Annotated in this window: 53 protein-coding genes; 8 read left to right on the forward strand and 45 right to left on the reverse strand. The window is 68.3% G+C overall.

Annotation, left to right across the window (positions count from 1 at the left end; genetic code table 11):
• Positions 1-9 precede the first annotated feature (9 nt).
• Together CGUA_RS06965 and pgl are read left to right on the forward strand one after the other, a co-directional pair.
• Positions 10-960 (forward strand): glucose-6-phosphate dehydrogenase assembly protein OpcA, encoded by a 951-nt coding sequence (locus CGUA_RS06965; RefSeq protein WP_290194092.1) that lies wholly within the window; start codon positions 10-12, stop codon positions 958-960.
• Between the two features lie 69 nt (positions 961-1,029).
• The gene (gene pgl, locus CGUA_RS06970; RefSeq protein ID WP_290194095.1) at positions 1,030-1,806 is read left to right on the forward strand and encodes a 6-phosphogluconolactonase; all 777 of its coding nucleotides are present in this window, start codon (positions 1,030-1,032) and stop codon (positions 1,804-1,806) included.
• A 75-nt stretch (positions 1,807-1,881) separates the two neighbouring features.
• On the opposite strand, the gene secG is transcribed toward pgl, so the two are convergent.
• From secG to CGUA_RS07060, 18 genes are all read right to left on the reverse strand, one after another.
• On the reverse strand, positions 1,882-2,115 hold the full coding sequence (secG, locus tag CGUA_RS06975) for a preprotein translocase subunit SecG (RefSeq protein ID WP_290194097.1): 234 nt from the start codon (positions 2,113-2,115) through the stop codon (positions 1,882-1,884).
• A gap of 96 nt (positions 2,116-2,211) precedes the next feature.
• Complete coding sequence (gene tpiA, locus CGUA_RS06980) at positions 2,212-2,997, reverse strand: triose-phosphate isomerase (protein WP_290194100.1); 786 nt, start codon at positions 2,995-2,997, stop codon at positions 2,212-2,214.
• A 65-nt stretch (positions 2,998-3,062) separates the two neighbouring features.
• Positions 3,063-4,277, reverse strand: a complete 1,215-nt coding sequence (locus CGUA_RS06985; protein ID WP_290194102.1) for a phosphoglycerate kinase — start codon at positions 4,275-4,277, stop codon at positions 3,063-3,065.
• Positions 4,278-4,410: 133 nt separating this feature from the next.
• Positions 4,411-5,412 (reverse strand): type I glyceraldehyde-3-phosphate dehydrogenase, encoded by a 1,002-nt coding sequence (gene gap, locus CGUA_RS06990; protein WP_290194104.1) that lies wholly within the window; start codon positions 5,410-5,412, stop codon positions 4,411-4,413.
• 300 nt (positions 5,413-5,712) lie between these two features.
• Positions 5,713-6,693, reverse strand: coding sequence for a DNA-binding protein WhiA (gene whiA, locus CGUA_RS06995; RefSeq protein ID WP_290194105.1), 981 nt, complete (start codon positions 6,691-6,693; stop codon positions 5,713-5,715).
• A gap of 86 nt (positions 6,694-6,779) precedes the next feature.
• Positions 6,780-7,748: a gluconeogenesis factor YvcK family protein gene (locus CGUA_RS07000; RefSeq protein ID WP_290194108.1), complete on the reverse strand. Its 969-nt coding sequence runs from the start codon at positions 7,746-7,748 to the stop codon at positions 6,780-6,782.
• A 90-nt stretch (positions 7,749-7,838) separates the two neighbouring features.
• Complete coding sequence (gene rapZ, locus CGUA_RS07005) at positions 7,839-8,720, reverse strand: RNase adapter RapZ (protein ID WP_290194109.1); 882 nt, start codon at positions 8,718-8,720, stop codon at positions 7,839-7,841.
• Between the two features lie 10 nt (positions 8,721-8,730).
• On the reverse strand, positions 8,731-10,797 hold the full coding sequence (gene uvrC, locus CGUA_RS07010; RefSeq protein WP_290194112.1) for an excinuclease ABC subunit UvrC: 2,067 nt from the start codon (positions 10,795-10,797) through the stop codon (positions 8,731-8,733).
• Between the two features lie 10 nt (positions 10,798-10,807).
• Complete coding sequence (locus CGUA_RS07015) at positions 10,808-11,368, reverse strand: PH domain-containing protein (protein WP_374725031.1); 561 nt, start codon at positions 11,366-11,368, stop codon at positions 10,808-10,810.
• A 71-nt stretch (positions 11,369-11,439) separates the two neighbouring features.
• Positions 11,440-11,910: a 6,7-dimethyl-8-ribityllumazine synthase gene (gene ribH / locus CGUA_RS07020; RefSeq protein ID WP_290194117.1), complete on the reverse strand. Its 471-nt coding sequence runs from the start codon at positions 11,908-11,910 to the stop codon at positions 11,440-11,442.
• 3 nt (positions 11,911-11,913) lie between these two features.
• A complete protein-coding gene (locus CGUA_RS07025; protein ID WP_290194119.1) occupies positions 11,914-13,197 on the reverse strand; it encodes a bifunctional 3,4-dihydroxy-2-butanone-4-phosphate synthase/GTP cyclohydrolase II in 1,284 nt (427 codons plus the stop codon).
• A 10-nt stretch (positions 13,198-13,207) separates the two neighbouring features.
• The gene (locus tag CGUA_RS07030; RefSeq protein ID WP_290194121.1) at positions 13,208-13,855 is read right to left on the reverse strand and encodes a riboflavin synthase; all 648 of its coding nucleotides are present in this window, start codon (positions 13,853-13,855) and stop codon (positions 13,208-13,210) included.
• Between the two features lie 33 nt (positions 13,856-13,888).
• On the reverse strand, positions 13,889-14,884 hold the full coding sequence (gene ribD, locus CGUA_RS07035; protein WP_290198339.1) for a bifunctional diaminohydroxyphosphoribosylaminopyrimidine deaminase/5-amino-6-(5-phosphoribosylamino)uracil reductase RibD: 996 nt from the start codon (positions 14,882-14,884) through the stop codon (positions 13,889-13,891).
• Positions 14,884-15,534, reverse strand: a complete 651-nt coding sequence (rpe, locus tag CGUA_RS07040; RefSeq protein WP_290194123.1) for a ribulose-phosphate 3-epimerase — start codon at positions 15,532-15,534, stop codon at positions 14,884-14,886. Before rpe ends, ribD begins: the two co-directional genes overlap by 1 nt.
• Before the next feature lie 31 nt (positions 15,535-15,565).
• Positions 15,566-17,098: an RsmB/NOP family class I SAM-dependent RNA methyltransferase gene (locus CGUA_RS07045; protein ID WP_290194125.1), complete on the reverse strand. Its 1,533-nt coding sequence runs from the start codon at positions 17,096-17,098 to the stop codon at positions 15,566-15,568.
• Complete coding sequence (gene fmt, locus CGUA_RS07050) at positions 17,095-18,030, reverse strand: methionyl-tRNA formyltransferase (RefSeq protein ID WP_290194127.1); 936 nt, start codon at positions 18,028-18,030, stop codon at positions 17,095-17,097. The genes CGUA_RS07045 and fmt overlap by 4 nt, the downstream gene beginning before the upstream one ends.
• 25 nt (positions 18,031-18,055) lie before the next feature.
• A complete protein-coding gene (gene def, locus CGUA_RS07055; protein WP_290194129.1) occupies positions 18,056-18,571 on the reverse strand; it encodes a peptide deformylase in 516 nt (171 codons plus the stop codon).
• A 46-nt stretch (positions 18,572-18,617) separates the two neighbouring features.
• Positions 18,618-20,657 (reverse strand): primosomal protein N', encoded by a 2,040-nt coding sequence (locus CGUA_RS07060; protein ID WP_290194131.1) that lies wholly within the window; start codon positions 20,655-20,657, stop codon positions 18,618-18,620.
• A gap of 145 nt (positions 20,658-20,802) precedes the next feature.
• On the opposite strand from CGUA_RS07060, the gene CGUA_RS07065 reads away from it, so the two are divergent.
• Positions 20,803-21,393: a dihydrofolate reductase family protein gene (locus tag CGUA_RS07065; RefSeq protein ID WP_290194133.1), complete on the forward strand. Its 591-nt coding sequence runs from the start codon at positions 20,803-20,805 to the stop codon at positions 21,391-21,393.
• Positions 21,394-21,468: 75 nt separating this feature from the next.
• On the opposite strand, the gene metK is transcribed toward CGUA_RS07065, so the two are convergent.
• The 11 genes from metK to pyrR form a co-directional block, all read right to left on the reverse strand.
• Positions 21,469-22,692, reverse strand: a complete 1,224-nt coding sequence (metK, locus tag CGUA_RS07070) for a methionine adenosyltransferase (RefSeq protein WP_290194135.1) — start codon at positions 22,690-22,692, stop codon at positions 21,469-21,471.
• A 67-nt stretch (positions 22,693-22,759) separates the two neighbouring features.
• Complete coding sequence (gene coaBC, locus CGUA_RS07075; protein ID WP_290194137.1) at positions 22,760-24,031, reverse strand: bifunctional phosphopantothenoylcysteine decarboxylase/phosphopantothenate--cysteine ligase CoaBC; 1,272 nt, start codon at positions 24,029-24,031, stop codon at positions 22,760-22,762.
• Positions 24,032-24,246: 215 nt separating this feature from the next.
• Positions 24,247-24,537, reverse strand: coding sequence for a DNA-directed RNA polymerase subunit omega (gene rpoZ, locus CGUA_RS07080; protein WP_290194139.1), 291 nt, complete (start codon positions 24,535-24,537; stop codon positions 24,247-24,249).
• 152 nt (positions 24,538-24,689) lie between these two features.
• Positions 24,690-25,265, reverse strand: coding sequence for a guanylate kinase (gene gmk / locus CGUA_RS07085; RefSeq protein WP_290194141.1), 576 nt, complete (start codon positions 25,263-25,265; stop codon positions 24,690-24,692).
• A gap of 4 nt (positions 25,266-25,269) precedes the next feature.
• Entirely contained in the window at positions 25,270-25,593 is a 324-nt protein-coding gene (mihF, locus tag CGUA_RS07090) for an integration host factor, actinobacterial type (RefSeq protein WP_290194142.1), read from the reverse strand.
• 210 nt (positions 25,594-25,803) lie between these two features.
• The gene (gene pyrF / locus CGUA_RS07095; RefSeq protein WP_290194145.1) at positions 25,804-26,649 is read right to left on the reverse strand and encodes an orotidine-5'-phosphate decarboxylase; all 846 of its coding nucleotides are present in this window, start codon (positions 26,647-26,649) and stop codon (positions 25,804-25,806) included.
• Positions 26,649-29,996, reverse strand: a complete 3,348-nt coding sequence (gene carB, locus CGUA_RS07100) for a carbamoyl-phosphate synthase large subunit (RefSeq protein WP_290194148.1) — start codon at positions 29,994-29,996, stop codon at positions 26,649-26,651. Before carB ends, pyrF begins: the two co-directional genes overlap by 1 nt.
• Before the next feature lie 33 nt (positions 29,997-30,029).
• Complete coding sequence (carA, locus tag CGUA_RS07105; protein ID WP_290194150.1) at positions 30,030-31,202, reverse strand: glutamine-hydrolyzing carbamoyl-phosphate synthase small subunit; 1,173 nt, start codon at positions 31,200-31,202, stop codon at positions 30,030-30,032.
• 73 nt (positions 31,203-31,275) lie between these two features.
• A complete protein-coding gene (locus CGUA_RS07110; RefSeq protein WP_290194153.1) occupies positions 31,276-32,616 on the reverse strand; it encodes a dihydroorotase in 1,341 nt (446 codons plus the stop codon).
• Positions 32,617-33,582, reverse strand: coding sequence for an aspartate carbamoyltransferase catalytic subunit (locus CGUA_RS07115; protein WP_290194155.1), 966 nt, complete (start codon positions 33,580-33,582; stop codon positions 32,617-32,619). It lies immediately after the preceding gene.
• Between the two features lie 6 nt (positions 33,583-33,588).
• Positions 33,589-34,200, reverse strand: coding sequence for a bifunctional pyr operon transcriptional regulator/uracil phosphoribosyltransferase PyrR (gene pyrR / locus CGUA_RS07120; protein WP_290194156.1), 612 nt, complete (start codon positions 34,198-34,200; stop codon positions 33,589-33,591).
• A 278-nt stretch (positions 34,201-34,478) separates the two neighbouring features.
• Between pyrR and CGUA_RS07125 the strand changes: the two genes are divergently transcribed.
• Genes CGUA_RS07125 through CGUA_RS07135 form a run of 3 tightly spaced genes read left to right on the forward strand, consistent with a single transcriptional unit; the run spans position 34,479 to position 36,893 of the window.
• Positions 34,479-35,027, forward strand: coding sequence for a YbjN domain-containing protein (locus CGUA_RS07125; protein WP_290194158.1), 549 nt, complete (start codon positions 34,479-34,481; stop codon positions 35,025-35,027).
• On the forward strand, positions 35,008-35,481 hold the full coding sequence (locus CGUA_RS07130; protein WP_290194160.1) for a hypothetical protein: 474 nt from the start codon (positions 35,008-35,010) through the stop codon (positions 35,479-35,481). Before CGUA_RS07125 ends, CGUA_RS07130 begins: the two co-directional genes overlap by 20 nt.
• A gap of 59 nt (positions 35,482-35,540) precedes the next feature.
• Positions 35,541-36,893 carry a TIGR01777 family oxidoreductase gene (locus CGUA_RS07135; protein WP_290194162.1) on the forward strand — a complete coding sequence of 451 codons (1,353 nt, stop codon included), beginning with the start codon at positions 35,541-35,543 and terminating at the stop codon, positions 36,891-36,893.
• Here the strand turns inward: CGUA_RS07135 and CGUA_RS07140 are convergent.
• The 16 genes from CGUA_RS07140 to aspS all read right to left on the reverse strand — a co-directional run bounded on the left by CGUA_RS07140 (position 36,890) and on the right by aspS (position 54,496).
• Entirely contained in the window at positions 36,890-37,735 is an 846-nt protein-coding gene (locus tag CGUA_RS07140) for a PPK2 family polyphosphate kinase (RefSeq protein ID WP_290194164.1), read from the reverse strand. The two genes, CGUA_RS07135 and CGUA_RS07140, sit on opposite strands and share 4 nt — an antisense overlap.
• Positions 37,736-37,771: 36 nt before the next feature.
• Positions 37,772-38,290, reverse strand: a complete 519-nt coding sequence (nusB, locus tag CGUA_RS07145) for a transcription antitermination factor NusB (protein ID WP_290198340.1) — start codon at positions 38,288-38,290, stop codon at positions 37,772-37,774.
• Positions 38,291-38,379: 89 nt separating this feature from the next.
• Positions 38,380-38,943 carry an elongation factor P gene (efp, locus tag CGUA_RS07150; protein WP_290194166.1) on the reverse strand — a complete coding sequence of 188 codons (564 nt, stop codon included), beginning with the start codon at positions 38,941-38,943 and terminating at the stop codon, positions 38,380-38,382.
• Between the two features lie 60 nt (positions 38,944-39,003).
• Positions 39,004-40,098, reverse strand: a complete 1,095-nt coding sequence (locus tag CGUA_RS07155) for a M24 family metallopeptidase (protein WP_290194168.1) — start codon at positions 40,096-40,098, stop codon at positions 39,004-39,006.
• A gap of 77 nt (positions 40,099-40,175) precedes the next feature.
• The gene (gene aroQ / locus CGUA_RS07160; protein WP_290194171.1) at positions 40,176-40,616 is read right to left on the reverse strand and encodes a type II 3-dehydroquinate dehydratase; all 441 of its coding nucleotides are present in this window, start codon (positions 40,614-40,616) and stop codon (positions 40,176-40,178) included.
• On the reverse strand, positions 40,617-41,696 hold the full coding sequence (gene aroB, locus CGUA_RS07165) for a 3-dehydroquinate synthase (RefSeq protein ID WP_290194173.1): 1,080 nt from the start codon (positions 41,694-41,696) through the stop codon (positions 40,617-40,619).
• A gap of 141 nt (positions 41,697-41,837) precedes the next feature.
• Positions 41,838-42,356: a shikimate kinase gene (locus CGUA_RS07170; RefSeq protein WP_290198341.1), complete on the reverse strand. Its 519-nt coding sequence runs from the start codon at positions 42,354-42,356 to the stop codon at positions 41,838-41,840.
• A 227-nt stretch (positions 42,357-42,583) separates the two neighbouring features.
• Positions 42,584-43,804 carry a chorismate synthase gene (gene aroC / locus CGUA_RS07175; RefSeq protein ID WP_290194175.1) on the reverse strand — a complete coding sequence of 407 codons (1,221 nt, stop codon included), beginning with the start codon at positions 43,802-43,804 and terminating at the stop codon, positions 42,584-42,586.
• A 75-nt stretch (positions 43,805-43,879) separates the two neighbouring features.
• Entirely contained in the window at positions 43,880-44,317 is a 438-nt protein-coding gene (locus CGUA_RS07180; RefSeq protein ID WP_290194177.1) for a prepilin peptidase, read from the reverse strand.
• A gap of 46 nt (positions 44,318-44,363) precedes the next feature.
• Positions 44,364-45,173, reverse strand: coding sequence for a shikimate dehydrogenase (locus tag CGUA_RS07185; RefSeq protein WP_290194179.1), 810 nt, complete (start codon positions 45,171-45,173; stop codon positions 44,364-44,366).
• A gap of 27 nt (positions 45,174-45,200) precedes the next feature.
• Positions 45,201-46,418, reverse strand: coding sequence for an endolytic transglycosylase MltG (gene mltG / locus CGUA_RS07190; protein WP_290194182.1), 1,218 nt, complete (start codon positions 46,416-46,418; stop codon positions 45,201-45,203).
• Entirely contained in the window at positions 46,415-46,972 is a 558-nt protein-coding gene (gene ruvX / locus CGUA_RS07195; RefSeq protein ID WP_290194184.1) for a Holliday junction resolvase RuvX, read from the reverse strand. Before ruvX ends, mltG begins: the two co-directional genes overlap by 4 nt.
• A 250-nt stretch (positions 46,973-47,222) precedes the next feature.
• Complete coding sequence (gene alaS, locus CGUA_RS07200; RefSeq protein WP_290194186.1) at positions 47,223-49,886, reverse strand: alanine--tRNA ligase; 2,664 nt, start codon at positions 49,884-49,886, stop codon at positions 47,223-47,225.
• A gap of 57 nt (positions 49,887-49,943) precedes the next feature.
• A complete protein-coding gene (locus tag CGUA_RS07205; protein ID WP_290194188.1) occupies positions 49,944-51,332 on the reverse strand; it encodes a replication-associated recombination protein A in 1,389 nt (462 codons plus the stop codon).
• Between the two features lie 7 nt (positions 51,333-51,339).
• Positions 51,340-52,572 carry a phosphotransferase family protein gene (locus tag CGUA_RS07210; protein ID WP_374725071.1) on the reverse strand — a complete coding sequence of 411 codons (1,233 nt, stop codon included), beginning with the start codon at positions 52,570-52,572 and terminating at the stop codon, positions 51,340-51,342.
• A 103-nt stretch (positions 52,573-52,675) separates the two neighbouring features.
• Positions 52,676-54,496, reverse strand: coding sequence for an aspartate--tRNA ligase (gene aspS / locus CGUA_RS07215; RefSeq protein WP_290194192.1), 1,821 nt, complete (start codon positions 54,494-54,496; stop codon positions 52,676-52,678).
• Between the two features lie 153 nt (positions 54,497-54,649).
• On the opposite strand from aspS, the gene ypfJ reads away from it, so the two are divergent.
• Both ypfJ and CGUA_RS07225 read left to right on the forward strand, forming a co-directional pair.
• Positions 54,650-55,549 carry a KPN_02809 family neutral zinc metallopeptidase gene (gene ypfJ / locus CGUA_RS07220; protein ID WP_290194195.1) on the forward strand — a complete coding sequence of 300 codons (900 nt, stop codon included), beginning with the start codon at positions 54,650-54,652 and terminating at the stop codon, positions 55,547-55,549.
• Between the two features lie 153 nt (positions 55,550-55,702).
• The gene (locus CGUA_RS07225; RefSeq protein WP_290194196.1) at positions 55,703-57,253 is read left to right on the forward strand and encodes an HNH endonuclease; all 1,551 of its coding nucleotides are present in this window, start codon (positions 55,703-55,705) and stop codon (positions 57,251-57,253) included.
• The last annotated feature ends 9 nt before the right edge of the window (positions 57,254-57,262 follow it).

Below are 57,262 nucleotides of genomic sequence, written 5' to 3' on the forward strand. Positions count from 1 at the left end.
ATCGAACACATGATTATCACGCTCAACAACACCACCACCAAGGAAATCGGCGCCACGCTGCTCGCCGAGCAGGACAACCACTCCCTGGCGACGGGCCGCGTCCTCACCCTCATCGTCCTGGCCCGTGCCGACGACGACATCGAAGCCATCCTCACCCCGGTCCGCGACGCCTCCCACGAGCACCCGGCCCGCGTGCTCGTCATGCTCACCGACACTTCCCGCACGGAGTCCCGTCTGGACGCACGCCTGATCGTCGGCCGCGACTCCGGCGCCTCCGAGCTCGTCGTCATGAAGCTTTCCGGCGAGATGGCGGAGCACCCGGCGTCGGTGGTCACTCCCCTGCTGCTGCCTGACACCCCGATCGTCGCCTCCTGGCCGACGACCGCCCCGACCCGACCGTCGAAACACCCCATCGGCAAGATCGCCCAGCGACGCGTCACCAACGCCCGCCACAATGTCTCCGGCAACGCGCTGCTGCGCCTGTCCTCCGGCTACTCCCCAGGAGACTCGGACATGATGTGGTCGCGCATCACCAACTGGCGCGGCATCGTCGCCTCCGCGCTGGATCGCTACCCCCACGAGGACGTCTCCAGCGCCCTCGTCTGCGGCCCCGCCGACAACCCCTCCGTCGACATCGCCGCCGGCTGGCTGGCCGACCGTCTCGGCGTGCCGGTGGAACGCCGCGTGGAGGAGAAGATGGCCAACTCCGACGACGAAATCGACGTCGACGAGATCTTCCCGATCCGCAAGGTCGTCCTCGAGCGTGAGTCCGGACCGATCGTCATCCGCGTCCAGGACCCGCAGACGGTCCGGCTGTCGGTCCCGGGCAGCCCGGACGCGCTCGTGGCCATGAGCGTGCGCTCCGACGCAGACTGCCTGGCTGAGGAGCTGCGCCACCTTGACGCTGACCGCGCCTACGCGGCCGCGCTGTCCGGGCTGGGGTCCGTCACGGTCCGCTAGGCTCGGGTCTAAGCCTGGGTCGCGGGCGTCCCCGCCCCGCCCCACCCGATCAGCAAGGAGTTAACCGAGATGGTTACCGTTCATCCCGTCGCAGACCTCGACACCCTGGTCACCACCGCCGCCGCCCGATTCCTCCAGGTCGTGGCGTCCGCCCAGGCGGCCGGCACCGCCACCCATCTGGACGGCATGGTCCGTGTGGTCCTGACCGGCGGCACGGCCGGCATCCGCGTGCTCGACGCCCTGGCGCAGTTCGACGCGGCGGCCCAGGAGCAGGCGGACACCTTCCCCGCCCAGCGCATCGACTGGACCCGCGTCCACGTCTTCTTCGGTGACGAGCGCAACGTGCCCGTCACCCACGAGGACTCCAACGAGGGCCAGGCTCGTGCCGCGCTGCTGGATCACGTCCACATCCCGGAGGAGCACATCCACGGTTACGGCCTCGGCGAGAAGGACATGGAGACGGCCGCCCGTGACTACGAGGCCGTCCTCGCCGAGTTCGCCCCCAACGGTTTCGACGTCCACCTGCTCGGCGTCGGCGGCGAGGGGCACATCAACACCCTCTTCCCCCACACCGAGGCGGTCGCGGAGCGGGAGCGCCTCGTGGTCGCGGAGTTCAACTCCCCGAAGCCGCCCGCGGAGCGCGTGACCCTGACGCTGCCGGCCGTGCGCAAGGCGCAGCGGGTCTGGTTCCTCGTCTCCGGGGCGGAGAAGGCGGAGGCAGCCGGGCACATCGTCGCGGGTTCCGATCCCACCGACTGGCCGGCCGCCGGCGCCGAGGGCTACGACGAGACCCTTCTATTCGTCACCGAGGATGCGGCGGGCGAAATCCCGGCCAATCGGAAGTAGCCCGACCGAAGGACGACGATCGCCCCGAACCTCTGTGGAGGTTCGGGGCGATCGTCTGTGAGCCGTCGCGGCCGCCTAGCTGTAGGCGGTCACCAGGTTCAGGGCGATGATGGCGATGAACCAGATCAGGCCCACGACGATGGTGTAGCGGTCGAGGTTCTTCTCGACGATGGTCGAACCGGAGAGGTTCGACTGGACGCCGCCGCCGAAGAGGCTGGAGAGTCCGCCACCCTTGCCCTTGTGCAGGAGCACGAAGACCACCAGCAGGAGCGAGGCGATCGCGAGGATGATCTGCAGGGTCAGAACCATGAAAATGTACTTCCTTTGAGGGCAGCTGACGGAATGAACTTCGCATCAGTGTACACGCCCGCCCCACCCACCAATCTCGGCGGGGCACGCGCGCAACTAGTAGTTGACGGGGCCGGCGGCGGCTGCGGCGAGCTTGGCGAAGCCCTCCCCGTCCAGGGAGGCGCCGCCGACGAGGCCGCCGTCGACGTCGGGCTTGGAGACGATCTCGTGGACGGTCTCGGTCTTGACGGAACCACCGTAGAGGATGCGGATGCCCTCGGCGACGGCGTCGCCGGCCAGGTCACGGATCAGGCCTCGGATGGCGGCGCAGACCTCCTGCGCGTCCTCGGCGGAGGCGACCTTGCCGGTGCCGATGGCCCAGACCGGCTCGTAGGCGATGACGGTGTTGGACAGCTCCTCGGAACTCAGTCCGGCCAGGGAGTTGCGGGTCTGCTCAACGACGTAGTCGACGTGGGTGCCGGCCTCGCGGATTTCCAGGGGTTCGCCCACGCAGACGATCGGGCTGATGCCCCTGCTCAGCGCGGCCTTCGCCTTGGCCGCGACCAGCTGGTCCGACTCAGCGTGGTACTCGCGACGCTCGGAGTGGCCGACGACGACCCAGGTGCAGCCCAGGCGGGCGAGCATCGGGGCGGAGACCTCACCGGTGTAGGCGCCCGACTCGTGCTGGGAGACGTCCTGGGCGCCATAGGTGATCTGTAGCTTGTCTCCCTCGACCAGCGTCTGGACGGAGCGCAGGTCGGTGAACGGGACGGTGACGGCGACGTCGACGTGCTCGTAGTACTCCTTCGGCAGAGCGAAGGCGAGCTTCTGAACGTTGCCGATGGCCTCGATGTGGTCGAGGTTCATCTTCCAGTTGCCGGCGATGAGGGGCTTGCGTGCCATGAGTGCGTTTTCCTTCTGTACGTGGGGATTGGTCCCGGGCCTTCGGGAGGCTCCGGTGTGGACTCCTAGTTGAGGACGGAGACGCCCGGCAGGTCCTTGCCCTCGAGCAGCTCGAGGGAGGCGCCGCCGCCGGTGGAGATGTGGGAGAAACCCTCCTCGTCCAGACCGAGGAGGCGGACGGAGGCCGCGGAGTCGCCGCCGCCGACGACGGTGAAGGAACCGTTGTTCCGGGTGGCGTCGATGATGGCCTGCGCGACGCCCTCGGTGCCCTTGGCGTAGGCCTCCTGCTCGAAGACGCCCATCGGGCCGTTCCAGAAGACGGTCTTGGAGCCGGCGAGGATCTCGGCGTACTTCTTGACGGTCTCCGGGCCGATGTCGGTGGACAGCCAGCCCTCCGGGATGCCGTCGAGGCCGACGGTCTTGATCTCGGCCTTCGCGGAGTCGAACTCGGAGGCGGCCAGCAGGTCCACCGGCAGCTCGATCTTGTCGCCGAAGCGCTCCAGCAGGTCCTTGCAGGTGTCGATCATGTCCTCCTGCAGGAGGGACTTCTGGGTGTTGTAGCCCTGCGCGGTCAGGAAGGTGTAGGCCATGCCGCCGCCGATGAGCAGTTTGTCGGCCTTGCCGGCCAGGGCCTCGATGACGCCGAGCTTGTCGGAGACCTTGGAGCCGCCGAGGACCACGACGTAGGGGCTGGCCGGGTTGGCGGCGACGTTGCCGAGAACTTCGAGCTCCTTCTCGACGAGGTAGCCGGCGTAGGACGGCAGGCGCTTGGCGACGTCGTAGACGGAGGTCTGCGCGCGGTGGACGACGCCGAAGCCGTCGGAGACGAAGGCACCGTCGTCGGCGGCCAGGGCGACGAGTTCGTCGGCGAACTCGCCGCGCTCCGCCTCGTCCTTGGAGGTCTCCCGGGCGTCGAAGCGCACGTTCTCGACCAGGAGGATCTCGCCCTCGGTCAGACCGTTGGCGCGCTCGTGGGCGTCCTCGCCGGAGACGTCTCCGGCGAGGGCGACGAACTGGCCCAGCTCCTCGGTCAGGGCCTCCGCGACCGGCTTGAGGGAGTACTTCTCGTTGAACTCGCCCTTCGGGCGGCCCAGGTGCGCCATGACGATGACCTTGGCGCCGCCGTCGAGCAGGGCCTTCAGGGTCGGCAGGGAGGCGAGGATGCGGCCGTTGTCGGTGATCTCACCCGCGTCGTTGAGCGGGACGTTGAAGTCGGAGCGGACGAGGACGTGGCGACCGTCGACGCCCTCAGCGAGCAGGTCCTGCAGAGTCTTGGCCATGGTGTTCTCCTGTGGTGTCAATCAGTGGAATAGAGGGGGTTCGCGGGATCCTCAATGGCCCGGGGTGTGCCGAGGCACACCCCGGGCCACGAGGTTAACGACGCTTCACGCGAGGACGTCGGGGTGAACCGGGCTAGAGCTTGCTGGCGACGAGCTCGGTCAGGCGCACCATCTGGGAGGTGTAGCCCCACTCGTTGTCGTACCAGGAGACGACCTTGACCAGGTTGCCGGTGACCTTGGTCAGACCGGCGTCGAAGATGGAGCCGTGGGAGTCACCGATGATGTCGGTGGAGACGATCGGCTCCTCGGTGTAGGCCAGGGTGTTGCCGAACTCGCCGGTGGCGGCGGCCTTGATGATGGCGTTGACCTCCTCGACGGTGGTCTCGCGGCCGGCCTCGAAGGTGAGGTCGGTGGCGGAGCCGGTGATGACCGGGACGCGCAGGGCGTAGCCGTCCAGCTTGCCCTTGAGCTCCGGCAGGACCAGGGAGACGGCCTTGGCTGCGCCGGTGGAGGTCGGGACGATGTTCTGGGCGGCGGCGCGGGCGCGACGCAGGTCCTTGTGCGGGGCGTCGTGCAGGCGCTGGTCACCGGTGTAGGCGTGGACGGTGGTCATCAGGCCCTTGACGATGCCGAGCTCGTCGTTGAGCACCTTGGCCATCGGGGCCAGGCAGTTGGTGGTGCAGGAGGCGGCGGAGATGATGGTGTGGTTCTCCGGGTCGTAGTCCTCGTGGTTGACGCCGTAGACGAAGGTGGCGTCCTCGTTCTTCGCCGGGGCGGAGATGATGACCTTCTTGGCGCCGGCCTCGACGTGGGCCTTGGCGGCCTCGGCGTCGGTGAAGAAGCCGGTGGACTCGATGACGATGTCGACCTCGTGCTTGGCCCAGTCCAGGTTCTTCGGGTCACGCTCGGCGTAGACGGCGATCTTCTTGCCGCCGACGGTGATGGACTCGTCGTCGAACTCGACGTCCTTGCCCAGGCGTCCCATGATGGAGTCGAACTTCAGGAGGGTGGACAGCGTCTTGTTGTCGGTCAGGTCGTTGATGGCCACAACCTCGAGGTTCTCGTTCTCGAGGACAGCGCGGAAAAAGTTGCGGCCGATACGTCCGAAACCGTTGATGCCAACACGAGTAGTCACGGGATAACTCCTAAAGCTTGATGTCGATGGACCGGGCTGCCAGGCTGCCGCAGTTCCTACGGTGCCCCGCCTTACCCAGCTCACTTTAGCGAGTTGTTCCCTCCCCGGCAGCGCCGTGGGGAAATGTCCGAGTCAACATAATCCAACATCACCCCCTTTGAGGGGAGGTAGTCAACTCCCGATGGGGTCATGACGTGGAATTTCCCGCCCATTCCCCGCGTTCGGGCAGCGGGACACGGAAAGGGCACCCCCGAGCCAACCAATTGATAGTATCAAATTGCCAAAGTGTGAGGTTCTCACTTATTCCTCAAAAAGCTCATCGGAGACCGAGGCGTGCGTGTCAGCGATGCCGGTCTCCTCCGCGCGTTTATCCGCCATGGAGAGCAGTCGACGGATGCGCCCGGCCACCGCGTCCTTGGTCATCTGCGGGTCCGCCAGACGGCCGAGCTCCTCCAGCGAGGCCTGCCGGTGCTGGACCCGCAGCTGCCCGGCCTCGGCCAGGTGCTCCGGCACGTCGTCGCCGAGGATCTCCATCGCCCTTTCCACCCGCGCCGCCGCCGCCACGGCCGCCCGGGCCGATCGGCGCAGATTGGCGTCGTCGAAGTTAGCCAACCGGTTGGTGGAGGCCCGGGCCTGCCGACGCCTGCGCTTGTCTTCCCATTCCAGCCGGGTCTCCTGGGCGCCCATCCGGGTCAGCAGTGCGCCGATGGCGTCACCGTCACGGACCGTGACCCGATCCACTCCCCGGGATTCCTTGGTCTTCGCGCTGATGCCGATGCGGCGGGCGCAGCCGACGAGGGCAAGGGCGGCCTCGGGCCGTGGGCACGCGACCTCCAGCGCGCTGGTACGGCCGGGCTCGGTGAGGGTGCCGGCGACGAGGAAGGCGCCGCGCCAGGCGGCCTCGTTGTCGGCGACGTCGCCGGAGATGACCTGGGGCGGCAGCCCGACCACCGGGGTGCCGGAGCGGGTGACTAGCCCCAGACGACGGATGACGTCGGCCGCGCCCTCGCTCAGGCGCAGCACGTGCTGGGTGGTTTTGGTGCCGCCGCCCGGGGCGACGGTCCGCAGGTTCATGGCGACGGGGAACTGTTCCGCGAGCAGTTCACGCAGGCGCTCCGCGACCGCCAGATGCTCGAAGGAAGCCTCCACGACGAAGGTTCCGTTGGACGCGTCCATTGTCCCGGCGAAACGCAGCAGCGCCGCCGCCTCCGCGGCCTTGGCCGACGCCCGCGGCACAGTGACCCGCAGCAGCTCATCCCGGACGCGTGCGCTCAACGACACAACCAATTTCCTCGCTTCTCATCTGTCGATCCTGCTGATAACCCGGACAGTCTAGCCGGTGGGGTTCGCCCGCCGGCGGTCCGGGATCAGGACGCGGCCAGTTCGCGGAAGGCGGCGGCCAGTTTCTCGGGATCGTGACGGTAGGTGGGTCTGCCCGACTCGTCGACCCGGTGCAGGTCCCGGTAGACGACCTCGGCGCCGATGGTGGCCGCCGCCCGCTCCAGGAACCCCCGCTCCGTGCGGGTGGTGATGGCGTAGTTGTCCACGAGAATGCTGTCGACCGTCACGCTGGGGGCATGCTGGCTCAGCATGTGAATGTGCCGTTCGGAGGAGAAGCCCTGCGTCTCCCCCGGTTCCGCGGTGAGGTTGAGCACCACTGCCCGGTGGGCGGCGGATTCATTCAGGGCCACGACGAGGTCCGGCACCATCAGGTGCGGGAGCACGCTGGAGAACCACGACCCGGGGCCCAGAGTGACCAGGTCTGCGGTGCGGATGGCCTCGACGGCCAGCGGGTTGGCGTCCGGGTGCTCCGGAAGGAGACGGACCCGGCGGACCGAGCCCGGGGTGGTGGCGACGGCCACCTGCCCGCGGACGGGACGCATGATCCGGGGGTCGTCGTCAAGCCCCGCGACGTCGGCCTCGATGTCCAGCGGCTCGTTCACCATGGGCAGGACCCGCCCGGCGGATCGCGTCAGCTCCGCAATCCGGTCGTAGGCGGCCTGATCCGAACCAAGCACCTCGGAAAGCCCGGCGATGAGCAGGTTGCCGAGCGAATGTCCCGCCAGCGCCCCGGTTCCGCCGAAGCGGTGCTGCAGCGTCCTGCGCCACAGCGCCCCGTCCTCGTCGTCGGCGGAGAGCGCCGACAGCGCCATGCGCAGGTCTCCGGGGGGAATCATCCCGAATTCCCGGCGCAGCCGGCCCGAGGAGCCCCCGTCATCCGCGACGGTGACGATCGCGGTGATCGACGCGGGATTGAGTCTGCGCGTGGCCAGCAGGGTCTGATAGAGACCGTGGCCACCTCCCAGACTGGTGACGTGCGGGTTAGGATTGCTCATCTGTCGATGCCTCTTCCTGATGTGACTGAATACCGCCGGGCAGCCGGTGCCGGACGGTGCGGATGGAGCTGATGATCAGGTGGGGCGCCCTCAGTGACGCTCAATGTCGCGGTGCAGCACATTGACCTCCAGGTCCGGGTTCTCCGCCAACCGACGACCGATCTCCTTGGCGATGGCGACCGAACGGTGGTGCCCGCCGGTGCAGCCGACGGCGACCGTGATGTAGTTCTTGCCCTCGTGGCGGTAGCCCGCCAACGTGGAATTGAGCATATCCATGAATTTGTCGATGAACTCGCCCGCGGCCGGCCGGGAGAGCACGTAGTCCGACACGGGCTTGTCGACGCCCCGGTACTGGCGCAGCTCCGGCACCCAGTAGGGGTTAGGCAGGAAGCGGACGTCGATCATGAGATCGGCGTCGCGCGGTGCGCCGTGTTTGAAGCCGAAAGACTCGACGACGATGTGCTGCCGGTCGCGCTCCATCGAACCGAAGCTCGCTTCGATCGTGCGGCGCAGATCGTGCACGGAGAGGTTGGACGAGTCGATGACGATGTCCGCCTGCTCCTTGATCGCCGCGACCGCCTCACGCTCGCGCTTGATGCCGTCATGGAGGGTGCCGTCGCCCTGGAGCGGGTGGGTGCGCCGAACGCTGTCGAATCTGCTGATGAGGATGTCGTCACGGGCATCCATGAAGAGGATCGTCGGCTCCATCCCCCGCTCCCGCAGGATGGTGAGCGCCTCGCCCAGGCTGCCCGGGAACATCCGGGTGCGCACGTCGGTCAGCACCGCGACCTTGTCCACCGGGGAATCCTCCGCCGCGCAGAGCTCGAGCAGCTCCACGAGGATCTTCGGCGGGAGGTTGTGGGCGACGTAGTAGCCCTTGTCCTCCAGCACCTTCGCCGCAGAGTTCAACCCGCCGCCGGACATGCCGGTGATCAGAATGGGCGGGGTGGCGAAACGATGTCCTTCGGTCATGAGCGACAGTCTACTGGCCCGGGCCCTCCGTGGGCGGGGAAGGCTGGGCGTGCAGCCCGTCGTAGACCTTTTGTGCCGTCGCCGGCCCGAATCCCTTGACCGCGGCGATCTCCGCCACCGTGGCCTCCCGCAACTTCTTCACCGACCCGAAGTGCTTGACCAGGTCCTTGCGGCGGGCCGGGCCGACGCCGGCGATGTCGTCGAGCGCGGACCTGCGCATCCGCTGCGAGCGCTGCTGACGGTGGTAGGTGATGGCGAAGCGGTGGGCCTCGTCACGGATCTGCTGCAGCAGGTAGAGGGCCTGGGAGTTGCGCGGCAGGATGACCGGTTCGTCGTCACCGGGCACCCACACCTCCTCGAGCCGCTTGGCCAGGCCGACCAGCGCGACGTCGACGACGCCCAGCTCGTCGAAGACCTCCTGCGCCGCCGCCACCTGGGGGGCGCCGCCGTCGACGATGTAGAGCTGGGGCGGGTAGGCGAAGCGGCGGTTGTCGGTGGACTCGACCTCGACGTCCTCGTCCTCGAACATCGAGTCGTCGGGATTGGCCAGTTTGTCCTGGTTGTGGCGTTTGAAGCGGCGGCGGGTGACCTCGGCGATGGATCCGACGTCGTCGGAGCGCCCGTCGCCGGCGGCCTCCTTGATTCGGTAGCGTCGATAAGCGTTCTTCTTCGGCAGTCCGTCCTCGAACACGACGAGGGAGGCGACGACGTCGGTTCCCTGGATGTGCGAGATGTCCGTGCACTCGATGCGCAGCGGCGCCTGGTCGAGGCCAAGCGCCTCCTGCAGCTGCTGGAGCGCCGCCGAGCGGGCCGTGAGGTCGCCGACGCGCCTGAGCTTGTGCTGATGCAGCGCTTCCCTGGCGTTGCGCTCGACCGTCTCCATCAGGGACCGCTTGTCGCCCCGCTGCGGGACGCGCAGGTCAACGCCGGATCCCTTGAGCTCGGCCAGCAGGATCCCGACCTCCTCGGCCTCCGCGGGCATGGTCTGCACCAGGATTTCGCGCGGGATGACGGCGACCTCGCGCTCCGGCGCATGGGAGAACTGGTCGACGCCGCGGCGTTCGATGTCCTCGCGTACCTCGATCGACTCACGCTCGACGGCGTCGGAATAGAACTGGATGAGGAAGTTCTGCATCAGCGCAGGCAGAGCCGGGTCAGTGGCGCCCTCTTCATTGCCGTCGAAGGGCGCGGCCTGGTCGCCGGCCTTCTCGACCACCCAGCCGCGCTGGCCGCGGATGCGCCCGGCCCGGACGTGGAAGATCTGGACGGCGGCCTCGAGCTCATCGGAGGCGAAGGCGATGAGGTCGGCGTCGGTGCCGTCACCGAGGACGACGGTCTGCTGCTCGAGAACCTTGTTGATGGCCGCGAGGTCGTCGCGCAAGGTCGCGGCGCGCTCGAACTCGAGGTTCTCGGAGGCCTCCTGCATCTGGGCGGTCAGCTCCCTGACCACCCTGTCGGTGTTGCCGTTCATGAAGGAGACGAAGCCGTCGACGATCTCCCGGTGCTCCTCGGCGCTGACGCGGCCGACGCAGGGGGCAGAACACTTGTCAATGTAGCCGAGCAGACACGGGCGCCCCAGCGCCTGGTGCCGGTTGAACACGCCCTTGGAGCAGGTGCGGACCGGGTAAATGCGGATCAGCGAATCGATGGTCTGGCGTACCGCCCACGCGTGGGCGTAGGGACCGAAGTAGCGCACGCCCGTGCGCTTCGGGCCGCGATAGAAGAACGCCCGCGGATAGACCTCGCCCGTCGACACCGCGAGCAGGGGGTAGGTCTTGTCGTCGCGGTACATGACGTTGAACTTCGGGTCGAAGCGTTTGATCCAGGTGTACTCGAGCTGGAGCGCCTCGACCTCGCTGGCGACGACGGTCCATTCCACGCTGGCCGCGTTGAGCACCATCTGGCGGGTGCGCGGATGCAGCTGGGTGATGTCCTGGAAATAACTCGACAGGCGCGCGCGCAGGTTCTTCGCCTTGCCGACGTAGATGACACGGCGGTGCTCGTCACGGAACTTGTAGACGCCCGGCTCCGTGGGGATGCTCCCCGGGGCCGGGCGGTAGGTCGTCGGATCTGCCATGGGTGTCGGACTAGTCCTTCGGCATGTACTGGGCTTCGAGTTCGCGGAACTGGCTGACGGCCTTGACCGTGGACGCGCCGTCAGCGGACTGCATCGCCCACACCGGCACATACTCGAATTCGGGCAGCTCCAGGCGGGCCATGCGCGCGCCCTCCGGGAAGGCCAGCCCATAGATGACGACCCAGGAGTAGAAGCGGGTGCCGATGATGTTGCGGACCTCGACCCCGTCCGCGTTGGCCCGCACGCGGGGGCGGTTCATCGAGATCCACAGCAGGACCGAGATGACCAGGCCGATGCCCGGAAAGGCGAGCTTGTCGATGAAGGTGATCGAGGCGCCGGTCCACTCGATGTCGACGGTGGCGCCCACGAAGACGTGGATGGCCATGACGATGACGATCAGGACGATCGACAGGTTGCGCAGGAACGTCGATCTGTGCTCGAACTCCCACGGCTTGGTCGTGACCACGGCGAAGGGGTCGGCGGCGTTATAGGCCGCGATCTCCCGGTCGCTCAGTTCCTGGCGGCGGGTGCCGGTGCCTGTGTTGTCGGGCGTGTCAGCCACGTCGTACATCCTCCCTAGTCCACCGCCGACGGCGCGGGCGGCGTCGACGGTCCAGTGTAGTCCCCGGCCGGGGGTGACCGTTAGTTGTTGATCTGTCGGAGGGTGAGCACGGTCGCGAGTGCGGCCTCCATGGACTCGGCACCCTTGTCCTCGACGGATTCCTCGAAGCCGGCCCGTTCCACGGCTTGGTCATAGGTGTTGACGGTGAGGACCGCGTTGCCGACGGGGGTTCCCTCGTCCAGCGCGATGCGGGTCAGGCCGGCGGTCACGGAGTCGCAGACGTAGTCGAAGTGGGGGGTGCCCCCACGGACCACGCAGCCCCCGGCGACGACCGCGTCGAACGACCGGGCCAGGGCCTGGGCCACGATCGGCAGTTCCAGGGCGCCGACGACGCGAAAATCCGCGACCTCGGCGCCGAGTTCCCGGCCCCGGGCGATGGCGCGGGCGTGGAGCTGGTCGCAGATCTCCTCGTTCCAGGTGGCGGTGACGACGGCCACACGGATGCCCGTGGCGTCGATGTTCAGGCCCGTGGGCAGACCGTCTTTACTCATCAGTCAGTTTCCGTTCGTGAGGATCGGGTGGTCCTGCTCCCACTGGTCGACCGCGGGCAGGTCATGGCCCATGCGGTCACGCTTGGTGCGCAGGTAGGTGATGTTGTTGGCGTTGGGCGCGATCGGCAGGGAGAAGCGCGCGCCAGGCACCGGCCCGTAGCCACTGAGTGAGTCGGCCTTGTGGGGGTTGTTGGTCATGAGCCGGAAGCTCTTGACGCCCAGTTCCCGCAGGACCTGTCCGGCGACGGAGTATTCGCGTGCCTCGGCGGGCAGCCCCTGCTCCAGGTTGGCGTCGACGGTGTCCAGTCCGACGTCCTGGAGACGGTAGGCGGCCAGTTTGTTGAGCAGGCCGATGCCGCGCCCTTCATGGCCCCGCAGGTAAATGACGATGCCTTGACCCGTCTCGTTGAGGATGCGCATCGACTCCTCCAACTGTTCGCCGCAGTCGCATCGCTGGGAGCCGAAGACGTCACCGGTCAGACACTCGGAGTGAACCCGGACGAGGACGTCCTCCGCCCCGTCGAGCGCGGCCGGATCGCCGGCCACGAGGGCGACGTGTTCGACGTCGTCGACGGTGCTGCCGACGCCGATGGCCTGGAAATCACCGTACTTCGTCGGCAGCCGGGTCGGTTTCGAAAGCTTGACCTGGGTGCCGTGCGTGCGTCGCCAGGCGATGAGCTGGGAGATGGAGACCATCGCCAGGTCGTGCTCGTCGGCGAAGCGGCGCAGCTCCTGCGAGCGGGCCATGTCCGTCGGGTCATCGACGGAGACGATCTCGCAGAGCACGCCGGCCGGACGCAGGCCCGCCAGCCGTGGCAGGTCGACGGAGGCCTCGGTGTGGCCGTCGCGGACGAGGACGCCGCCGTCGCGGGCACGCAGGGGCACGATGTGGCCTGGGCGGGTGAAATCGGCGGGGGTGGTGGTCGGGTCGGCCAGGCGCAGGATGGTCTCGGCACGGGAGGCCGCGGAGATCCCGGTCGTCCCGGTGGCCGCGTCGACGGTGATGGTGTACGCGGTGTGTCGGGCGTCCTGGTTGAGCGCGATCATCGGCGGCAGGTCCATCCGGTCGGCGTCCTCGTTGGTGATGGCGACGCAGACGTAGCCGGAGGTGTGGCGCACCATGAAGGCGACCAGCTCCGGGGTGGCCTTCTCGGCGGCGAAGATCAGGTCACCCTCGTTCTCGCGGTCCTCGTTGTCGACTACCACCACGGGTTTTCCGGCGGCGATGTCCGCGATCGCACGGTCGATGGTGTCCAGGCGCACAGCGCCACCCGAGTGCTCAGTCATGTCGGTCACCTTAGTCCGCATCCTTCGTCTCGCCCCACACCGGCCCGGACTGGCCGCCCGGACCTGAGCCGCTGACCATGTTCTCCACATATTTGGCCAGCACATCGACCTCGACGTTGACCTCGTCACCGACCCGGAGCTCGCCGTGGGTGGTCTCGGCCAGCGTCGTCGGGATGAGCGACACCTCCAGCCAGTCCTCGCCGACCGCGGAAACGGTCAGGGAGGTGCCGTCGAGGGCGACGGAACCCTTCTCGACGACGTATCGACGCAGTTGCGGCCCGATCCGGAAGCGCAGGACGTCCCAGTTCTCGGAGTGCTCGCGCGAGACCAGGGTGGCGGTCCCGTCGACGTGGCCCTGCATGATGTGCCCGCCGAGCCGGTCCCCGACCGCCAGCGCGCGCTCCAGGTTGACCGGGGCGCCCACGCCCAGACGCGACAGGGCCGTGCGGCTGAGGGTCTCGCGCATCACGTCGGCGGTGAAGCTGGCGCGGCCGTCCCCGAACTCAGCGATGGTCAGGCACACGCCGTTGACGCTGATGGAGTCGCCGAGCTTGGCGTCCCCCAAAATGTCCGGGGCGGTGATGCTCATGCGCATCGCGTCGCCTTGTTCTTCAATGCCGGCCACCTGGCCGAGTGTCTCAACGAGTCCGGTAAACATGACTCCACGTTACGCCATGGCCGAGCCCGCACTCTAAGCCGTCCGCAATTCGAGCAGGACGTCAGCCCCGAAAGTGGTCACGTCACCTAGTTCGAAGCGTGGCGCGTTGACCAGTGTGGACGCCGACCATCCGTGGAGGACGCCCCGACCGTCACCGAGAATCACCGGCGCGATGTAGGCACGGACGGCGTCCACGAGACCGGCCTCGATCGCCGAGGCTGCGAGACTGGCCCCGCCCTCAATGAGCACGTCGCGGGCCCCGGTTTCCCAGAGCGCGTCGAGCGCCTCGGCCAGCGTGGGATACTGCTCGTAGCCCAGGCGCACCAGGTTGCCGGCCGCGGCGCTGACGTCCCTGCTCCCTACGACGACCCGGCGGGGCTGGCGCTCGGCGGGGACGTCGACTCCGATCCGAGCGGTCAGGGAGGGGTCGTCGGCCAGCGCGGTGCCGGTGCCGATGATGATGGCGTCGCGGGTGAGCCGGTCACGATGGACGTCGGCGCGGGCGTCCTCACCGGTGATCCACTGACTGCTCCCGTCGACCGCGGCGGTGAAACCGTCCAGAGACTGGGCGAACTTCAGGGTCACGTGCGGCCGACCCAGCCGGGTCGCGCCCAGCCAGGCGTCCAGGGCCCGGGTGCGTGCCTCGATGCGGGAGACCTCGACCCCGCGCTGGGCAAGGTACTGCGCCCCGCCGGTGGCCTCCGGGTTGGGATCCGGGTTGACGTAGTGCACGGCGGCGATGCCGGCGTCGGCGAGCGCGTGACTGCAGGGGCCGGTGCGGCCGGTGTGGTTGCAGGGCTCGAGGGTGACGACGGCGGTGCCGCCCCGGGCCGCGGCCCCCGCCATGGCCAGGGCGACGACTTCCGCATGGGGCCCGCCCGGTGGCTGGGTTCCGCCGACGCCGACGAGCTCGCCGTCCGCGCTGAGAATCGCGGCGCCGACCGGCGGGTTGGGGCTGGTGGTGCCGTGAACCTCGTCGCCGGCGGCGATCGCCGCGGCCAGCGCGCCGTCCATGTCCCCGGGACGCATCACGCCAGAATCTCACGCAGCTGCGCGATGGTGGCCTCCGGATCACCGGACTTGTAGATCGCGGAACCGACCACCGCGACGTCGACTCCGGCCTCCGCGGCCAGCTTGATCGTCTCCAGGTTGACGCCGCCGTCGATGTCGACGAGGACGTCGAGCTTGTTCTCGTCGATGTAGGTACGCAACGTGCGGACCTTGTCGAGCTGATCCGTCATGAAGGACTGCCCGCCGAACCCCGGTTCGACGCTCATGACGAGGACCTGGTCAAAGTCCGAGAGGTCCTTGAGGTAGGGCTCGATCGGAGTGCCCGGCTTCACCGCGAAAGCGGCCCGCGCGCCGCGCGCGTGAATGTCGTGGGCCAGTGCCACCGGGTCCGAGGTGGCCTCGGCGTGGAAGATGACGGTGTCCGCGCCGGCCTCGATGTAGCGCTCGACCCACAGCTCCGGCTTCTCGATCATGAGGTGGAACTCCATGTGCTGGTCGGTCAGCTGATCGACGGTCTTGGCGATGTCCGGGCCGAAGGAGAGGTTCGGCACGAAGTGGCCGTCCATGATGTCGACGTGGACTCGGTCGGCCGTCGCGATGGCCGTGACCTCCTCCCCGAGACGGGAGAAGTCGGCGTTGAGGATGGAGGGTGCGATCATGATGGTCATACCCTCCACCTTAAGCCATCGGCTCCCCCGGTTACGCGCCCTTGCGCAGCACCGAAAAGAACATCGCGTCGGTCCCGTGGCGGTGCGGCCACATCTGGACGCTCTTGTCCTCCCCGACGTTGTCCATGGTCGGGACCAGGCCGTGGGCGTCCTCCTCGACCGCTCCCAGCTCGGCGACGGCGCGGTCGACGACGCCGCGGGTCTCCCGGAGATCCGGCGAGCACGTCGAGTACACCACGACACCACCCGGGCGCACCAGGTTCAGCGCCGATTCCAGCAGTTCGAACTGCAGCTTGTTCAGTTCGGCGATGTCCGATTCCTGCTTACGCCAGCGCGCCTCGGGACGACGGCGCAGGGCGCCAAGGCCGGAACAGGGGGCGTCGACGAGCACACGGTCGTAACCCGCCTCGAGTCCCGGATGGCGGCCGTCCGCGACGTGGACCTTGACCGGCAGGTCGCGCACGATGTTCTCGATGAGTTTGGCGCGGTGGTCGGAGATCTCCACGGCGTCGACCTTCGCGCCGTCGATGCGGGCGAGGGCGCCCAGCAGCGCCGCCTTCCCGCCGGGCCCGGCGCAGAGATCCAGCCAGCGGCCGGAGTCCACGCCCTCGACGCTCGCCTCCGTGAGTGCGCGGGCGATGAGCTGGGACCCCTCGTCCTGGACGGCGGCCAGCCCGTCGCGTACCGGCTCCAGCTTGCCCGGGTCCCCCTGCTCCAGGTAGACCGCGTAAGGCGAGTACTTCCCCTCCTCCCCGCCGGTGGCCAGTGCGAGCTCCTCCGCGGAGATCTCACCGGGGCGGGCCACCAGGTGCACGACCGGGCGCTCGGAGTCGGCGGCCAGCGCCTCCGCCACCTCCCCGGATCCGAGCACCTGGGCGAAGGACCGCGCGATCCAGCTCGGGTGGGCGGTCCGGAAAGCGATCGCGTCGAGCTCACCCTCCGGGGTCAGCTTCTCAATCCACTGTTCCGCCGGGGTCCGGCTGATCGTGCGCAGGATTCCGTTGGTGAAACCCTTGGCCTTTTCCTGTCCCACGGCCTCGACCAGGCGCACGGAGGTGTCCACCGCAGCGTGCGGCTCCACGCGGGTGTAGAGCAGCTGGTAGGCGCCCAGTCGCAGCACGTCGAGGACCTCGTCGGCGATGTCTTTGAGCGGGCGCGAGGAGCACTCCCCGATGACCGTGTCGAGCACTCCCAGGCTGCGCAGGGTGCCGTAGGTCAGCTCGGTGGCGAAGGCCGCGTCCCGACCGTCGAGGTTGCGGGCGGTCAGCAGACGCGGCAGTGTGAGGTTGGCGTAGGCGCCCTCCCCGGAGACGCGACGGAGCACTTCGTAGGCGACCTGCCGGGGCGTGTCGACGCCGGTGTCCCGGACGAAGACCCGGTCGTTGCGATGCGGGCGGTCGACACGGCGCTGCTGTTGCTTGCCGCCACGGCGCTGCTGGCCGGACGGCTTTCTGCCCGGGCGGGTGCCGGAGCGCTCCTCCCCGCCGCCCTGCTTTCCGGGGGCCGCGTCCCGACGCTCCGGTCGGTCGCCGCCAGTGCTGCGGGAACGGAATCCGCCACTCATGCCATCACCAGTCCTTCGGTCTCAGCCAGGCCACGCGCCCAGTCGGCGGCGGCCATCATCTTCTTGCCGGGCGCCTGGATGGCGCCCAGTGCCACGTCGCCGGAACCGGTGCCGACGCGGACTTCGTTCTTGGACACCGCGACTTCACCCGGCGCCAGTTCCCGGTCCCCGGTCACGGTGACGGGGCCGACCTTGAAGCGCTCCTCCCCGATCATCGTCCACGCGCCCGGGCCCGGGGTGTGGGCGCGGATGTGGCGGTCGACGGTGCCGGCGTCCTCCTGCCAATCGATGCGCGCCTGCTCTGTGGTGATCTTATGGGCGTAGGTGGCCTGCCCCTCCTGCGGGCGCGGGGCCGCGGTGCCCTCCGCCAGAGCGTCCATGGTCTCGACCAGCAGGTCGGCCCCGGAATAGGCCAGGCGGGTGAGCAGGTCGTCGGCGGTGTCGGTGTCCAGGATCTCCTTGGTCAGCGTCCCCAGGACATCACCGGTATCGAGTCCCTCGTCGATGCGGAAGGTCGTCGCCCCGGTGAGGCGGTCGCCGTGGTAGATCGCGGCCTGCACCGGGGCCGCGCCGCGCCACGCGGGCAGCAGCGAGAAGTGCAGGTTGACCCAGCCGTGCCGCGGAAGGTCGAGCAGGTCCTCAGGGATGAGGTTGCCGTAGGCGACGACCGGGACGGCGTCCGGGGCCAGTTCGGCCAGGCGGGCGCGGACGGCGTCACCGTCCGCCGTGCCTGCCTTGAGCGTGGCCGGGGTGAGCACCTCGATGCCGTGCTCCTGGGCGAGCGCCGACACCGGCGAGGGATGCAGGGTGCGGCCGCGGCCGCGGCGGGCGTCCGGGCGGGTGAGCACCGCGACGATCTCATGGTCGCTGGCGAGAAGTCTCTTCAGCGCCACGACGGCGGGTTCCGGGGTTCCGGCGAAAATCAGGCGCACGTTCGGCGGTCCTTTCTGTCAGGGGTCAGGAGTTGAACCAGTCGGAGGCGCGTACCTCGGACATGGCCTGCTTGTACTGCTCGACGTCGAGCTTCGACAGGTACATCACGCCGTCGAGGTGGTCGGCCTCATGCTGGATGCAGCGGGCCAGCAGCCCTGAGGCCAGCATGCTGACGGGGCGGTTGGCCACGTCGCGGCCCTGCATGAGGACCGTCTGATGGCGCTCCACGTCGAAGGAGAGGTCCGGCACGGACAGACAGCCCTCGTTGCCGAGCTGCCGCTGATCGCCGACGGCGACCCAGGTCGGGTTGATGACGTGGCCACGCAACCCGCCCTCGACCATCGACGTGTCGTAGACGAACACACGCTGCAGCACGCCGACCTGGTTGGCGGCCAGCCCCACGCCGCCGGCGTCGTCCATGGTGTCGAGCATGTCGTCTACCAGGCGGCGGAGCTTGTCGTCGAAACGGTCGAGGGCCACGGGCGAGGCCACCGAATTCAGGACCGGGTCGCCGAGCAGGCGAATGGGGCGAATCGTCATGCGCACCATCCTACGGGGCCGGTCAAAACCGGCCGCGGCGGCTCCGTCAGCCGACCTGGACCGGATCGACTTGAATGCGCAGGGGCAGTTCGTCCTTGTGCGCGCTGCGGGCGACGGCGGCCTCCCGCAGCGCCCGGCCGAGTTCCGAGCGCGGCCCCAGCGGCGTGCGGATGAGCAGGCGCTGCGGCGGCCCGAAGGTGTTCTCGTCGTACTCGCCGGGCAGGTGGAGATGCTCCGGCAGCGGGACCGGCCCAAGGTACTCGCCACCCGTCGGCAACTCGATGAGCTCGCGCATGCGCTCCAGGCTCGTCGACGGCCCGTCGATCGCCGCCATGTGCACCGTCGGGGGGAACCCGACCTCAGCCCGCGCGTGGAGTTCACGCTGCGCGGCCCCGACGACGTCCCAGCGGATGAAGGACTGCACGATCTCCAGGCCGGCGTCGGCGGTGACGATGACCTCTCCCCCGTTGAGGCCGGATTCCACCATGGTGGCGACGGCCGTCCACTTGGCCAGGGTGTCCTCCGCCGCGCGCAAATCCTGCCGACCCAGCAGCGCCCACGTGTCCAGCAGCAGCGCCGCCCCGTAGCGGGAACCGTCACTGATCCGGGGTTCCGCGCCCGGGGTGGCGACCACCAGGGCCGGTCCGGGCGGGATCTCGTCGAGGATCCGGTTGCCGCCGGAGGCCATCACCCGGGTCTGGGTGAATGCCCGCCCCAGCTCCTCCGCGGTGCGCCCCGCGCCGAGGACGACCGCGCGCAAGGCGGTGGAGCCGCACTCCCCGCAACGGAAGTGGGTCTCCGGCCGCCCGCACCACCGGCACGTCGGCACCGCGGCCGAACCTCCGTCCGGAAGACCGAGCGGCCCGTTGCAGGCGCGGCACCGCGCGGGATGGCGGCAGGTGCCGCACGACAGGGTCGGCACGTAACCCTTGCGCGGCACCTGCACCAGCACCGGGCGGGCGAGGTCGAGGGCGCGACGGGCGGCGTCGAAGGCGATCTTGGGCAGGCGCGCCTGCCCCGCGCGCGGATCGCGCATCATCTCGAAGTCGCTGTCGGCTGAGGCGCGGATGAGCGGAGAGCGGGCACGGAGGGTGCTGCGGGAGGCGACGAGATCATGGGCCCAGCCGGAGTTGACCATCAGCTGCGCCTCCGCCGTGCGGGAGTGGCCCGCCAGGATCAGCGAGGCCCCCTCGATCGTCGAGCGGGTGGTCAGGACCTCGCGGGCGTGGTGATAGGGCGCGCGCGGGTCGGCGAGGTTATCGTCTCCGTCGTGGAGGATGACCGCGAGCCGGAGCTTGTCGACGGGCGCGAAGGCCGCGCTCCTGGTCCCGATCACCAGGCGACCCTGGCCATGGAGGACCGAGAGGAAACGGCGGTACCGGGCCTGCGGCCCCTGCGAGGCGGTGAGCACGGTGATCTGCTTGGCGGAAACCAGCTTCCGACAGGCCGCCTCCAGGTGGTCGACGTCGCGCTGATCCGGGACGACGAGGAGCGCGCCGTAACCGTCGAGCACGACCTTCACCGCCAGTGCGGCCAGCGCGTCCGCCCAGCGCTCGCCGGGCGCGATCTGCCAGGCTGCACGGGCGGTGGTGCCCGCCAGCACCGCGTCAACGAAGGACTGCCCGAACTCGTAGGACGCCCACGCCGAAAGATCGGGTTCGCTCGTCTCCCCCAGTTCCTCCCAGGGCGTGCGCGTATCGGAGTCCTCCGCACCGGCGTGGCGGGCAGGGATAGCCGCGCGGATGAGATCCGAGCGGGTGGCTCCGTAGCGGTTGGCCAGTTGCTCGACCAGCGTCGAGATTCGCTCCGGGTAGACCACCTCCTCGCTGATCACCCGGTCGAGGTAGCTTAGTCGGCCGCCGTGGTCCGTGGTGGAACGGCGCTCGAGGAGGACGGCGTCGACGAGCCTGCCCGAGAAGCGGATCCGCACCTTCGTGCCGGGGCGGGCCGCCTCGTCCTGCTCCGCCTTGACCAGGTAGTCGAAGGAGCGATCCAGGTGCGGCAGGCCCAGCAGGGGAAGCACCCGCGCCACCGGCCGTGAGGCGGCGGAGAGCGGGGTGCTGGGGTCCCTGGGTTCAGTGGCCATAGGCCCGACAGTCTAGCCGGTGGGCTCCGGCTCCCGGAGCGGGCAGGTCCGCCCGTCCGGCCAGGACTATGATGGGGGTCACATAAGTGCGTCCGGGTGGGCCGCTGGCCCGCCCCCGGTCGCGGAAACGAGGAAGCGAGGAACCATGGGCAAAGTCGCCTACGGATTCACCTGTTCGATCGACGGCTACATCACCGGACCGGACCACGACATGAGCTGGCTCTCCGCCGCGGAGGTGGACGACGAGACGTTGACGGCGACGCTGGCAGGCGCGGTCGGGGCAATCCTGTCCGGGCGTCGTGGCTACGACGCGTGGATGAGACAGGCGGATCGCGACCCTCTCACCGCCGAGCCCTACGGCGGGGCCTGGCGGGGAATCGAATACGTGCTCACCCACCGACCCGAGGAACTGGCGGGCGACCCCCGCGTGATCGAACTCGGCGACGCGGGTCCCGGCATCGTGCCCATCAACTGCGACATCCGCGAGGCGATCCGGTTGGGCAGGGAGACCGCCGGGGACAAGGACCTGCAGATCATCAGCGCGGACCTCGCTCGACAGGCCCTCGAATTCGACCTGATCGACGAGCTCCAGGTCTTCGTGGCGCCGGTGTTCCTCGGCGACGGGACCCGGATCTTCCACGTTCCCGGTGGTCGGCGCTACGACTGGGAACTGATCGGGCCGTATGAGGGAGCCGAACGCAGCTTCGGTCGGCGCTACCGGCCCCGCCGGAACTGACCGCGGGGAAAGCTCGCGACGGACTCCCCGACGGCGACGGCCGTTCAGCGTCTGCGCCGGTGCCGCCGACGGGTGTCAGAGACCCGCCGCCGCGCGCAGCTCCTGGACGCGGTTGGTCTCCTCCCACGGGAAGGCGACGTCGGTGCGGCCGAAGTGCCCGTAGGCGGCGGTGTCGGCGTAGATGGGGCGGCGCAGATCCAGCTCCCGGATGATGGCGCGCGGGCGCAGGTCGAAGACCTGCTCGACGGCGGACTGGATGGCCTCGGCGCTCAGGCCCTCGGCGGCGGTGCCGAAGGTCTCGACGTACAGGCCGACCGGGGCGGCGCGGCCGATGGCGTAGGCGACCTGGACCTCGGCGCGGTCGGCGAGGCCGGCGGCGACGATGTTCTTGGCCACCCAGCGCATGGCGTAGGCCGCGGAGCGGTCGACCTTGCTGGGGTCCTTGCCAGAGAAGGCGCCGCCCCCGTGGCGGGCCATGCCGCCGTAGGTGTCGACGATGATCTTGCGGCCGGTCAGGCCGGCGTCACCCATCGGGCCGCCAAGGACGAAGGAGCCGGACGGGTTGACCAGCACGGTCAGCTCCTCGGTGACGTACTTCTCCAGGCCGGCGTCCCGGATGACCCAGTCGATGACGTGCTCGCGCAGCTGCTCGCCGAGCCACTCCTGGGTGGCTTCCGGGTCGTGCTGCGTGGAGATGACGACGGTGTCGAGATAGACCGGGGTGTCACCCTGGTACGCGAAGGTGACCTGGGTCTTGCCGTCCGGGCGTAGATTGCTGACAATGCCCTCCTTGCGGACCTGGGTCAGGCGGCGGGCCAGGCGGTGCGCCGTGGAGATCGGAAGCGGCATGTACTCTTCGGTCTCGTTGGTGGCGTAGCCGAACATCAGGCCCTGGTCGCCGGCGCCGCCCTTGTCGTCCTCGTGGCCGTTGCCACCGTTGGAACGGTGCTCGAGCGCGGTGTCCACGCCGTCCGCGATTTCGGAGGACTGGTCGCCGATGGCGATGTTTACGCCGCAGGTGTGGCCGTCGAAGCCGACGTCGGATGAGGTGAAGCCGATCTCGACGAGCTTGTCGCGGACCAGCTTGGAGATCTCCACGTAGGACTTGGTGCGCACCTCGCCGACGACGTGCACCTGACCGGTGGTGACCAGGGTCTCGACGGCGACGTGCGCGTCCGGATCGCTGCGGAGCAGGGCGTCGAGAATGGTGTCAGAAATGGCGTCGCAGATCTTGTCCGGGTGCCCCTCCGTCACCGACTCGGAGGTGAACAAGCGCACTGCGTTCTTCTTCTCAGCCACGGGTAAACGTCCAATCATGTTTCAATCAAAGTGCTTGAGATACCCGGCCCACTTTAGACCGAGCGGTCTAATTCGGCAACGATCGGGTCCGGTGAGCGTCCACCGCCGCCAGGATCTGGGCCGCCACGTCGAGCTTCGTGCCGTCCCGCACCTCGGCGACGGTGCCGTCCGCCGACAGCAGCCACCCGCGGTTGCGCAGCTTTCCGAACACCGCGTCGCCGGAGACGTCGTTGGCCATCAGCAGATCGCAGCCCTTGCGCGCCAGTTTCGCCTTGGCGTACTCCAGCGCGCTCGTGCGCTCGTCACCGGTTTCGGCGGCGAAGCCGACGATGGTGGTGGCCCGTTGGAGCTCACCGTCACGACGCGACTGCACCAGCCCCGCGAGGATGTCCGGGTTCTCGATCATCTCGATACTCGTGAGTCCGGCCGCCGACTCGCTGCCCTTCTTCATCTTCGTGGCCGCGGCGGTCTGGGGCCGGAAATCGGCCACGGCGGCGGCCATGATGATCACGTCGGCCCCGGCAGCCCGGTCGTCCATGGCCTCCTTCATTTCCCCGGTGCTGCGGACCCTGATGACCTTGGCGCCGGGCGGAGTCGGCAGTTGCGCCGTGTCCCCGGCCACGAGAGTCACCGACGCCCCGCGCTGGGCGGCGATCTCCGCCAGGGCGAATCCCTGGCGGCCGGAGGAACGATTGCCGATGAAGCGCACCGGGTCAATGGGCTCCTGGGTGCCGCCGGCGCTGATGAGGACGTTGAGGCCCGCCCAGCTGTGCGGGACGGTGAACCCGGCGGCCAGGGTGCGGGCCAGGTCGGCGATCTGCTCCGGTTCCGGCAGCCGCCCGGGGCCGGTGTCCTTGCCGGTGAGCCGGCCGTGAGCGGGCTCCATGACCGTGTAGCCGTAGCCGCGAAGGATCTCGACGTTGCGCCGGGTTGCGGGGTTGAACCACATTTCGGTGTGCATCGCCGGGACGATGAGCACCGGGCACGTCGCCACCAGAACCGAGGCGGTGAGCAGGTCGTCGGCGCGGCCGCCGGCCAGGCGAGCCAGGAGGTCGGCGGTCGCCGGGGCGATGACGATGAGGTCGGCCTCCTGTCCCAGCCGGACGTGCTGGACCTCGTCGACGGCGTCGAAGACGGTGGTGGAGACCGGGTGGCCGGACAGGGCCTCGAAGGTGGCCGCACCGACGAACTTCAGCGCGCTCTCGGTCGGGATGACCCGGACGTCGTCACCCGCCTCCTTGAGGTCGCGCACGACGTGGCACGCCTTGTACGCGGCGATGCCGCCGCCCACCCCCAGCACGATGCGGTGCCCCTGCTTCTGCCCGGATTCATCCTGCACGATGATTTCGTCCCCTTCCGCCAACGGCCTGTGGTCTCGGGTCCCGGCCCCGGGCGTCATGCCGGGGCGGGTCCGCTGATCGATCATCACGAGTCTAACGAGGAGCGCCGACACGGGCCCGGATGCACCTGGCCACCACGACGAAAAATCCCCGCCACCTATCCAGGTGTCGGGGACCGCGAGCTCGGGGCCCGCGTCGCGGGCGCAGCAAAGACCTACTGGCCTTCCTCGTGCTCGAGCAGGCCGGCCTCGATCTCGCGGAGCGCGATCGACAGCGGCTTCTCACCCGGCTGCGGAGTCACCAGCGGACCGACGAACTCGAAAACGCCCTCGTCGTGCTGCTGGTAGTAGCTGTTGATCTGACGTGCGCGCTTGGCAGCGAAGATCGCCAGAGCGTACTTGGAGGAGACAGTCTCCAGCAGGCGGTCGATGGCCGGGGAGGTGATGCCCTCCGGCGTGTCGTACACGGCCTCGATCTGGGTCGTCTCGTTGCTCTCGTTGCTCACGTTCACCTTGTCCTAGAGGTACTGGAGATTGAAGTTGTTGTTGCGCCCGGGCGCATCCCCACGCATGCCGGGCGAAGTCTGCGCCGGATCGGGCTGCCGGAATACGGCGGCGCACCGCCCTTGCGGGAAGTGCGCCTACCACAAAGTCCGGGTCAGTTGCGTTTCCGCAGAATATCACTGATTCCAGCGACAGCCGAATCCAGATCATCGTTGATGATGACGTAGTCAAACTCGTCCTGGTGGTCCAGTTCTTCTCGTGCGGTCGCCAGGCGACGGTCTATGACCTCCTGGGTTTCGGTCTGGCGCCCGGTGAGGCGGTCGACCAGAACATCCCAGGACGGGGGCGCGAGAAACACCAGCTGAGCCTCCGGCATCAGCTTCTTGACGTTGCGCGCACCCACGAGGTCAACCTCCACCAGCACCGGGCGTCCACTGGCCAGCGCGTCACGCACTGGTCCGGCGGGGGTGCCGGAACGCTGGAGGCCGCCGTGGATGTCAGCCCACTCGAGCATCTCCCCCGCGTCGATGCGTTCCTGGAACGCATCCGGGGTGACGAAGAAGTAATCCTCGCCCTCGACTTCACCGGGACGGGGAGCCCGGGTGGTCATTGAGACGCTGAAATAAAGGTGGTCGACTTCGTCGCGCAGGCGGTGCACGACCGTCGACTTGCCAACGGCGGAAGGACCGGCCAGCACGACGAGGCAACCACGCGGGTTCTCGTCGGCCATGTTCCTAGTCCTCGGAGAAGCCGAAGCGCTCGAGGAGGGCGCGACGCTGACGCTCGCCCAGGCCGCGAAGACGGCGGGTCTGGGCGATCTCCAGCTCCTCCATGATCTCGCGAGCCTTGACCTTGCCGACCTTCGGCAGAGCCTCGAGGATGGCGGAAACCTTGGTCTTGCCGATAATTTCGTCGGTCTCTGCCTTCTCGAGCACCTCCTTGAGGGTGGTGCCGCCGCGCTTGAGCTCAGCCTTGAGCTCGGCGCGGACCTTACGTGCCTCTGCGGCCTTGGCGAGGGCAGCCTTGCGCTGCTCATCAGTCAGCTGTGGAAGGGCCACGGGGTTCCTCCGATTCGTTGTGGGATAAGAGTCGTACTGGATCAGGCTAATTCGCCTAAACCTTCAGGTCAACGCGGATATTGAAGCCACATTGGCTCTGACTCCGGGCAAGTTTAGCACCGGACCGCGTGATCCCCCATCGAAGTGCCGGAGTTTTGGCACGTCACGGGGTCACGAGTTCCAAAGTACCAGGTCGCGCCTTTGGGAGGATCATCGCCCAACCGGATAGTCTCCGGCCGCCCCGATCGCCGCCCGACGCAGGTCCGCAATGTCAGGACCAGCGGAAAGGACTGAGCGGGACACGTTCGGGATGCCCAACGCCGACCCGGCGATACGATCGACGTCCGCGCGGGTGGCGCCCTGCGCGCCGACGCCCGGCATCAGCACCGGGCCGCCGAGGCCGTCGAGCTCCGGTGGCGCCGCCAGGGTCGCGCCGACGACGACGCCGATGTTGCCGACGGATCCGGCCACGCCCTGAGCGCGGGCCGCCGCGTTGAGCGCGGCGCAGGCGTCGACGACGTGCTGGGCGACGCTGCGCCCCTTCGCGTCGGCGTGGGCCTGCAGCTCGACCGCCTCCGGGTTGGAGGTCGCGGCGAGCACGAACACACCCGCCCCGGTCGAGGCCGCGTAGTCGAAGACCGGCTGCAGCGCGCCGACGCCGAGGTACGGGCTCACCGTCACGGCGTCCGTGCTCAGCGGGGACCGCTCCCCCAGCCAGGCGTCGGCGTAACCGGCCATGGTGGAACCGATGTCGCCGCGCTTGGCGTCGGCGACGACGAGGGTCCCCGACTCCCGCAGGTCGGCCAGCGCCCGCTCGAGCACCGCAAAGCCCGCGGAACCGAAGCGTTCGAAGAAGGCCACCTGGGGCTTGACCAGGGCGACTTGGCCGGCGAAGGCCTCGACGCAGCGGGAGGTGAACTCCGTGAGCCCGGCGACGTCGTCGTCGAGCCCCCAGGCCTGCAACAGGCTGGCGTGCGGGTCGATGCCCACGCACAACCGGCCGTGCCGCTCACTGGCCGCGAGCAGCCGCTCGCCGAAACCGGTGCCCGCGCCCATTAACGCAGTCCGCCGGCCGGGGTGTGGTCGAGCTCCTGGAGCGCACGGACCTCAAAGCCACCGGCCCGCAGCGCCTCAATGCCCTGGACCGCCGCGGTCACGCCCTGCACGGTGGTCACCAGCGGGACCGACGCGGTCACGGCGGCGGCGCGGATGTCGTAACCGTCGTGACGGGCACCGGCGGAACCGGCCGGGGTGTTGAGAATGAGATCGACCTCGCCGGCGAGAATCATGTCGACGATGGAGGTCTCGGCGCTGCCCTCGCGGACCTCGCTGGCCTTGGCGACGATCTCGCACTCGATGCCGTTGCGGCGCAGCATCTGGGCGGTGCCAGCGGTCGACAGGACGCGGAAGCCCAGCCGGGCCAGAGTCATCATCGGCAGCATCATGTCCCGCTTGTGGCGGTTGGCCACGGACACGAAGATGGTCCCCTCGGTCGGCAGCGCGCCGAAGGCGCCGGCCTCGGCCTTGGCGTAGGCGGCTCCGAAACTGTCGGCGATGCCCATGACCTCACCGGTGGACTTCATCTCCGGGCCGAGGATGGTGTCGAGCATGGAGCCGTCCGGACGGTGGAAGCGGCTGAAGGGCAACACGGCCTCCTTGACGGTGATCGGGTGATCGATCGGCAGGGAGCCGCCGTCGTAGTCGGTCGGAATCATGCCCTCGGCCTTGAGCTCCTCGATGGTGGCGCCCATCATGATGCGGGAGGCGGCCTTGGCCAGGTGGACGCCGGTCGCCTTCGAGACGAACGGGACGGTGCGGGAGGCACGGGGGTTGGCCTCGATGACGTAAAGGATGTCGTCCTTGAGGGCGAACTGGATGTTCATCAGCCCCTTGACGCCGATGCCGTGGGCCAGCGCCTCGGTGGAGCGACGGACCTTCTCGATGTCCTCCGGGCCGAGCGACATCGGCGGCAGCGAACAGGCGGAGTCGCCGGAGTGGATGCCGGCCTCCTCGATGTGCTCCATGACTCCGCCGAGGTAGACGTCGGTGCCGTCGCAGAGGGCGTCGACGTCGATCTCGATGGCGGAGTCGAGGAAGCGGTCGACCAGGACCGGGTGGTCCGGGGACAGCTCCGTCGCCCGGTTGATGTAGTCCTCCAGGCTGGCCTCGTCGTAGACGATCTCCATGCCGCGGCCGCCCAGGACATAGGACGGGCGGACCAGGACCGGGTAGCTGATGCCGTTGGCGACGGCCTTGGCTTCCTCGAAGGTGGTGGCGGTGCCGAAGGCCGGGGCCGGCAGACCGGCGTCGGTGAGGACCTTGCCGAACTCGCCGCGGTCCTCGGCCAGGTCGATGGCCTCCGGGGAGGTGCCGACGACCGGGACGCCGGCGTCGGCAAGCCGCTGCGCCAGGCCGAGCGGGGTCTGGCCGCCGAGCTGGACGATGACGCCGGCGACGGTGCCGGACTCGGACTCGGCGTGGTAGACCTCCATGACGTCCTCGAACGTCAGCGGCTCGAAGTAGAGGCGGTCGGCGGTGTCGTAGTCGGTGGAGACGGTCTCCGGGTTGCAGTTGACCATGACGGTCTCGTAGCCGCGCGCGGAGAGCTCGAGGGCGGCGTGGACGCAGGAGTAGTCGAACTCGATGCCCTGGCCGATGCGGTTCGGGCCGGAGCCCAGAATGATGACCTTCTCGCGGTCGGAGGCTGCGACCTCGGACTCGGCGGCCGGGTCCAGCTCATAGGCGGAGTAGTGGTACGGGGTCTGGGCCTCGAACTCGCCGGCGCAGGTATCGACGGTCTTGAACACCGGCCGGATGCCCAGGGACCAACGCAGCTTGCGCACGCCGTCCTCGCCCGCGAACTCAGGGCGGAGCACGGCGATCTGCTTGTCGGACAGGCCGTAGACCTTGGCGCGGCGCAGCAGCTCCTCGTCGAGGACCGGGGCGGACTCGAGCTCGCTGCGGAACTCGATGAGATTGGCGACCTCGGCCAGGAACCACGGATCGATGTCGCTGGCGTCGAAGACCTCCTCGATGGAGGCGCCCAGGCGCAGCGCGAGTTCGACGTCGTACATCCGGCCGTCGGTGGGGCGGCGCAGGTCCTCGAGAACGGCCTGGACGTCGGTGGCGCGCTCACCGGCGAAGTACTCGTCCGGCTTGGTCCAGAAACCGGACTGCTTCTCCTCCATGGAGCGCATGACCTTGTTGAGGCCGGAGATGTAGTTGCGGCCGATGCTCATGGCCTCGCCGACGGCGGTCATGGAGGTGCCGAGGGTGTCGTCGGCGCCCGGGAACTTCTCGAAGGCGAAGCGCGGGGCCTTGACGATGACGTAGTCCAGGGCCGGCTCGAAGGCGGCCGAGGTGGTGCCGGTGATGTCGTTGGTGACCTCGTCCAGCGTGTAGCCGATGGCGAGCTTGGCGGCCATCTTGGCGATGGGGTAGCCGGTGGCCTTGGAGGCCAGCGCCGAGGAGCGGGACACGCGCGGGTTCATCTCGATGACCACGACGCGGCCGTCGACCGGGTTGATGGCGTACTGGATGTTGCAGCCGCCGGTGTCGACGCCGACCTCGCGGATGATGGCGATGCCCAGGTCGCGCAGCTTCTGGTACTCGCGGTCGGTGAGGGTCAGGGCCGGGGCGACGGTGACGGCGTCGCCGGTGTGGACGCCGACGGCGTCGACGTTCTCGATGGAGGCGATGACGATGACGTTGTCGTCGCTGTCGCGCATGAGCTCGAGCTCGTACTCCTTCCAGCCGAGGATGGATTCCTCGATGAGGACGTTGGCCTCCGGGGAGGCGGCCAGGCCGCCGCCGGCGATGCGCTCGAGGTCCTCGTTGGTGAAGGCGAGCCCGGAGCCGAGACCGCCCATGGTGAAGGAGGGGCGGACCACGACCGGCAGGCCGAGCTCGGCGACGTACTCGTGGACTTCGTCCATGGTGTGGCAGACCTTGGAGCGGGCGGACTCGCCGCCGACCTTGGTGACGATGTCCTTGAACTTCTGGCGGTCCTCGCCACGCTCGATGGCCGGGATGTCCGCGCCGATGAGCTCGACGCCGTACTTCTCGAGGATGCCCAGGCGGTCCAGCTGCATGGCTGCGTTGAGGGCGGTCTGGCCGCCGAGGGTGGCCAGGACGGCGTCGATCTTGTGGCCCTGCTCGGCCTCGCGGATGAAGATCTTCTCGATGTTCTCCGGCACGATCGGCTCGACGTAAGTGTGGTCGGCCAGCTCCGGATCAGTCATGATCGTCGCCGGGTTGGAGTTGATCAGCGTGACGCGAAGGCCCTCCTGCTTGAGGACGCGGCAGGCCTGGGTGCCGGAGTAGTCGAATTCGCAGGCCTGGCCGATGACGATCGGGCCGGAACCGATGACCAGGACGTTGTTGATGTCTGTGCGCTTAGGCATGGTGTTTCTCCCTGAAATCTTTCCTGGTCGGTGTTACTTGTTCGGCGAGTACTGGTCCATCAGTTCGGTGAACTGATCGAACAGCGGGTTGGAGTCGTGCGGGCCGGCGGCGGACTCCGGGTGGTACTGCACGGAGTAGGCCATGCCGTTGTCGAGCGCCACGCCCTCGACGGTCCGGTCGTTGAGGTTGACGTGGGTGACGCGGGCCGGGCCGAAGTCGGTGTCGAAGGTGCCGTCCTCCCCGTCGGTGGTCGACGACTCCGGGGCCGCCAACGCGAAGCCGTGGTTCTGGGAGGTGATGTCGATCTTGCCCGTCACGGTGTTGACGACGGGCACGTTGATGCCGCGGTGGCCGAAGGTCATCTTGTAGGTGTCCAGACCGAGGGCGCGGCCGAGGATCTGGTTGCCGAAGCAGATGCCGAACAGCGGGACTTTGTCCTCGATGATCTGGCGGGTGATGGCGACCATCTCGTCCGCGGTGGCCGGGTCGCCGGGGCCGTTGGAGATGAAGACACCGTCCGGGTGGTACTGCTTGATCTTCTCGACCGGGGTGTTGGCCGGGACGACGACGGTTTCGATGCCGCGCTGGGCGAAGTGGTTCGGGGTCGCGGTCTTGATGCCCATGTCGTAGGCGACGACGGTGTACTTCTTCTCGCCGACGGCCTCGATGGTGTAGGCCGCGTCGGTGGAGACCTCGGTGGCCAGGTCGGCGCCGGTCATGGACGGCTGTGCCTGGACCTCTGCGACGAGGTCCTCGACCGGGCGCTGGGCCTGGTCGCCGGTGAAGATGCCGGCCGCGATGGAGCCCTCGTTGCGCAGGTGGCGCACCAGGGTGCGGGTGTCAACGCCAGCGATGGCGGTGATGCCCTGGGCCTTGAGCTCGTCCTCGAGGGAGCGCTCGGCACGCCAGTTGGAGACGCGCTTGGCCAGGTCGCGGATGACGTAGCCGGCGGCCCAGATCTTACCGTCGCGGGACTCGGAGTCCTCGTCGTTCCAGCCGGTGTTCCCGATCTGCGGGGCGGCCGCGACGATGATCTGGCGGTGGTAGGACGGGTCCGTGAGGGTCTCCTGGTAGCCGGTCATGGCGGTGGTGAAGACGGCCTCGCCGAAGGTGGTGTCGGTGGAGCCGACGGAGACGCCGCGGAAGGTGCGGCCATCGGCGAGCACGAGGATGGCCGGGGTGCGGGTTGCTGTGCCAGAAGTCACGGGGTGGTGCCTTTCGCGTAAAGGTGCAATCGATGCAAATTATTCGTCATAGTGGATTATATGCGCAAACCGGTCAGCGCGTGAACGTCGGCCGACCGCGCAGCAGCGTGGCGGCGACCCGCGTCGAGAAGCTCTCGCCCTCATACGGCGTGTTCTCGGTCTTCGAGGCCAGCTCCTCGCCGTGGACGGTCCACGTCGCGTCTTCGGAGACGTCGACCAGGGTGAGGTTGGCCGGCTCCCCCACCGCAATCGGCCGGCCCTGCCCGGGCAGCTTCGTGATCTCGGCCGGGCGTTCGCTCATGACCTTGGCGACCCAGCGCCAGTCGGCCAGTCCCGGGCGAACGAAGGCCTCGGCGACGACCGCCAGGGAGGTCTCCAGTCCGAGCATGCCCGGCTTGGCGTGGTCGAACTCGACGCACTTGTCCTCGGCGCCGTGCGGGGCATGGTCGGTGGCGACGCAGTCGATGGTGCCGTCGAGCAGGGCGTCACGCAGAACCATCATGTCGCTGTCCTCGCGCAGCGGCGGGTTGACGCGGTAGTTGCCGTCGAAGGTCTCCAGCTTGGCGTCCGTCAGCCACAGGTGGTGCGGGGTGGCCTCGGCGGTGACCGCAACACCCTGCTCCTTGGCCCAGCGAATGAGCTCGACGGTGCCGGCGGTGGACGCGTGGCAGACGTGGATGCGGGCGCCGTAGTCGCGGGCGAGCATGATGTCGCGGGCGACGATGGACTCCTCGGCCACGCGCGGCCAGCCGCGCAGTCCGAGGCGGGCCGCGGTCGGGCCCTCGTGCGCGACGGCGCCCTCCGTGAGGCGGTGGTCCTCGGCGTGCTGCGCCAGCAGGACGTCCAGGCCGGCGGCGTACTCGACCGCGCGACGCATCAGCAGGCTGTCGGTGACGCAGACGCCGTCGTCGGAGAACATCCGCACGCGTGCGTCGGAGCGGGCCATCATGCCGAACTCGGTGAGCGTCTCGCCCGCCAGCCCCTTGGAGATGGAGCCGACCGGGTGGACGTCACACAGTCCGGTGGTCTGTCCCTTGGCCCAGACCGCCTCGGCGATGATCGGCTGATCCGTGGTCGGCAGGGTGTTGGCCATCGTGAACACGGCGGTGAAGCCACCGCGGGCGGCGGCTTCGGAGCCCGTGGCGATGGTCTCGGTGTCCTCCCGACCCGGTTCGCGCAGGTGCACGTGCATGTCGACCAGGCCCGGCAGCAGGACGGCTCCGTCACCCTCGACGACGGTCACCTCGGCGTCGGCCGGCGCGTCGACGTCCGCGCCGATGGCGGCGATGACGCCGTCGACGGCCAGGACGTTGACGGGCTCACCCTCGCCGTAGGGACGGACGCCGGTGACCAGGGTGGTGCCGGTGGCGTCAGCGGTGGCGCCGGTCGGCGGATATGCCAGTTCAGTGCTCATTTACTTCTCCCCTTCCGAACCGGCGAGGACCGAGGAGGCCCTGCCGAGTGTGCCGTCCGACGCGAGCAGCGTGAACAGTACGGCCATACGGACGTGCACGCCGTTGGAGACCTGCTGCAGCACGGCGGCCTTGTCCAGGTCGGCGACGCCGTGGTTGATTTCCATGCCGCGCAGCATCGGGCCCGGGTGCATGACGATCGCGCCCTCCTTCATCGCCGCGGCGCGTGCCTTGCTCAGCCCGTAGAGGGTGGCGTACTCCCGGTGCGTGGGGAAGAAACCGCCGTTCATGCGCTCCTGCTGCACACGCAGCATCATGACGACGTCGGCGTCGGGGATCTCGGCGTCGAAATCCTGGGTGACCCGGACCGGCCAGGTCTCGGCGCCGGTCGGCAGCAGGGTCGGCGGGGCGACCAGCACGATCTCGGCGCCGAGGGTGGACAGCAGGTCGACGTTGGAGCGCACCACCCGGGAGTGGATGCAGTCGCCGACGATGATGACCTTGAGCCCCTCGATCCGGCCGAGGCGCTGACGCATCGTGACCGCGTCGAGCAGCGCCTGGGTCGGGTGCTGGTGGGAGCCGTCGCCGGCGTTGATGACCGACACCTCGGGAAGCCACTGGGAGACCAGCTTGGCTGCGCCCGATGAGGGGTGGCGCATGACGATGGCGTCCGCGCCGATGGCCGCCAGCGTGGCAGCGGTGTCCTTGAGGGACTCCCCCTTCTTCACGCTGGACGAGGAGGCCGAGATGTTGATTACGTCGGCGCTCATCCACTTGCCGGCGGTCTCGAAGGAAGCCCGGGTGCGGGTGGAGTTCTCGTAGAACATGGTGTAGATCGTGCGGCCGCGCAGCGTGGGCAGCTTCTTGATCTGCCGGCCCTCGAGGGCGGCGCGGAAGCTGTCCGCCTCGTCCATCAGGCCGAGGATCTCATCGCGGCTCAGATCCGCGATGGACAAGAGGTTCTTCATCTCGGGCTACTCCTGGGTCTCGTCGCGGGAGACGTCGTCGCGGGTCAGAAGCACGGCGTCGCGGCCGTCGATCTCCGCGCTGAGGACGGAGACGCCCTCGGACCGGGAGGTCGGGATGTTCTTGCCGACATAGTCGGCCCGGATCGGCAGTTCCCGATGGCCGCGGTCGACCAGGACGGCCAGCTGCACGGCGGCCGGACGGCCCTCGTCACGCAGCGCGTCAAGCGCGGCCCGGATGGTGCGGCCGGAGAAAAGGACGTCGTCGACGAGGATGACGGTCGCGTTGTCGATGCCCCCCTCCGGAATTGAGGTGGGCTTCAGGGCGCGATGCGGTCCGCGATTGAGGTCGTCGCGGTAGAGGGTGATGTCGAGCGCGCCCACCGGAACGGTGACGCCGGAGTATTCGGCGATTCGGGCGGCAAGACGTTCGGCCAGGGGCACTCCCCCCGAAGGGATGCCCAGCAGCATGACGTTGGCGGACTCTCCGGCGGTGGAGTCCAGCGCAGTTTTCTCAATGATCTGGTGCGCGATGCGTGCCACGGTGCGTCCGACGTCATCGGCGTCGAGCAATTCAATGCTCGACGTGTGCCGTAACTCGGACTCGTGCTGTGTACTCATCGTGACCTCCTTCCCCGCCTCACAGTGCGGTCTTTAAAGGATGGTGCAGTTGTATGCTCGTTCACAGGTCGTCAGCCGTCATGGTGGCGACTGCCACGATGCTAGCACGGCCGGGGCTCGGCTCCGGATCTCCGGGCTACCCCCGTGCCGCCGGTTGAGTCCCGAGGTGCGGGGAGTCGCGCCCGCGGGACCGGACGGTCGGGCACTAGTGTGGATCTGATCGCCCGGGGTGCCCGCCCCGGGGACCGACAGACACAGGAGTAAGTGAGCAGACCCGTATGAGCCAGCCACACCACCCCGCGGCGGATACGCCGGAGGAGAACTCCGCGACGCCCGAACGCCACCAGGACGGACCCGTCGCGGCCGTCACTCCCGAACGGATCGCGGAAATCCTCACGGCCGAGAACCTCGAGTTCCGCCTCGATTCGGCCCCCGTCGGTGCCGACGAGGCCCCGCTGACCGTGGTGCGCACGGGATTCGACAACATGGCGCTGACCTTCGCCGTCACCGACGGTCGCATCTTCGCCGAGGGCCTGTGGCGGGCCTCCATCCCCGTGGACAACGCCGCGAAGCTGCTCTACGACGTCAACTACTTCAATCAGATGCAGATCACCCCGACGCTCCGCTTCTTCGAGGGCGCCGACGGGCGCCTCGCGGTCAGCGGCGTGCGCCAGATCCCCGTGACCACGGGCCTGAGCCGCAACCAGATCGGCGTCTTCGTGCTGACGACCATTGAGGCCTTCGTCCGCGCCTTCGAGACGATGGAGCAGGAGAACCCGGAGCTCGTGACCTGGACGGAGGGACACCATGACCACGACCACGCCTAACCCGCTTGACGACGCCCGCCCCACCGCCGTGACGATGGACCGCATCATCGACGCGATGAAGTCGGAGTTCGACATCACCCTGATCCCCGGCGAGCACCCGGAGAGCGCCACCGCCAACCTCAACGGCCTGGCCTGCACCTTCGCGGTTCTCGGGTCGATGGCCATCGTCCGCGCCGAGGCCGACAGCGGCGTCGCCGTCGACGCGGCCGACGCCACCTGGTATCTCGCCGCCAACGACATCAACAGCACCGGCGTCGGCGCCGCCGCGATCATCGTCGACCGCGGCCCTTCCCTCCTGCTGCGCACCGAGGCGGAAATGTCGGTCGCCGCCGGCCTCACCGACGCACAGCTGACCGAGAACCTGCGGTTCGGCGTGGATGCGGTGATCACCACCCATGACGCGGTACGCGCCACCGCGGAGCACATCACCGCCCGCCGCACCGGCCAGGCCTGATCCGGGGGCGGTACTCTCGGGGTGAACCATCCCCCGAGACAGTGAGCGCAGGTCCGACAATGTCCCTCACCACCAGCCATACCGTCCCAGCCCCGCTCCCCGACGTGTGGCGGTGGCACACCCGCCCCGGCGCCGTCACCCGGCTGACGGCGCCCTTCCTGCCGATGCGGCCCGTGCGGGAGGCGGACTCGCTCCGGGAGGGCACCACCGTGTTCTCCCTCCCCGCCGGCCTGACCTGGGTCGCCCGGCATGATCCGGAGGGGTTCCGGGAGGGGCAGCGATTCCGGGACACCTGCGTCAATCCGCCGCTGGCGGGGCTGACGAGGTGGACCCACGACCACGAGTTCTCCGCCGTCGGCCCGGCGGAAACGCTGATCACCGACACCGTCCGCACCCGGCTGCCGGCCCGACTGATTCGCTCCGCCTTCGCCTACCGCCAGCACCAGCTGGTCCAGGACCTCGATTTCATCGGCCGTCTGCGCACCGACTACCCTGACACCGACGCCCTGACCTTTGCGGTCACCGGCGCCACCGGAACCGTCGGTCGCGCACTGTGCGCCCAGCTGACCACGGCGGGCCATTCGGTCGTCCGGCTGACACGCAGTAGGACCCCCCGCGAAGGATTCCGGACCTGGGACCCCCACTCCCCCTCCCCGGATCTTCTCGACGGCGTCGACGTCCTCATCCATCTCGCCGGTGAGCCCCTCTTCGGGCGGTTCAACGACGCCCACAAGGCGAAGATCTACTCCTCCCGTGTCGGACCGACCCGCCGACTGGCACAGTTGGTCGCCGACACCGCGTCCGTCCGTGCGATGATCAGCGCCTCCGCCATCGGCCTGTACGGCGCGGCGCCGGGCGAGATATCCCTGGACGAGCGATCCCGCCGCGGGGAGGGTTTCCTCGCCGACGTCGTCGCCGACTGGGAGGCCGCCACCCACCCGGCCGCCGACGTCGGCAAGCGGGTGGTCACGGTCCGCACGGGCATCGTGCTCAGCAGCGCGGGAGGTATGCTCCCGTTACTGTCCGCCCTGATGACCACCGGACTGGGCGGTCCGATCGGCGACGGCTCGATGTGGACCTCCTGGATCGCCCTCGACGACCTCGTTGACGTCTACGTCCACGCGGCGTTGGATACGTCCTGGCACGGACCCGTCAACGCCGTCGCCCCCCATCCCGTCACCAACAAGGAACTGACCAGGGCCATCGGCGCGCAGGTCCATCGTCCCACGGTGGTGCCCGTCCCCCGGCAGGCGCCGGCGCTGCTGCTGGGCCGGGAGGGGGCCCGGGAACTGGCGCTGGCCTCCCAGCGCGTGGACCCGGCGGTGCTGCGTGAGCGCGGGCACCGGTTCCGGTACCCGGAACTGACCGGGGCCCTGGCCCATGAACTGGGCCGGGAGGATCTGCTCGGTTAGGAGGCGTCGAGATGACGCCGCGCCGTCTCCAGGTCATCGACCGGCCGTGGCCACGGCTGCTGGAGCTCCCGCAGCTGCTCCACCAGCAGGTGTTTGACCACCATCCGGGCGTATTCCTTGTTGTCGCCCGGGACGACGTACCACGGTGCCTGCGCCGTGGAGGTGCGCTCGAACGCCGTCTGGTAGGCGGCCAGGTACTTCTCCCACTTGGACCGGGCGACCAGGTCGGCCCGGTCGAATTTCCACATCTTTTTTTCGTCGGTGAGCCGCTCGACCAGGTTCGCGTACTGGAACCCCCGGGAGATGTGGAGCATCACCTTGATGATCCGCGTGCCGCGGGCGGCGACCTCATTCTCGAAGTCGACGATCGCGCCGTAGCGTCGTTCAATCTCCGCGGGTTCGGCGTAACCCTCGATCTTCTGGACCAGAACATCCTCGTAATGGGATCGGTCGAAGACCGCGATCTCCCCCGGCTCGGGCAGCTTCGGCCGGACCCGCCAGAGAAAATCATGGGCGGCTTCCTCCGGGGTCGGCTTTCCGAAGGCGTGGAAGCTCAGCCCCATCGGGTGCATGACGCGGGCGAGGCGCTTGATCAGACCGCCCTTGCCCGAGGTGTCCATCCCCTGCAGCACCAGCAGCACCGAACCGGTTCCGTCGACGCCGCTGCGGGCGTTGGCCCACAGGTTTTCCTGGAGGTCGCTGATCTCCCTGTCGTGCTGGGCAAAGTCCGCCGCCAGCTCTGCTTCCGAAGACACCCCCGGGGTCGAGGCCGGGTCAACGTCCGACAGGTGGAAACCGGGGCGAAAGAGAAATTGACGGGCTTCTTCAATACTGAATGACATGCCCGTCAATTCTACGCGTCCTTTTCCCGGGGTGGGCTAGGTCTCCTGCCGATCCTCCGCGGCTCCGGCCCCACCCTCAATGCCAGGGTCCGGCGCCTCATTCAGTGGATTGTCCGCGGAGCTGGACTGGGCGATGTCATCCAGGACGGCATGGATGTACGGGGAGGCCACGTCGGTGGAGTATTCCGCGGCTATCTCCACGGAGTCCACAATCGAGATCGGCGCGTCGATCTCGGGGTTGAAGAGAATCTCCCATGCGCCGACACGCAGGACGGCCCGGTCGACGGCCGGCAGGCGGCGGAGCTCCCACTCCTGGGAGAGGTAGCGCTCGATGGCGGCGTCGATCTCGTCGAGACGCTCGGCGGCGCCGCGGACCAGCTCGGAGGTGTAGTCGGCGACCGGGGCGACCCCGTTCTCCTGGAATCGCGACAGCGCGATGCGATCCTCGACGATGGCGACCGGGTCGACGTCGCGGGTCTCCGCCTCGAACAGGAAGTCGACGGCGCGACGGCGGGCGCGATAACGGGCGCCGCGGCGGCGGTAGTTCTTCTCCACGGCCGGGGGCTGACCGGACTTGCCGGCGTCCGGGGTGGATTCGGTGTTCTCAGACAACGTGGTCGAGACTCCTCGTACGTTAGGGCTGATTAGTTGTTGACTCGGGAGAGGTACTCGCCCGTGCGGGTGTCGACCTTGAGGACGTTGCCGGTCTCAATGAACAGCGGGACCTGGATCTCGGCACCGGTCTCGAGGGTGGCCGGCTTGGTTCCGCCGGACGATCGGTCGCCCTGCAGGCCCGGCTCGGTGTGGGAGACGGTCAGATCCACGGAGGTCGGCAGTTCGCCGAAGAGGGCGTTGCCCTCATGGAAGGAGACCTGGACCCGCATGTTCTCGAGGAGGAACTTGCCGGCGTCGCCGAAGGCGTCATGGCCGAGCTCGAACTGCTCGTAGGTCTTGTCGTCCATGACGACGTAGGAGGTGCCGTCGTCGTAGAGGTAGGTCATGTCGCGACGGTCGACGGTGGCGGTCTCGACCTTGACGCCGGCGTTGAAGGTCTTGTCGATGGTCTTGCCCGAGACGATCTCCTTGAGCTTGGTGCGCACGAAGGCAGGACCCTTACCCGGCTTGACGTGCTGGAACTCCACGATCTGCGACAGCTTGCCGTCGATGACCAGGACCATGCCGTTCTTGAAGTCGGCCGTAGTTGCCACGAATGTTCTCCTATGTGGTTGGCGGGGTTTCTCGTGAAAGTCTTTTGCTGCTCTACAAACCTACACCACGGTGAGATCAGTGCTGATTCCGGAGGTGATCACGCGCGGCGCCCCCTCGGTGATGACGAGGGTGTCCTCGATACGCACTCCCCCACGACCCGGCACGTAGATGCCCGGCTCGATGGTCAGCGTCATTCCCGGTGCGAGCACGCCTTCACCGCTTGTCGACGCCGACGGCCCCTCATGGACCTCCAGCCCGATTCCGTGGCCGGTGGAATGCACGAAATTCTTTCCGTAGCCTGCGTCGGTGATGATGTCCCGGCATGCTTTATCGACATCGACCAGCGCGGTGCCCGGCCGGGCCGCCGCGATGCCAGCGCGCTGGGCCTGCAGGACGGTGGCGTAGACGGACTGGGCGGTGCTGTTGGCTCGTCCCATGACGAAAGTGCGGGTCATGTCCGAGTTGAAGCCGCCCCGGTGGGCGCCGAAATCGATGGTGACTAGATCCTCGTCCTGGATGACCCGGTCACCCGCGCCATGGTGCGGCTTGGCGGAGTTGGGGCCGGAGGCGACGATGGTGTCGAAACTCGGCCGCTCCGCCCCGAGCGCACGCATGCGGTACTCCAGATCCGCGGCGACCTCGAACTCGCGACGCCCGACGGCCAGCTCCCCGTCGTCGAGCAGGCCGATCATCGCCTGGGTGGCCAGCGCCGCGACGTCGGCGAGCGCGTCGATCTCATAGTCACCCTTGATCAGACGCAGCTTCTCGACCGCACCGGTGAGCGGCACCAGCGTCGAATCCTCGGGGCAGACGTCCCTGAGCGCCTCGAACTGGGCGACGGTGACGTGCTCGGACTCGAAACCGATGCGGTCGTAGCGGCCCCCCTCCCGGAGGACGGCCTCCGCGCTCGGCCGGGCGATGATGGCCTCGATCTCCGGGACCTCCTCCCGGATCTGGGTGGTGTAGCGGCCGTCCGTCGCAATCACGGCGGTTCGGTCCTTGCCCACCAGCAGCGCCGCGTTCGAACCGGAGAAACCGGTCAGGTAGCGAACGTGAATGAGGTTGGTGACTAGGAGCGCATCAATGCGCTGCGCGGCCAGAGCCGAGGCCAGCGCTCGGCGGCGGGTGTCGAAACGATTGTCGGCGTACGCCATGGTGGGGTGACCTCCCGGGAAAGATGCGTTCTGCGTGATTTCTCCCACTCTAGCGCCCGACCGCATGGCCGGGGCCCTTAAGGGGCGAAGAAACGCAGCGCGTACTCGTAGCCGACGACTCCGAGGCCGGCGATGACCCCGCGGGCGATCGGCGACAGGTAGGAATGCTGGCGGAAAGGCTCCCGGGCGTGCACGTTCGAGATGTGCACCTCGACGAATCCGGGGCCGTCGGCGACCTCCGCCAGGGCGTCGCGAAGCGCCACCGAGGTGTGGGTGAACCCGCCCGGGTTGATGACCACGGCCCAGCCGTTGTCGGCGGCCTCATGGACCCACTCGATCAGCTCGCCCTCATGGTTGGACTGTCGGCAGATGACCTCGAGACCGAGCCCGGCCCCCAGTTCGGTGACCGAGTTCTCGATGTCGGCGAGCGTGGTGGAGCCGTAGATTTCCGGCTGGCGCTTGCCCAGGCGGTTGAGGTTCGGCCCGTTGAGGACGAGAACGGTGCGCACCGCGGGCATCTAGAACCCCTCCGAGATTGCTGCGTAGGCGGCGCGCAGTTCGTCGACGGTGGCGTCGACGAGGCGGGTGGTCGAGCCGACCTCGCCGTCGAGGACGACGAAGCGGATCGAGCCGTCCCGGTTCTTTTTGTCCCGGGTCATCGCGGCGTAGAGCTCGTCGAAGTGGCCGGGTTCGTAGGTCGTCGGCAGGCCGACCGACTGGAGGATGTTCCGGTGGCGGCGGACGAGCTTCTTGTCGATGAGTCCTCGGGCGTGCGCCAGCTCAGCGACGAACATCATGCCCACGGCGACGGCGTGACCGTGCCGCCACGCGTAGTTCTCCCGCAGCTCGATGGCGTGGCCGAAGGTGTGGCCGTAGTTGAGGGTCTCGCGCAGCCCGGACTCCTTGAGATCCTCGCCGACCACCGACGCCTTGACCGCCACGGAACGCTCGATCAGCTCGGCGAGGCGATGGCTGGGCATGGCGACACCGTCCTTTTCCGTCTCGTAGATCTCAAGGATGCGCTCATCGGCGATGAAACCGGTCTTGATGATCTCCGCCGACCCCGCGACCAGCTCCTGCTCCGGCAGGGTGTTCAGGATGTCCAGGTCGATGAACACCGCTGTCGGCTCATGGAAGGCGCCGACCAGGTTTTTGCCCGCGGCGGTGTTGATGCCGGTCTTGCCGCCGACGGAGGCGTCGACCATCCCCAGCAGGGTGGTCGGAACCTGCACGACGCGAACGCCGCGCATCCAGGCGGCGGCCACGAAGCCCGCCAGGTCGGTGGCGGCGCCGCCACCGATGCCGATGACGACGTCACGCCGCCCGAGGCCGAGCTCACCGAACCGGTCCCAGAGCCGGCCGCAGACCTCGAGCGTCTTTCCCTCCTCGGCGTCCGGGATGACCAGCATCGTTGCATCGATGTTGCGGGTCTCCAGATCCACCGACACCCGACGGGCGACGGCCGTCAGCGTCGGTTGGTGGATGATCGCGACCTTCGTCGGCGCCAGGTCGGTGATGAAATCGGCCAGTTCGTCGCTGAGGTTGTGACCGATGGTCACCGGATATGGGCTCGGACCGTTGACGGTGATGGTGGGCACGGAATATCTCGTCTCTGTCTGCGTCGGGAGCGGGGTCAGGCTCGGGGCGGGAGCGGGGTGCCGGTGAAATCACCGTCACCGGCGCACCTGATACCGGAGATGTTACTCGGCCGGACTCCTCGGGGAATCTGGGGCAGCCGGCTAGTAGGCGTCGAGGAACCCGAGGATGTCGGCGACGACCTGCTGCGGGCTGCGGCTGTCGGTGCGGACCCGGTAGTCGGCTACCTCGCGGTAGAACGGCGCGCGGGTCTCCAGCAGCTGGCGGTAGTGCTCGAATAAGTTCGCCGCCGCCAGGACCGGGCGGGAATCGTCGGAACCGGTGCGGCGCACGCCCTCCTCCGCGGAGACGTCCACCCACACCACGGCATGGCTGGCGAGCAGTTCACGGGTCGAGTCGGTGAGCACGGCTCCCCCGCCGAGGCTGACGATGCCACCGGTGGTCAGCGCTTCGGCGACTTTCTCGGCCTCGATCTCGCGGAAGCGCTCCTCGCCGAGCTCGCTGAAGACGGCGCCGGTGGCCTTGCCCGCGTCCTCCGCGATCAGGTCATCCGTGTCGACCAGGGGCAGACTCAGCGCACGCGAGAGGCGACGCCCGATGGTCGATTTTCCGGCGCCCGGCGGGCCGACGAGAACCACCTTCGGCCGGGTGTGGCAGACGATGGGATGGACGAGTTCGGAATAGTCACCCTCAGCCGTCAGCTCGATCAGCGGGCTGACGGGAGCGATGGTGGGAACCTCACCGAGCACGTTCGGTGCCTTGGGGTAGGTGGTGGGGTCAGTCAAGGTGTGTTTCTCCTGTCTCAGTCCCGCGTACCTGGTCGCGGGGGATTCCCATGGGCTCTGACCGGGGTCGGGCAGGGGCACGACCGCCTTCCCCGGTGAACAACTCAGTCGTCGGAGCCGTTCTCGAACGCCAGACGCTGATCGACGTAGGCCAGGTAGGCGGCGATGTTCGCCTTGGTCTCCGGCAACGAGTCGCCACCGAACTTGTCCAGCACGGCACGGGCGAGCACCAGCGCCACCATGGCCTCGGCGACGATCCCCGCCGCCGGGACCGCGCAGACGTCCGAGCGCTGGTGGATGCCGGTCGCCTCCGAGCCGTCGGACATGTCCACGGTCTTCAGCGCCCGCGGTACCGTCGAGATCGGCTTCATGGCCGCACGGACGCGCAGCTGCTGGCCGTTGGTCATGCCGCCCTCGATGCCACCGGCACGGTTGGTGAGTCGGGCCACCCCGTCCTCGGTACGGACCATCTCGTCGTGGGCGGCGGAGCCGCGTCGGCGGGCCTCCTCGAAGCCGTCGCCGATTTCCACGCCCTTGATCGCCTGGATACCCATGAGAGCGGACGCGAGCTGAGCGTCGAGCCGCTGCTCGCCGCTGATGTGGGTGCCCAGTCCGATGGGCAGACCGTCGACGACGACCTCGACGATGCCGCCGAGGGTGTCACCGGCCTTCTTGGCGGCCTCGATCTCGGCGACCATGGACTCGCCGGCCGCGGCGTCAAAGGCCCGGGTCGGGTTCTGGTCGATCGCGTCGATGTCGGCCGGGGTCGGCGCCGGGCCGGTGTAGGGCTCGGACGCGCCGATGGAGATAACGTGGCTGATGACCTCGACGCCGAGGGTCTCACGCAGGAAGTTGCGCGCCAGGGTGGCGGCGGCGACCCGGGCGGCGGTCTCCCGCGCAGAAGAACGCTCCAGGACCGGGCGGGCGTCGTCGAAACCGTATTTCACCATGCCGGAGAAATCGGCGTGGCCGGGACGCGGGCGGGTGAGCTTGGCGCCACGGCCGGAGCTCATCGCCTTCTCCACCTCGGGATCGCTCATGTCCAGCGCTTCCGGGCTCATGATGGTGGTCCACTTCGGCCACTCGGTGTTGCCGATCATGATGGCGACTGGGCCGCCGATGGTCTCGCCGTGGCGGATACCGGTGAGCAGCGTCAGCTCATCGGCCTCAAACTTCATGCGCGCGCCGCGCCCATAGCCCAGGCGACGACGGGCGAGATGACGGGAGATCTCCTCCGTCGTGACGGGCACGCCCGCAGGCATGTTCTCGACGAGGGCGATGAGGGCTTGGCCGTGCGATTCACCGGCGGTGGTCCAACGAAGCATGCAGGTATTCTCCCACACAGCATCCTGGGAGGGCATATCGGTGGCACTTTGCCCCCACTCGCGGTCAGCTGCGGCTCAGCCCCAGCGGGAAAACGCCGCCAGGACACCGACGACGACGGCGGCGGCGATCATCGAGGGCCCGTGCGCCGCGGAGGCGGATCCGCGAAGCGTCATGACCGCCACACTGAAGGCCGCGGACGCCACCACCGCCATCAGCACGCCGCTCATTCCCGACAGGGCGCTGAGCAGCGCACCGAGGCTCAGCGCCAGTTTGACGTCTCCCCCGCCGATTCCACCACCGGCGACCCCGAGCCCCAGGTAGAGAAGTGCCCAACACAGACCGGCCGGCAGCAGGGACGGCTCGGCCAGCGCGAGAACCGCCACCCCGGTGGCCGCCGGGGGAAGCGTGAGGGCGTCGGGCAGGCGGCGACGGCCGAGGTCGGAGACCACCAACATCGACGCCCACGCCAGCAGGACCACAACCGCTCCCCCGAGCGCAGCAGAAAGCCACATGGGCTGAGCATAAAACCCCGGCTCAGCCCAAGTGGCGTATCGCTGACTACTGAAGTGTGCCTTCCAGCGCGTCCCGCATCCTCTCCCGCGGGGCCTTCCGGCCGGTGAACTGCTCGAATTGGCTGAAGGATTGATGAGCCAGCATGACGTGGCCGCCGACGATCGGGTACCCGTTGGCCGCGGCACGAACGGTCAAAGGCGTGGGCCACGGATCATAGATGACGTCCAGAACCGCCGTATGTCCCAGCATCGGCTCGAGTCCCTCGAGCGCCGCGGAGGGCACGGTCGAGATGATCACGTCGGCGGTGAGCGCCAGCTCCGCCAGGTCGACGTCGAAGGAAACGAACGCGAGCTGGATATCGCGGGCGTCGGCAAGCTCCTGCAGCTGCGCACGACGGTCGGAGCGGTTGACGACGGTGACCTCGCGCACCCCCAGGTCGGCGAGCGCCCACAGCGCGGGGCGGGCGGTGCCGCCGGCGCCGAGGATCAGGGCGTGCCGCGGCCGGGCGTCCTCTCCCAGCAGTTCCCTCAGTGCGCCGGCGATCCCCTCGCAGTCGGTGTTGTCCGCCCGCCAGCCGCCGTCAATCGGGACGAGGGTGTTGGCCGAACCGATGGCGCGGGCGCGCTCGGTGACCTCCGTGGCCGCCTCCAGGGCCGCGAACTTGTTCGGCATGGTCACGGAGAAACCGGCGTAGTCGCGGCCCGGCCCGGCGAGGAAGTCGGCCACCTGATCGGCGGTCATTTCAATGCGCTCATAGGACCAGTCCTCCAGTCCGAGTGCGTCATAGCCGGCGGTGTGCAGGACCGGTGACAAGGAATGGGTGATGGGCGAACCGAGTACGGCGGCGCGGGGCACGGTGACGTTCTCCTGGGATTGAGGGGGTTAGCGGTTGGAGTCGAGGACGCCGGAGTCCAGGGCCTTCTGGACGTCCCGCTGGTGGTCCTCGAAAGTGTCGTTGAACACCGTGGTGCCGTCGTTGGCGATGGTCACGAAGTAGAGCCAGTTGCCCTCTGCCGGGTTCTCCATGGCACGGATGGCCTCGTCGCTGGGCGATGCGATGGGGGTCTGCGGGAGACCGTCCATGGCGTAGGTGTTCCACGGGGTGACCCGGGCGCGGTCTTCGTCGGTGGTGGCGATCTCCACGTCGGGCAGCCCGTAGTTGACGGTGGAGTCGAACTGCAGGCGCATCGGCTCGGCGAGCCGGTTGAGGATGACGCGGGCGACCTTGTCGAACTCGCCGGCGGGGGCCTCGCGTTCGACCAGCGAGGCGGCGGTGGCCAATTCGTAAGGGGTCAGGCCGACGGCGGCCGCGCGCTCGACGATGCCGGTGTCGTTGTACCGGACCGCGGAGCGGGTGATCAGGTCTGTGAGGATGCCCTCTGCGTCCATGTGAGGGTCAATGATGTACCGGCCCGGAACGATGAGTCCCTCCAGTCGCTTCGGGTCGGCGCCCCGGGAACGGACCTGCTCCAGCGCCCACTCCGGCACGCCCAGCTGCGCCGGATCCGTGTTCGCGGCGACCTGCTCGAGCTGCTCGCGCGTGACCCGGTTGTTCTCGTCGCCGGACTGGGCGGAGACCTGGGCGATCATGGAGTAGATGCCGTAGCGGACGTCGCCGCCGACGACGTTGACGTCCATGAGGGTGGAGCCGCCGTGGACGTCGAGAAGCTCGATCTGGTTCTCCGGCGACAGCAGCGCGTCGACGGCGGCCACGGCCGACATCTGGCCCTGCAGGCGGAAGAACCCCGGCTGCACGGCGTTGGATTCCGGGTTGTTGGCCGCCGCAGTGATGAACGCCTGCTCAGAGGCGACGATGTCGCGCTCCGCGAGTTCGGGCGCCAGCTGGGTCAGCGAGGCGCCCTCCGGAATCTCCACGAGTTCCTCGGTTCCGTTGCCCGCGCCCTGGTAGTCGCTGACCTCCGAGAAGGTGCCGCCGGAGGGACCTGCCAGCTGCCACCCGATGTAGGAGACCGCGCCCACGATAAGAACCAGTGAGGCGATCAACACGGCCAGGCCGCGTTGGCGGCGCTTGACGTAGACCGGCTCCATCCGCCGGACGTGGTGGGCTGCGGATCCGGCGCCGCGGGTGCTCCTGCTCATCGGTTTACATCCTCTTCACTGTCGTTCTCGTCGGGGAAGCTGTCCTGGCCCGCGGCCGCCGCGAGGTTGCCCGCTCGCCCGTCCAGCCAGGATTGAAGGATTGCCACGGCCGCCGCCTGGTCGATGACTGATCGGCCGGCTTTCTCTGACACGCCGGAGGCCCGCAGCGCGCTGGTCGCCAGGACGGTGGTCAGGCGTTCATCGGCGAAGCGCACCGGAATCTCCAGGCCGTCGCGCCGCAGGCGTCGGCCGATGCGGAAGGCGATTTCCTTGGCGTGCTTGACGCTGCTGGACCCGGTGGAGTCAAGGTTGCGAGGCAGCCCCACGACGATTTCCACCGCGGCGTAGTCCTTGATGATTTCCACCAGCCGGTCAATGTCGGCCTTGTCACGGTCCTTGAAACCGGTCTGGCGGGTGACCGTCTCCACCGGCGTGGCCAGGCGGGCGTCCCGGTCCGAGGAGGCGACACCGATACGGACGGTTCCGACGTCGAGTCCGATTCGTCGTCCAGGGCCGGGATCGTCGACCCCGGGCACATCCGGCTGAAGCGTCATGCGCGTAGTCGGGCCTTTCCTTGTGGGGACCTGACTAAATGCCTATCAAGTCCTTGGTGGGTGCGGGCTTGAGTCTAGCCCCGACGGAGCGGCAGCTGTCGTGCACGGGGACGACGGCCAGAACGCGGGGGCTCCATGGGGCACTCGGGTTGCACGTCACGTCCTGTGACGTGCCACGGCTACAACCTAACGCCACGGAACCGCCGAGAAGGGTTTCCCTCCCGGCGTGTCCGTGATCGGTTTGTTATCTCTATCGGGAGGACAGCACGTCCCGCACGGCCGCGAACCCGGCGTCGACGCCGGCCACGTCCGAGCCCGAGCCCTGCGCCATGTCCGGCTTGCCGCCGCCCCGGCCGCCGACATACTGGCCGAAGGTCTTGACCAGGTCACCGGACTTGAGTCCCTCGTCCACCGCGGACGGGGTGGCGGCCGCGATGAACGGCACCTTGTCACCGTCGACGGAGGCCAGCAGAACGACCGCGGACTGACCTGCCAGACGGTTCTTCAGGTCGCTGGCCAGGGTGCGCAGGTCCGCCCCGGAGACTCCGTCAAGCGTCACGGCGACGAGGGTGGTCGTGCCGATCGTCTCCGCCTGCTCCAGGAGTCCGGAGGCGTTGGCCAGCAGCTGCTGGGTGCGCAGGTTCTGGATCTCCTTCTCGGCAGACTTGAGCCGTTCGGTGAGGGACTGGATGCGATCCGGCAGCTCCTCCGGCTTAGCCTTCAGGCTGGAGGCCAGCCCGGAGGCCAACGCCGCCTCCTTGGAGTAGTGCTTGAACGCGTCGATGCCCGAATAGGCCTCGATGCGGCGGGCGCCGGAGCCGACGGAGGACTCGCCCAGCACGGCGACGGGGCCGACCTCGGCGGAGCTGTCGACGTGGGTGCCGCCACAGAGCTCGATGGAGAAGGGCCCGCCGATCTCGACGACGCGGACCTGGTCGCCGTAGTTCTCACCGAACAACGCCATGGCGCCCATCTTTTTGGCCTCGTCCAGCGAGGTCTCGATGGTGTTGACCGCCAGATTCCGGTCGACGGCCTGGTTGGCGATGAGGGTGATCTCCTCCAGCTGGGCGTCGCTGAGCTGATCGGTGTAGTTGAAGTCGAAGCGCAGGTAGCCGGGACGGTTCAGGGAGCCCGCCTGGACCGCGGTCGGGCCAAGGACCTGACGCAGGGCGGCGTGGATCAGATGCGTGCCGGTGTGGGCCTGGGTAGCGCCGTGGCGCCATGCGCTGTCGACCTCGGAGGTGATCTTCTGGCCCAGCTCGACGCCGCCGGAGACGACGGTGGCCTTGTGGACCCAGAGCTTCTTGGCGATCTTCTGGACGTCGGTGACCTCCAGGACGGTGTCGCCGGAAACCAGGCGGCCGCGGTCACCCGTCTGGCCGCCGGACTCGGCGTACATCGGGGTCGCGTCGAGGATGACCTCCACCTCGTCGCCGGCCTGGGCGGAGGTGACCGATTGGCCGTTGGACACCAGGCCGATGACCGTGGACTCGCCGGTCAGGTCGGAGTAACCGAAGAACTCGGTCGGGTTGTTGTCGACCCAGTCACGGTAGACCGACTCGTCGACGTGTCCGTGCTTCTTGGCCTTGTTGTCGGCCTTGGCGCGGGCACGCTGTTCGGCCATTTCCTTGTCGAACTGGGCCATGTCGACCTCGAGGCCGGCCTCCGCCGCCATTTCCAGGGTGAGGTCGATGGGGAAGCCGTAGGTGTCATGGAGCTGGAACGCCTCATGACCGCCGACCACGGTCTTGCCGGAGGACTTGACCTGCGCCGCAGTTTCGTCGAAAAGCTGGGTTCCGGACTCAAGGGTCTTGAGGAAGGCCTTCTCCTCCGTCGCGGAGACGCGCAGGATGCGCTCACGGTTGTCCGCGATCTCGGGGAAGGAGGGGGTCATCGTGTCCATGATGGTGCTGATGAACTTCTCGAGGGTCGCGCCGGTGGCGCCGAGCAGACGGGCGGAGCGGATGATGCGGCGCATCAGACGGCGCAGGATGTAGCCGCGGCCCTCGTTGGACGGGGTGACGCCGTCGAGGACGAGCATCATCGCGGTACGGGCGTGGTCGGCGATGACGCGGAACCGGACGTCGTTCTCGTGCTTCTCGCCGTAGACGGAGCCGGTGATCTCCTGGGCGGCGTCGATGACCGGACGCAGCAGATCGGTCTCGTAGACGTTATCCACGTCCTGGAGGATGGCGGCCACGCGCTCGACGCCCATGCCGGTGTCGATGTTCTTCTTCGGCAGCTCACCCAGGATCTCGAAGTTGCCCTTCTTGTCGCCTTCGCCGCGCTCGAACTGCATGAACACCAGGTTCCAGATCTCGAGGTAACGGTTGTCGTCGACGGCCGGTCCGCCGTCCTGGCCGTACTCGGGACCGCGGTCGTAGTAGATCTCCGAACAGGGGCCGGCCGGGCCCGGGATACCCATGGACCAGTAGTTGTCCTCCATGCCCAGGCGCTGGATGCGCTCCGCCGGGACGCCGATCTGCTTCTCCCAGATCTCCGCGGCCTCATCGTCGTCGAGGTAGACGGTGACCCAGAGACGCTCCGGATCCAGGCCGTAGCCACCTTCCTCGAGCGGGTTGGTCAGCAGCGCCCACGCGTGCTTGATGGCGCCTTCCTTGAAGTAGGCGCCGAAGGAGAAGTTGCCCGCCATCTGGAAGAACGTGTTGTGTCGGGTGGTGACGCCGACCTCCTCGATGTCCAGGGTGCGCACGCACTTCTGGATCGAGGTGGCGGTGCCGTTCTCGAACGGCGGATTCTGCTGGCCCAGGAAGTACGGCTTGAAGGGGACCATGCCGGCGTTGACGAACAGCAGGGTCGGGTCATCCAGGATGAGCGACGCGCTGGGAACCGCGGTGTGTCCCAGGTTGACGAAGTGGTTGGTGAACCGATCCCGGATCTCGTGAGTCTGCACTGGAGCCTTCCTGACGTTGGGGGCGCTGAACTACTAAACGATTGTCAGCGCACTACATTACCCCCGGCCCCGGACAATCCCACGAAGACGTCCCAGGAACTGGGAAATGCGAGACTCCTGACCGTGGTCGGTGGGCTGATAGTACACGGCGTCGGCGAGTTCATCGGGAAGGTACTGCTGGGCGAGCACGCCCCGCGGATCGTCATGCGGGTAGCGGTAGCCGACGGCGCTGCCGACGCGGGTGGCGCCCTCGTAATGGCCGTCGCGCAGGTGCGGCGGCACGGGACCGAGCCGGCCAGCCTGCACGTCGGCCTGCGCCTTGTTGATGGCCATGTACACCGCGTTGGACTTGGGGGCCGTGGCCAGGTGCACGGTCGCCTGGGCCAGCGCCAGACGCCCCTCCGGCATGCCGATGAACTGGACCGCCTCCGCGGCGGCGACGGCGCTCTGCAGTGCCGTCGGATCGGCCATGCCGATGTCCTCCGAGGCGTGGACGACCAGCCGGCGGGCGATGAAGCGCGGGTCCTCCCCCGCCTCGATCATCCGGGCCAGGTAGTGCAGGGCGGCGTCGACGTCGGAGCCGCGAATCGATTTGATGAACGCGCTGATCACGTCGTAGTGCTGGTCGCCGTCGCGGTCGTAGCGAACGACGGCGCGGTTGACGTTGTTGCGGACGGTCTCCAGCGTCAGCTCCCCGCCGTCCTCGACCGCCTCCGCGGCGGCCTCCAGGTAGGTCAGCGACCGGCGGGCGTCTCCGCCGGCGAGCAGGACGATCTGCTCGATGGCGTCCTCGCTGACCCGGATTCGGTTGTCCAGACCGCGTTTGTCCTCGATGGCGCGGCGCAGAACGGTGCGCAGTCCCTCCGGCTCCAGCGAAACCAGCTGCAGCAGCAGGGAGCGGGACAGCAGTGGGGAGACGACGCTGAAGGAGGGGTTCTCGGTGGTCGCCGCCACCAGCAGCACCGTACGGTTCTCGACCGCGCCGAGCAGCGCGTCCTGCTGGGTCTTGGAGAAGCGGTGGACCTCGTCGATGAACAGGACCGTGCGCTTGCCCTCAATGAGGTCGCGGCGGGCGCGGTCAATGACCGCGCGGACCTGCTTGACCCCGGAATTGAGGGCGGAGAGGCCGACGAAGTTCTGCCCCATCGCCGCCGCAATGAGCGAGGCGACGGTGGTCTTGCCCGTTCCCGGCGGTCCGTAGAGAATGACGCTGGCTTCACCTGATCCCTCCACCAGACGACGAAGGGGTTTGCCCTCGCCGAGGAGGTGGTCCTGCCCGACGATCTCGTCGAGGCTGCGCGGTCGCATCCGCGCGGCCAGCGGCGCCCCCGGGCCATGGGCAAAAAAGCTCGTTCCACGGGCGCCGACCTGGTCGTCCGCGGAGACGGCGCCCTCGGCGCGGAATTCGCCTCCGCCGCCGGCGTCGAAGAGCGCGTCCTGTGCCATCGCTGAGCTACTTCAGGCCGGGTTCAGCGACCCTGGCCGCCACCTCGGCGGCGAAGGCCGCGACCACCGGGTGCTCCGGTGCACGGCCGGCGGCGGCGAAGCGCTGGAGGGCCTCAAAGGTCTCGTAGAAATCGCGGCGCACCAGGAGCTCGTCCTGGGTGAACGGGGCCTCGGAGGCGGGGCGCAGCAGGCTCGGGTACTCCTCGGCCTTCTGCGCGTCCACGGCGCGGGCCGTCTGCGCGACGACGCCGGACAGGCTGCCGTAGCGCATCAGCGACAGAGACGACATGGCCCAGCCGATCAGCGCGATGGTGATGCGGCTGTGCAGCATGTCCTCGTTGCGGGCGTTCGGCCAGATGTCGCTCACCTCCTCCACCCAGGACTCGATGAAGATGACGGCCTCATCGTCGGTGATCGGTCGGGTGGAGACGAACTGGGGGAAACCGGCGATGACGCATGCGATGTCGAAAGCGACGTCGCGGAATGCGGCCCACTCGTAGTCGAGGAAGTGGGTCTTGTCGGAGACGATGATGTTGTCCGGGGAGAGGTCGAAGGGGGTGAAGGCGCGTGCCCGTCCCACCGTCAGACGAGTGTTGGACTCGTCGGCGAGGGTGCGGACCTCCCGCGGGACGCTGATCCCGCCGGCCTCGAGTATTTCGACGCCCGCGGTCACGGCGAAACCGAGTGACTCGTCGCGCTGCTCGTGCAGTTCGGCGATCTCGGGGTGGTTGCGCAGCAGGCGCGCGAGCAGGGTCTCGAAGGCCTGCTCCTTGCCTGCCGTGGCGGCGTGCATGCGTCCCAGCGAGCTCCCCAGGTTGCGCAGGATCTCCCGCCGCTCCTCGGTGCCGCGGTGCCGGAGGAGATCGTCGAAGGTGTCCCCGTCTCCGGAGTCGGTGAGCACGATGATGCGCTTGGCGATGTCGTGCGCGAGCAGCACCGGACCCGGGCGGACCTCCTCGGACAGGGAGTTCGTGAACTGGTAGGCCGCCACCTCGCGCAGGAGGGCGGCGTCGTCAAGCTTGTCCCCGGTCTCCGGGATGTATTTGAGCACGACGCTGCGCTGCTGCAGGAAGGGTGAGGGGGCGACGCGGGCACGCAGGACGGTCGCGGCGCCCGAGCCGGTGAGTTGTTCCACGTCGTGGAGCTCCTGGCTGCCGCCGCAGCGGTTGGACAGGAGGTCCTCGGCGACGTCGACAATCTCGGTGGGGTTGAGCACGGTGGTTCTACTCTCCTTGGCCATACCGTCGTTCAGCGGTGTGCTGACCACGGTACGGCAGGTAGCGGTCCGCGGGGGAAGCGACGCCTCCCCCGCGGAACCGATTCAGCACGAGGCCGGCGGTCGGCTACTTCGCCGTCGCGTCCTCGCCCTTGTCCTGAGCCTTCTCGGCGGTCTTCTTCGGCTTGACGTCCAGGCCCGCCTCCCGGCGCTGCTGCGCGGTGATCGGCGCCGGTGCCTCGGTCAGCGGATCGACGCCGCCGCCGGACTTCGGGAAGGCGATGACGTCGCGGATGGAGTCGAAGCCGCCCAGCAGCGAGACGATGCGGTCCCAGCCGAAGGCGATGCCGCCGTGCGGCGGGGCGCCGAACTTCATGGCGTCGAGCAGGAAGCCGAACTTCTCCTCAGCCTCCTCCGTGGAGATGCCCATGACGTTGAACACGCGCTGCTGCAGCTCGCGGTCGTGGATACGGATGGAGCCGCCGCCGATCTCGTTGCCGTTGCAGACGATGTCGTAGGCGTAGGCCAGGGCTTCACCCGGGGTCTCGTCGAAGGAGTCGATGTACTCCGGCTTCGGGGAGGTGAAGGCGTGGTGGACGGCGGTCCAGGCGGAGCTGCCCAGGGCGACGTCACCGGAGGCGGTCGCGTCGGCGGCCGGCTCGAACATGGGGGCGTCGACGATCCACACGAAGGCCCAGTCCCCCTCCTTGATCAGGCCGAGCTTCTCGGCGATGGCGCCGCGGGCGGCGCCGAGGAGGGCACGGGAGGACTTGGTCTCGCCGGCGGCGAAGAAGATGCAGTCACCCGGCTTCGCGCCGACGTGCTCGACGATGCCGGCACGCTCAGCCTCGGTGATGTTCTTGGCGACCGGGCCGGACAGCTCGCCGTCCTCGCCAACGAGGATGTAGGCCAGTCCGTGGGCGCCGCGCTGCTTGGCCCACTCCTGCCAGGCGTCGAGCTGACGGCGCGGCTGGGATGCGCCACCCTCCATGACCACGGCGCCGACGTACTCGTTCTTGAAGACGCGGAAGGTCGTGTCCTTGAAGAACTCAGTGCACTCGGTGATCTCGATGTCGAAGCGCAGGTCCGGCTTGTCGGAGCCGTAGCGGCGCATGGCCTCGGCGTAGGTCATGCGCGGGATCGGGGTGGTGATGTCGTAACCGATGAGCTTCCACAGCTCGGTGAGGATCTCCTCGCCCAGGGCGATGACGTCCTCCTGATCGACGAAGGACATCTCGACGTCGAGCTGGGTGAATTCCGGCTGGCGGTCCGCCCGGAAATCCTCGTCGCGGTAGCAACGGGCGATCTGGTAGTAACGCTCCATACCGGCGACCATGAGCAGCTGCTTGAACAGCTGCGGGGACTGCGGGAGGGCATAGAAGCTGCCGGGCTTGAGACGGGCCGGAACCAGGAAGTCACGCGCCCCCTCCGGGGTGGAGCGGGTCAGCGTCGGGGTCTCGATCTCCGTGAAGTCGTGCTTGTCCAGGACGGTGCGGGCCGCCTTGTTCGCGGCGGAGCGCAGACGCAGGGCCGTGGCCTGGCGGTCACGACGCAGGTCCAGGTAGCGGTACTTCAGGCGGGTCTCCTCGCCGACCTCGTTGGAGGAGGTGTCCTCCACCTGGAACGGCAGGGCCGCGGACTCGGAGAGCACCTTCAGCTCAGCGACATTGACCTCGATCTCGCCGGAGGCGAGGTTCGGGTTGGTGGATCCTTCCGGACGCGGCTCAACGACGCCGGTGACCTGGACGCAGTACTCGCTGCGCAGGTCGTGGGCCGCCTCGGCGACGTCGGACTCGCGGAACACGACCTGAGCCAGACCGGTGCGGTCACGCAGATCGATGAAGATCACGCCACCGTGATCGCGACGGCGGGCGACCCATCCGGTCAGGGTGACGGTCTGACCGTCCAGGTCTTTGCGGAGGTCTCCGGCGAGATGGGTACGCAGCACTTTTCTGGTCCTTGCCTTCCGTTTAAGGGGTAGATCTAGCGACAAAAAGATGTCAGTCCGAGCACACAGCCTACCTCTTCGATCACCCCCACGAGAGTCGACCCCGCTTATTCACCATTCTCTCAGGGGCGCTGATGTGGCATATTTCAAATCATGACCTTCAAGGACAACATTCAGCTTGAATCCGGTCGCGCGAGCTCCGGCGGCGGCCGGGGCATGGCGATCGGCGGCGCCGGCGGCATCGGCGGTCTCCTCCTGGTCGGGCTGTTCCTTCTTCTGGGTGGTTCGCCGGAGCAGGCCGGGCAGGTGCTGCAGAACCAGCAGCAGTGGTCCAATGAAACCTCCCAGGATGACGGCACGGATCCCTTCGCCCACTGTCAGACCGGAGCCGACGCGAACCAGTATGAGGACTGTCTCGTCTACGGCGCGGCCCTGAGCGTCGACGACTACTGGGCCGAGCAGCTTCCGGCCCAGGCGCAACTCGAGTACCAGGAGCCGGGTCTGGTCATCTTCCAAGACGCCGTCCAGTCCGGTTGCGGCATGGCGTCCGCGTCCACCGGCCCCTTCTACTGCGGCGCCGACCAGTCCGCGTACTTCGACACGTCCTTCTTCGGCCAGCTGAAGAATTTCGGTGGCTCGGACGCCCCCCTGGCGCAGATGTACATTGTCGCGCACGAGTTCGGCCACCACATCCAGTACCTGCAGGGCACCATCCAGCTGGTCGACTACAACGATCCGGGCAAGGACTCGATGGCCGTGAAGATGGAGATGCAGGCCGACTGCTACGCCGGAATGTGGGTGAGCCAGGCAGACAAGGGCGAGGACGCCATGCTCGAGCCGATCACCCAGGAGCAGGTTCAGACCGCCATCGACACCGCCCGCGCGGTGGGTGACGACAACATCCAGCGTCGTTCCGGGGGCGAGGTGCAGCCGGACCTGTGGACCCACGGCTCCTCCGAGCAGCGACAGGAGGCGTTCATGACCGGGTACCGCACCGGCTCCATGCAGGCCTGCGACTACCCCGAGCTCGGTGTGGGCGGCAGGCGCGCCTAGTCCGCTTGACGACGCACGCCGTCACCCCCGCAGGGAGGTGGCGGCGATTCGCATTTTCCGGCATAGATGCAGGCAGAGGCAATGTCGGGCTGTCCCGCTAAGGTGTGAGCCACATGACGAACACGCGTTCGACCATCCCGGGGGAGTCCAGCCATGACCAGCGCGCCTGCCATCTGTTCCGATGACCTGCACACCGCCGCCGACTGGGTGACGTCCATCCACTCGGCCACCGACGCCGAACTGGACACCGAGCTAGCGGAATCTATCCTCTCGACCGAGGTCCGCCGGGCCCGCTTCCTGGTGGCCCTGGGGGAATTCGACGCACGGGGCCTGGCGGAGTCCCGAGGTGCCGTCAACATCGTCGTTTACCTGGCGCGCCACCACGGACAATCCCGGCGCGCCGCGCAGGACATCCGCACCACCGCGAGAAGGCTCCACGCCTGGCCCCGGGTCGCCGCGCACATGCTCACGGGAGCGCTGACCTATTCCAAGGCGAAGCTGATTCTTCGCCGCATCACCGAGGAGAACCAGGACGAGCTGATCGGCTGGGCGCTTTCCATGACCTGTGAGGAGCTGGCGATCAAACTCACCGGCCTCGCGCGCTCGGACGAGGAGGAGCCTGTCGAGGAGGACTACGCCCGTTGCTTCGTCGATCCCGACACCGGGCGGGTGCGGCTCCAGGTGAGTGTCGGGCCCGCGCTTGGCGCGGAGCTGCTCGCGGCCCTCAAGGTCGGCGAGAGGCTGCAGGACGGGGACTTGTCCACGGACGAGTCGCCATTGGATCTGCTCGGCCCGCTTCGAGAAGGACTTGCTGAAACCGAGGAGGACGAGCGACGTCCGTACCACTGCAGTCTCTCGCCCGAGGAGATTCTCCCTCCCTTGGGTGAACGGGATCAGGAGTACATCGCCTGGGCGGACTACCAGCGCGGCGGCGACTACGCCGCACATCAGGCATGGGCGGATGACGGCGGGCCATGCCATGACGAGGACGTTGATCCGCCCACCCCGGGACAGCCCCGTCCCCCGGTGGTGGGTAAGCACCGGGACAGGACCCGGTTCGGCCCCGCTCAGGGACATCGTCTACTGGCCTCCTTGATGACTCTGGTGCGTTCGGCGCTCCTGCAGCCCCGCTCGGCGGTGCGGGCTCCCGGCGCGGAGATCAACGTCATCGTGGACGCGGACGGACAGCCTCGTCTCCCCCACCAGCCCGGCACAACGCGGGAGGACCTGGTTTCACTGATTCTCAACGGGGCAATGCGGGTGCATCTGCGCAATGTCGACGGGGTGACCATCGAGATGACGAAGTCCACCCGGGTGGTGCCCGCAGCGACCGAGCACGCGGTTCTCGTGGCTTCCGGCCACAGGTGCTCCACTCCCGGGTGCGGGCACCAGCGGTTCCTGCAGTTGCATCACATCGAGCCCTTTGCCGAGGGCGGGCTGACGAATACCCGCAACCTGGTGGCGTTGTGCTCCGGCTGCCACTCCCTGGTCACCGACGGACTGTTGACCATTCATATCGACAAGGATCCGCGGTTGCTGCATTTCCGGATGCCGAACGGGAAATCCTTCACGTCCGTCCGGCGAGGCCTGCCGACGCGTAACCCCGACGTCATCGATCACTACGAGGAGGGACCGGTCCCGGTCGGGGATGAAGACCTGGCTCCCCCGCCGATCCCTCCAGGGGTCCTGACTTTCGGGGAGTGAGCCGCGCAC

Origin of the sequence: Corynebacterium guangdongense (assembly GCF_030408915.1) — a bacterium.
GTDB classification, from domain to species: Bacteria; Actinomycetota; Actinomycetes; order Mycobacteriales; family Mycobacteriaceae; genus Corynebacterium; species Corynebacterium guangdongense.

Excerpts from the sequence above, each read along its gene's own strand:
- CGUA_RS06965 (WP_290194092.1), top strand. The coding sequence starts at position 10 with ATGATTATCACGCTCAACAACACCACCACCAAGGAAATCGGCGCCACG.
- pgl (WP_290194095.1), top strand. The coding sequence starts at position 1,030 with ATGGTTACCGTTCATCCCGTCGCAGACCTCGACACCCTGGTCACCACC.
- secG (WP_290194097.1), bottom strand. The coding sequence starts at position 2,115 with ATGGTTCTGACCCTGCAGATCATCCTCGCGATCGCCTCGCTCCTGCTG.
- tpiA (WP_290194100.1), bottom strand. The coding sequence starts at position 2,997 with ATGGCACGCAAGCCCCTCATCGCCGGCAACTGGAAGATGAACCTCGAC.
- CGUA_RS06985 (WP_290194102.1), bottom strand. The coding sequence starts at position 4,277 with ATGGCCAAGACTCTGCAGGACCTGCTCGCTGAGGGCGTCGACGGTCGC.
- CGUA_RS07000 (WP_290194108.1), bottom strand. The coding sequence starts at position 7,748 with ATGAGCAATCCTAACCCGCACGTCACCAGTCTGGGAGGTGGCCACGGT.
- rapZ (WP_290194109.1), bottom strand. The coding sequence starts at position 8,720 with ATGACCGAAGGACATCGTTTCGCCACCCCGCCCATTCTGATCACCGGC.
- uvrC (WP_290194112.1), bottom strand. The coding sequence starts at position 10,797 with ATGGCAGATCCGACGACCTACCGCCCGGCCCCGGGGAGCATCCCCACG.
- CGUA_RS07015 (WP_374725031.1), bottom strand. The coding sequence starts at position 11,368 with ATGTACGACGTGGCTGACACGCCCGACAACACAGGCACCGGCACCCGC.
- ribH (WP_290194117.1), bottom strand. The coding sequence starts at position 11,910 with ATGAGTAAAGACGGTCTGCCCACGGGCCTGAACATCGACGCCACGGGC.
- CGUA_RS07025 (WP_290194119.1), bottom strand. The coding sequence starts at position 13,197 with ATGACTGAGCACTCGGGTGGCGCTGTGCGCCTGGACACCATCGACCGT.
- CGUA_RS07030 (WP_290194121.1), bottom strand. The coding sequence starts at position 13,855 with ATGTTTACCGGACTCGTTGAGACACTCGGCCAGGTGGCCGGCATTGAA.
- ribD (WP_290198339.1), bottom strand. The coding sequence starts at position 14,884 with ATGCGTCCCGGGGACATGGACGGCGCGCTGGCCGCGGCGATCGCCGCC.
- rpe (WP_290194123.1), bottom strand. The coding sequence starts at position 15,534 with ATGACCATCATGATCGCACCCTCCATCCTCAACGCCGACTTCTCCCGT.
- CGUA_RS07045 (WP_290194125.1), bottom strand. The coding sequence starts at position 17,098 with ATGAGTGGCGGATTCCGTTCCCGCAGCACTGGCGGCGACCGACCGGAG.
- def (WP_290194129.1), bottom strand. The coding sequence starts at position 18,571 with ATGACGATTCGCCCCATTCGCCTGCTCGGCGACCCGGTCCTGAATTCG.
- CGUA_RS07060 (WP_290194131.1), bottom strand. The coding sequence starts at position 20,657 with ATGGCCACTGAACCCAGGGACCCCAGCACCCCGCTCTCCGCCGCCTCA.
- CGUA_RS07065 (WP_290194133.1), top strand. The coding sequence starts at position 20,803 with ATGGGCAAAGTCGCCTACGGATTCACCTGTTCGATCGACGGCTACATC.
- gmk (WP_290194141.1), bottom strand. The coding sequence starts at position 25,265 with ATGGCCGACGAGAACCCGCGTGGTTGCCTCGTCGTGCTGGCCGGTCCT.
- pyrF (WP_290194145.1), bottom strand. The coding sequence starts at position 26,649 with ATGGGCGCGGGCACCGGTTTCGGCGAGCGGCTGCTCGCGGCCAGTGAG.
- carB (WP_290194148.1), bottom strand. The coding sequence starts at position 29,996 with ATGCCTAAGCGCACAGACATCAACAACGTCCTGGTCATCGGTTCCGGC.
- CGUA_RS07110 (WP_290194153.1), bottom strand. The coding sequence starts at position 32,616 with ATGAGCACTGAACTGGCATATCCGCCGACCGGCGCCACCGCTGACGCC.
- CGUA_RS07115 (WP_290194155.1), bottom strand. The coding sequence starts at position 33,582 with ATGAAGAACCTCTTGTCCATCGCGGATCTGAGCCGCGATGAGATCCTC.
- pyrR (WP_290194156.1), bottom strand. The coding sequence starts at position 34,200 with ATGAGTACACAGCACGAGTCCGAGTTACGGCACACGTCGAGCATTGAA.
- CGUA_RS07125 (WP_290194158.1), top strand. The coding sequence starts at position 34,479 with ATGAGCCAGCCACACCACCCCGCGGCGGATACGCCGGAGGAGAACTCC.
- CGUA_RS07130 (WP_290194160.1), top strand. The coding sequence starts at position 35,008 with ATGACCACGACCACGCCTAACCCGCTTGACGACGCCCGCCCCACCGCC.
- CGUA_RS07135 (WP_290194162.1), top strand. The coding sequence starts at position 35,541 with ATGTCCCTCACCACCAGCCATACCGTCCCAGCCCCGCTCCCCGACGTG.
- CGUA_RS07140 (WP_290194164.1), bottom strand. The coding sequence starts at position 37,735 with ATGTCATTCAGTATTGAAGAAGCCCGTCAATTTCTCTTTCGCCCCGGT.
- CGUA_RS07155 (WP_290194168.1), bottom strand. The coding sequence starts at position 40,098 with ATGGCGTACGCCGACAATCGTTTCGACACCCGCCGCCGAGCGCTGGCC.
- aroQ (WP_290194171.1), bottom strand. The coding sequence starts at position 40,616 with ATGCCCGCGGTGCGCACCGTTCTCGTCCTCAACGGGCCGAACCTCAAC.
- aroC (WP_290194175.1), bottom strand. The coding sequence starts at position 43,804 with ATGCTTCGTTGGACCACCGCCGGTGAATCGCACGGCCAAGCCCTCATC.
- CGUA_RS07180 (WP_290194177.1), bottom strand. The coding sequence starts at position 44,317 with ATGTGGCTTTCTGCTGCGCTCGGGGGAGCGGTTGTGGTCCTGCTGGCG.
- mltG (WP_290194182.1), bottom strand. The coding sequence starts at position 46,418 with ATGAGCAGGAGCACCCGCGGCGCCGGATCCGCAGCCCACCACGTCCGG.
- ruvX (WP_290194184.1), bottom strand. The coding sequence starts at position 46,972 with ATGACGCTTCAGCCGGATGTGCCCGGGGTCGACGATCCCGGCCCTGGA.
- CGUA_RS07205 (WP_290194188.1), bottom strand. The coding sequence starts at position 51,332 with ATGGCACAGGACGCGCTCTTCGACGCCGGCGGCGGAGGCGAATTCCGC.
- CGUA_RS07210 (WP_374725071.1), bottom strand. The coding sequence starts at position 52,572 with ATGGCCAAGGAGAGTAGAACCACCGTGCTCAACCCCACCGAGATTGTC.
- ypfJ (WP_290194195.1), top strand. The coding sequence starts at position 54,650 with ATGACCTTCAAGGACAACATTCAGCTTGAATCCGGTCGCGCGAGCTCC.
- CGUA_RS07225 (WP_290194196.1), top strand. The coding sequence starts at position 55,703 with ATGACCAGCGCGCCTGCCATCTGTTCCGATGACCTGCACACCGCCGCC.